Below are 57,671 nucleotides of genomic sequence, written 5' to 3'. Positions count from 1 at the left end.
CGGATCTTCTAAAATATCTCAATGACGGAGCAGATGCGTCAGACAGAGACATCCGGAAAGGCGAAATGAATCGAAATGCATCAGGACAGCGCGGATGTCCCAACCAGTTTTGGTGCGTTGGAAACGACCTTTAGGCTTCCATCTTTCCGGCTGAACAGGTAAACCTGATTGGAAAGCTGTTCCTCCGGAGAAACCTCCTGGCGGTTGATGGAGGTAACCATAGAACTAAGATCCTCAAAAGAAGAGTGTTCCAGATTTGGAGTGAGAAGGACTTCGTGGACACTGGATGGCAGAAGAATCAGATCTGCCTGAAGGTGTTCTGCGAAGTCCTTCAGTACGTTCTGGTAGACCATACAGCTGGCACCATAGAGTCCGTTGCTGTTGCTGAGCACATAAAGCGGTGCAGTATCGTCGGATTCCAGCAGTTCCTGGATCAGTTCCGGATCATAATGTTCTCCCATATTTTTCTTTGCGATCTCCTGGAGCAGATCGGTCATACTCTGAATCTGTGCCGGATATTCCAGCGGAGTATTGCGGCTTGCCGCTTCCCAGAGATCCTGTACGGTTACATCCCAGCGGTTCATATGTTCATTGTGGATGAGGGCGGTCATCTGGCCGGCCTCGTTGCGTTCCAGGGAGACAAAAAATACAATGGAAAGATCAAGATAAGGAAGATGGGGAAGATCGTTTAAGAGAATCTGGTTCGATGCCGTGTGGATGACACGGAACATGATCCGGGAGCGGAGACTGGAAAAGTGTTCCAGGGAATCGGACTGCAGAAAAGCCGGGGACGGGGTTGCACGGTAAAGCCTCAGGATATCGTGTACGATTTCGTGAATGTCGGTTCCGCGGCAGAATTGTTCGTAATAAGGATTGAGATAGATGGTTGGTGCAACGCAGCAGCCTGGACTCTGGATCGTCAGACCGTCGAGGGTGACACCGTTGTTTTTGGGGAGCGGGCGAAGGGTAAACTGATAGGAATCACCCAGGGCTTCCTGAAGTTTATTGGTTACAGTTTCCAGAAATGTTTCATATACCATAAAATACCTCCAAATGAATACAAATAAAATGAAGTAAAAATACGAAAAAAAATACGTAAAAATATAGGTTCACAATAAAAATGGGAATTCCATAAAACAGACACAAGAAGATATTTTTGAAATAAAGATTTTATTATGAATTGACGGAATGTATGGTTTCATTATACTGGATGTACGCGCAGATAGCAAGAGAAAATTAAGAAAACATTTTCTTGTGAGGAAGCACAAAACAGGGTAGAATAAAACTGTATGAAATAAAAATATACGAAATAAATTAAGGAAATTACGGATCTATGAATCACATCATAAAACGAATTGCAATTTTGTCTGGAGTATTTGCGGCGGCGCTCGGCGTCTTTTTTTTCGCAAATAACCGGTGGAACAGCGGTCAGGACCAGGCCGTATATATGGATATGGAATCTGCAACGCTCCCGGGCATTACCATGCAGATGGCGGGACGCAGCATGAACCGGCTTTACGGATACCGTCAGGAGATGAATACGGCAGCAGCAGGAGAGACACTGACCATTCTGCCGGAGGACCGGGCACTGAATATACAGATTAGCGGAGGCGGTGTTACCGGCATCCATTATGAAATCCGCAGCATGGACCGGGAACGTCTGGTAGAAAAGACGGATCTGACAGACTGGCAGCAGACGGAGAACGGAATTCTTGCAGCGCTGCCCATCCAGAATCTGCTTACAAAGGAACGGGAATATCAGCTGAAAATCCAGCTGGATACCGAAAATTTCGGACCGGTGTATTATTATACCCGGATTCTCTGGACCGATGCAGCAGAACATGCCAGCGACATGATCAATCTGGCAGCAGATTTTTCCACGAAAACGTTTGACTATGAGCAGGCAAGGAGTCTGACCACGTATCTGGAAACCAGCCCGTCGGAGGATAATACGACATTTGGCTATACCTCCATCCATTCCAGTTTTTCCCAGCTGACATGGGGAAAGCTTGGCATGCAGCCACAGGGAAATGTGGAAATCCGGCTAAAGGAATTAGATGGAGTGATGTGCAGCGTCCAGCTGTCCTATCAGGCCAAACGCCAGGGAGAAGGGGGCGAGGAAACGTACGAGGTGGAAGAAAATTTCACCATGAAGTGGAACGAACTGCGTATTTATCTGATGCAGTATGACCGCACCGTGAATCAGATTTTTGCCGGGGACCGGAGCGAGTATTCCGGAAAACGGATTCTGCTTGGCATCACCGGGGACGATCGGGTGGAAGCGGTAAAGAGCGCAGGCGGAAACGTTACGGCATATCGTGTGAACCGGGACCTGTGGAGCTACGCGTCTGCAGACCGGCGCGCGGTGAAGGTATTTTCTTTCCGGGATGATGACAGTACAGACGTACGGAGTAACTATGACCATCATGATATAAAAATATTGTCGGTAAATGACAATGGCGATGTGGATTTTCTGGTATATGGCTACATGAACCGTGGAAATCATGAAGGGGAAAATGGAATTGTGGGATATCATTACACCTCGGCAGGAAATGCCCTGGAGGAGCGCTATTTTATTCCATATTCCGGGTCCTATGAACAGCTGGAATCCGATCTTGATCAGCTGGCGAGCCAGACGGAAAGTGGAATGCTCTACCTCTACGTAGACCACGCGATCTACGGCATTGACATGAACAGCCGCGAAAATATGGTGTTGGCAGATTCTCTGGTGGAAGGAACCTTTGCAGTGAGCAGTGACAAAAAGAGGATCGCCTGGCAGGAAGACAGCCTTTACGAATCCCAGACGCTTTACCTGATGGATTTGGAGACTGGTGAGACTCGCGATATCCGGGCTGGTGACGGAGAATATGTCCGGACACTTGGATTTGTGGGAAGAGATCTGGTATATGGGACAGCCCGGGCAGAGGATACCTGGCAGGTGAATGGACGTACAGAGAATCTTCCTATGTATAATGTCCGCATCATCAACGACCAGATGCAGGAAGAAACCAGCTACGAGAAGAACGGATCCTATATTTCTGAGGTTACGGTAGACGAGAGCCGCATCCACCTGAAACGGGTTGTAAAAACCGGAGCGCACAGTTATGCGGAGAGTCCGGAAGATACCATCGTCTGCAATGCAGAACTCGAGAACAGCAAACTGGATGGCATTGGCTGGTTCGCATCGCCGGAAAAAGAACGGGTTTATTTTGTTCAGCTGGATGATGAAATAAAGAATGGACGAAGCATCCGGATGCAGGCCCCGAAGCGGGTAAGCTATGAACAGTCTGACCGGCTGGATTTAAAGTCCAACTATCAGCTGCCGGATATGGAATTTTATGCGTATGGAAACGGACATCTTCTAAAAGTGACCACGGATTTTTCCGAGGCACTGCAGCTTGCCTATGATCAGATGGGCTTTGTGACCGATGAAAACCGCAATATCTTGTGGAACCGCGTAAAACGTGGAAATATCCGGAATATCCGGGATGTACAGTCTGCGTTTGCACCGCTGGCCCGTCATCTGGATAGCTTTACGGAAAGTACGGTTTATGAAACAGAAAAGCTGGCAGTTCTGGATGCCCGCGGAAGCAGTCTTATGCAGATGCTGTATTTCATCGACCAGGGAATCCCGTTGGCGGCTTATACCGGAGAGGGACAGTATCTGATCCTTTGCGGGTTTGACCAGTACAACGTCACCGTGTACAATCCACAGACTGGAGAATTATATAAAGCAGGTCTCAATGACAGTACTGAATTTTTCCGGGTCCGCGGCAATGATTTTATCTGTGCAGTAAATCTGCCTTAGACTGCGTGGCACCGGCAAAATCCATTCCTGCCTGCGCCATGCAAAACAGCAGCACAGGCCTGTCCTGGTTTTACTTTACAAAATCGGAATCTGTGGTATAATCATAAAGATTTAATAGAATTGTAAAGGTTTACTTTTAATATAGAGGTGTGTAATGAATCAGTATATTATGAAAGGCGGCAGTCCACTGGTTGGAGATGTTGTGATCAGCGGAGCAAAGAATGCCGCGCTTGGCATTCTGGCAGCTTCCATTATGACAGATGAAGACGTGATCATTGAAAATCTTCCGGATGTGCGGGATATCAACGTGCTTCTGGAGGCGATCCAGGAGATTGGTGCCCGTGTAGACCGGATGGACCGCCATACGGTCAAGATCAACGGTTCTACGATCCGTGAAGTTTCGGTGGATGACGAGTATATCCGCCGCATTCGTGCGTCCTATTATTTCATTGGTGCGCTGCTCGGCAAGTATAAGAGTGCGCAGGTTCCGCTTCCGGGCGGCTGCGATATCGGAAGCAGACCGATCGACCAGCATTTAAAAGGCTTCCGTGCATTGGGCGCCAAGATCGAAATTGCATGCGGAGCCGTTCATGCACATGCGATCGATCTGGTAGGTGCACATATTTATCTGGACATGGTTTCTGTTGGTGCGACTATCAATATCATGATGGCGGCTGCCATGGCAGAAGGCATGACGATCATTGAAAATGCAGCAAAGGAACCGCATGTTGTAGATGTTGCAAACTTCTTAAACAGCATGGGTGCAAATATCAAGGGAGCCGGAACGGATGTCATCCGTATCCGCGGTGTCAGAACGCTGCATGGAACCGATTATTCCATCATTCCGGACCAGATCGAGGCCGGAACATTTATGTGTGCGGCAGCAGTAACCCGCGGTGACATCACGGTAAAGAACGTAATCCCGAAACACCTGGAAGCCATTTCTGCAAAGCTGCTTGAAATCGGCTGCGAAGTCATCGAGGGCGATGACGAGGTGCGTGTGGTAGGAAGACCGAAGCAGTGTTCTACCAATATCAAAACACTGCCGTATCCGGGCTTCCCGACCGATATGCAGCCGCAGATGGCAGTTACCCTGGCATTGGCGGAAGGCACCAGTATGATCACAGAGAGCATTTTTGAGAACCGCTTCAAATATGTGGACGAACTGGCTCGTATGGGTGGAAACATCAAAGTGGAGGGCAATGTGGCTGTCATCGATGGGGTAAAAGGATTCACCGGTGCCCGTGTGGAGTCACCGGACCTGCGTGCCGGCGCAGCCCTGGTGCTTGCAGGTCTGTCTGCGAGCGGCTTTACCGTAGTCGATGAGATCGGTTATATCCAGCGTGGTTACGAGAAATTCGAAGAAAAACTCCAGGCCCTTGGAGCCGATATTGAAATGGTAGATTCCGAGAAAGAAGCACAGAAGTTCCGTTTAAAGACAGGCTGATGAAAGAATTTACGCAATTTGGTAAGAATTGTAAACAAATCGTTAAATCCTGTATGGAATTTGTCATGTTCTGGACACAATCTGTACACGTTTTTCCTGTATCCTATAAGTAATCAAACAGATGACGTGACTGAAAAGAATAAAAACAGTTGCAGAAGAGCCGTAGCAATACAGAGAGAAGATTTAGAAAAATGTGTAAAAGGAGGAATCAACATGAAGTTATGGAAAAAAGAACTGGCTGCTTTCGCAGGTGTGGCATTACTTACTGCACTGGCAGCAGGAACCGCGTTTGCGGCAGAGAGCCGTACGAAAATTACAAGTGTCAGCCTTACGATCGATTCTGATATTGCAGTAGGTGACAGCGGCGGAAGCGTTACCGCTACCGCAAACGGAAGCAATTATGACGTTACCGATGTCGACATTGTAAATGATGACGGTGAGTGGGTAGACGGAGATGTACCGAGAGTCGAGATTACCATGGAGGCAGACAGCGATTACTATTTCGCTTCCATGAGCAAAGCAAAGGTTACATTAAAAGGCGACAAGGCAACCTATGTTTCATCCAGAAGAGAAGATTCCAGCTCCACATTGATCGTTACCGTAAAGCTTGCCGATCTGGAAGGTACCATGGAGATTGATGACGTGTCCTGGCAGAATGATAATTCCACCGTTGCAACCTGGGAAACCACTTCAGGCGCAGTAAGCTATCAGGTGCGCTTATACCGCGGCAGCAGCTCTGTGGGAAGTGCAGTAAGTACCAGCAGCGAGTATTATAACTTTGTTTCCAGCATCACCAGAGAAGGTGAGTATTACTTCAAGGTACGTGCAGTCAACAGCAACAACAAAAAAGGCGACTGGTACGAATCCGATTACATTTATGTAGACGAAGATATGCTTGCGCGCATCAAAGCTGGTGAGTTTAACAACGTAACCAATAATTCCGGAAGCACCGCGAATGCTCCTGGAAACACACAGCAGCAGGCTTCCTGGATCAAAGACAACGTAGGCTGGTGGTACCGTTACGCAAATGGTTCCTACCCGACCAATGGCTGGCTTCAGATCAACGGACAGTGGTATTGCTTTGACAGCGTAGGCTATATGCGCACTGGCTGGATTCGGGCAGGCGACGGCAAGTATTACTACTGTGACCTGACCAACGGTAATATGCTGACCAACACCTGGACTCCGGATAACTACTATGTAGATGCATCTGGTGCATGGGTACAGGGCAGAACCCGCTAAGCGAAAATTTTAAAATCATTTTGGGATCGCGTCATGGACGCGGTCCTTTTTTGGCTGCCGGGAATGCAGCGTCTGCAGAAAGCGCAGTTTCTCTATTTTTTCTCATTTATGCAAATATCCTGAGAAACCCCTTGACAAGCCTATAGGTATCTGTTAAGATATGACACACAGTTATGATGATAATTGCGCCTAACTGACAACTGAAAAGTGCGTAATCCCTTATTCAGAGTGATGGAGATACAAAGGATCTGTGAAGTCACGGCAACCCCTCACGAAATGCCACTGGCAGGAGCGTGCGGAAGGTGCCAACCTGAGCGAGAAATCGAGCAATAAGAGGATTTGATCGAATCAGAAATCAAGTCCGCAGCGTTGCTACGGACTTTTCTTTTGTTTTCATTTACTATTATTCTAAGGAGGATTTTCATGGAAAAGTTACTGTTTACTTCCGAGTCCGTTACTGAGGGACATCCGGACAAAATGTGCGATGCAATCTCTGACGCGATCCTGGATGCGCTGATGGAAAAAGACCCGATGAGCCGTGTAGCATGCGAGACCTGCACCACCACCGGTCTGGTTATGGTTATGGGTGAGATCACCACCAATGCTTATGTGGACATTCAGAAGATTGTGCGTGAGACCGTTCGCGAGATTGGTTATGACCGTGCAAAATATGGTTTCGACTGCGATACCTGTGGTGTGATCGTGGCACTGGACGAGCAGTCCAAGGATATCGCACTTGGCGTAGATACCGCACTGGAGAAAAAAGAAAACACCATGGATGATGATGCACTGGATGCCATTGGTGCAGGTGACCAGGGTATGATGTTTGGTTTCGCAACCAACGAGACTGAGGAGTACATGCCGTACCCGATCGCACTGGCTCACAAGCTGGCTCGTCAGCTGACCAAGGTTCGTAAGGACGGAACTCTTCGTTACCTTCGTCCGGATGGAAAGACCCAGGTTACCGTAGAGTACGATGAGAACGGTAAGCCGAAGCGTCTGGATGCAGTCGTTCTTTCTACCCAGCACGACGAGGAAGTAACCCAGGAGCAGATCCACGCAGATATCAAGAAGTATGTATTTGATGAGATCCTTCCGGCAGATATGGTAGATGCAGAAACCAAATTCTTCATCAACCCGACCGGACGTTTCGTAATCGGCGGACCGCACGGAGACAGCGGACTGACCGGACGTAAGATCATCGTAGACACCTACGGCGGATACGCACGTCACGGCGGCGGCGCATTCTCCGGTAAGGACTGCACCAAGGTAGACCGTTCCGCAGCATACGCAGCACGTTATGTTGCAAAGAACATCGTAGCAGCAGGACTGGCTGACAAGTGCGAGATCCAGCTTTCCTACGCGATCGGTGTAGCACATCCGACCTCCATTATGGTAGATACCTTCGGAACCGGCAAGCTCTCCAACGAGAAGCTGGTTGAGATGATCCGTGAGAACTTCGACTTAAGACCGGCTGGTATCATCAAGATGCTGGATCTGCGTCGTCCGATCTACAAGCAGACCGCAGCATACGGTCACTTTGGCCGCACCGATATCGATCTTCCGTGGGAGAAACTCGACAAGGTTGAGGTGCTGAAGGCATATCTGTAAAAAAACAATTTAGTACAGTAAGTCAAAGGGGCGAAAGTTCCCGCAGCCGCCATGCATGGCGGCTGTGGAAACTTTCGCCCCTCGTTTGTTACCGCGCGATATTGTTACTCCGGTGCCACAACCTTTGCGATCACGCGGTTCGGCAGGCATACGATCAATTCTCCATTCTGTGATACGCGCCCCTGGTGGACACAGACCTTATCCGGGCAGGAGGCTTCGCTGAAGTAAGCGGTTCCGTTTTCGATGATCAGATGATTTGTGCCGCCATTTACTCCGTCTATCATGGTGTCGGTATCTTTGGTCAGATCAAACGTTTGTGTGACGTTTCCGTCTACCGTAATCTGCAGCTGTGCGGCTGGTTTTTGATGAAGGGTATGGTTGATGAAAAATCCTGCAGCGGCAACCAGAAGAATGAAAAGAACCAGAATCAGTTCCCGTTTCTTTTTTGTCATGGAAACACCTCTTTCTGAAAAGTACAGATAATGATATAATGATATAATGGTGTCGCAACTATAGCACAGATATAAGGAGAAGTCAATTTGGAAAACAGTAAGAAGGAAGGGCGTGCCAAGGGGCACAATCCTGCAGAAAAAGTGGCTTTATACGGCATCCTGATCGCCCTGGCTTTTATATTCAGTTACGTGGAAGCCCTGATCCCGCTTCCGGTGCCGGTTCCGGGCATGAAGCTAGGACTGGCCAATCTGGTCAATGTCGTAGGGCTTTATACGGTGGGAGCAGCAGGAACAATTGCAGTAGGACTGATCCGTATTGTTATGGTCGGATTTACGTTCAGTAATCCAGGAAGTATGCTGTATGCGCTGTCTGGCGGAGTTTTAAGCCTTGCAGCCATGGCACTGGCAAAGAAGATGGACTGGTTCGATAAAACCGGAGTCAGCATCCTGGGCGGTGTGTGTCACAACATTGGCCAGCTTTCCATGGCGGCATGGATCACCGGGACAGCTGGTGTGTTTTCGTATCTGCCGGTTCTTTTAGTGGCTGGCGTGATCACTGGAGCGGTCATTGGTCTTTTGGGAGGTCTGGTGACGGAGCGGATTGCACCGGTGGTCTCTGGAATGAAGCGGTAAAAAATGGTAACTCCTGTTGTGTGCTGTAAGGCAGAGTGGACGAAAAAATCATACAGCAGAGAAATTCGTAGACATGCTAAAGATTATTCTATAGAATTCCGCAGAAAAAATGATTATACTGAGTCTATAAGCTGTCTGGAGCAACTGGAACAAAAGGACCGTTGCAAGGCAGGAAACAAGAGGTTTATAGTAAGTGTGTGGCAGTGCTGAGGGGCAACAAAGAACTGTCATGCGTGAAAATGGGGAGGCAATCGTATGGTTTACACTGCAATCAAAAAACTGGTGCAATATGGTCTGGATACTGGGCTGATCACAGAGACAGACCGCATTTACGCAACAAACCAGCTGTTAGAGGCATTGAAGCTTGAGGAATATGAGGAGCCGGAGGAAACTTTTGGTGAGATTAATCTGGAGGAAACATTAAAAGAACTTCTGGATTATGCCTGTGAACAGGGCATCATCGAAAACAGCATTGCTTACCGCGACCTGTTTGATGCAAAGCTGATGAATTGCCTGATGCCGCGCCCGTCGGAGGTGGAGCGTGTGTTCTGGACCCGTTACCAGGAGGGCGGTCCGGAAGCAGCTACGGATTATTTCTACAAGCTGAGCCAGGATTCGGATTATATCCGCCGTTACCGTGTATGCAAGGACCAGAAGTGGGTGACCAGTACACCATACGGCGATCTGGACATTACCATCAACCTGTCCAAGCCGGAGAAGGATCCGAAGGCCATTGCGGCTGCAAAACTGGCAAAACAGAGTGGTTACCCGAAGTGCCTGCTCTGCATGGAAAATGAGGGCTATGCCGGACGTTTAAACCATCCGGCAAGAAATAACCACCGCATTATCCGCATTACGGTGAATGAGAGCCGCTGGGGCTTCCAGTATTCCCCGTATGTGTATTACAATGAGCACTGCATTGTCTTCAATGGTCAGCATATCCCGATGAAGATCGACCGCTCTGCGTTCGTGAAGCTGTTCGATTTTGTAAAGCAGTTTCCGCACTATTTCCTGGGATCCAATGCGGATCTGCCAATCGTAGGCGGTTCGATCTTAAGCCACGATCATTTCCAGGGCGGTCATTATACATTTGCCATGGCGAAGGCCGGACTGGAGCAGGAATTTACGATGCCTGGTTTTGAAGATGTCCAGGCAGGCATTGTGCACTGGCCAATGTCGGTACTTCGTCTGCGTGGAGAAAAGCCGGAGCGCCTGATCGACCTGGGCGAGAAGGTGTTAACGGCATGGCGCAGCTACACCGATGAAGACGCATTTATTTATGCGGAAACGGATGGAGAGCCTCATAACACCATTACGCCGATCGCGCGCAAAAATGGGGCTTATTATGAATTGGATCTGGTGCTGCGCAACAACATCACAACCGAGGAGTTCCCGCTGGGCGTTTACCATCCGCACCAGGAGCTGCACCACATCAAGAAAGAGAATATCGGTTTAATCGAGGTGATGGGCCTTGCTGTCCTTCCGTCCCGCTTAAAGGACGAGCTGGCAAAGCTGGCTGATGCGATCGTAGAAGGCAAAGACATCCACTCCGATGAAGTGCTTGAAAAGCATGCAGACTGGGTAGAGGAATTCCGTCCGCATTATGCTTCCATCACCCGTGAAAATGTAGATGGAATCCTGCGGGAAGAGGTCGGAAAGGTATTCGCACGCGTTCTGGAGGATGCAGGTGTATACAAATGCACGCCGGAAGGCAGAGAGGCCTTTGGACGGTTCCTGGCATCGGTTGGATTTGAAAAAAAGTAAAAAATAAAATTGCAATGATTCTTGAAGATGAACCCAATTCATTGTGCTCAGAAAAAAGGAACACAGGAATTTAGATCATCCTGTGTGAGAAAAGAAACAGATAAATAAATGGACGAAAAAAGAATGCTGGCTTTCCAACATTCTTTTTTTGTGCTATGATGAATTGGTCTGTGCGCTGGTCTGGAAATGAATTTCTGTGCAAATGCGGGCAAAGCAATGCAGAAATTGCGATGCCATGAAATGCAGAAAAACGCGAAAATGCAGTCTGTGCAGGTCTGGATAGCAGACGGATACGAAACAAGAAAAGAATAAGAAAAAGAAATGTTGCAGTCGTATCATATTTTATGTGACTGTAGCAAAGAAGCGGGTGAAACATGAAGAGAACAAGTTGCGTTCTTCTGGCGGCAGCCTCCGCTCTGTTACTGGCGGGCTGCTCCGGAAACAGGCAGAAGCTGACGGCTTACGATGCGCAGTATCTGGATTATTTTGATACGATCACAAGCATCACGATCTGCGCGGCGAGTGAAGAACAATTTCAGGAATATAAGAGTCTGGCAGAGGAAACGCTGGAAAAATATCATGAACTGTTTGATATTTATGACAATTACGATGGCGTGAATAACATCAAGACCATCAATGATAATGCGGGAATCGACCCGGTAACGGTAGATCCAGAGATTCTGGATCTGCTGGAGTTTTCCCGGCAGGAATACGAGGAGACCGGCGGAAAGGTGAATGTGGCGATGGGAAGCGTGCTTTCTATCTGGCACGAATACCGGGAGGAAGGCATGGCAGATCCGGACAGTGCACGGGTGCCAGATCTTGTGGAGTTGGAAAAAGCAGCACAGCATACGGATTTCGAACAGATCCAGATTGACCGGGGAGCATCGACTGTGTATCTTCCAGACGAAGAAATGAGTCTGGACGTGGGAGCCATTGCCAAGGGCTATGCAACCAAACGTCTGGCAGAAACATTGAAAGAAGCCGGTGTCACTTCCGCACTTCTGAGCCTTGGCGGCAACGTGGAAACCATCGGTCTGAAGGCAGATGGCAAGCCGTGGCGGGTCGGCGTCCAGAACCCGGATACCAGCGCGGCAAAATCGTATCTGCATGTGTTAAAGCTTGCAGACACCTGCCTCGTTACTAGCGGAACCTACCAGCGTTACTATGAGGTAGATGGCGTTCGGTATCATCATATCATTGATCCGGATAGCCTGATGCCGGAAAATACCTATGACTCTGTTACCATCTTATGCAGCGATAGCGCAAAGGCAGATGCGCTTTCTACAGCGGTCTTCAATATGAAGCCGGAAGAGGGTATGAAATTTGTGGAATCTTTGGACGGAGTCGAAGCCTTGTGGGTATATCCCGATGGCAAAGAAACGCAGAGCAGCGGATTTGCGGCATATGTGGACCAGTAATTGTGACATAAGAAAATGCATACGATCCGTGTAGGAACTGTGTGGGAGATGGTTTTGGGAAAGCAAGCCGCTGGAAATGAGAAAAAGGGAAATCGGAGGATACAAAAAGATATGGAACCATCAACACATAAATCGGGAAAAACCGCGAGAAACAGCTTTATGTTGCTTCTTGCTGCTCTTGTCTGGGGTGTGGCATTTGTGGCGCAGAGTGAAGGACTCAATTATGTAAAAACCTTTACCTTCAATACCTGCAGATTTTTGCTTGGCGGGGCAGTCCTGATCCCGTGCATCTTCTTTTTGCACGGAAGAAAAGACAGCATGTGGCAGACACTGACAGCAGAAGAAAAAAAGAAGCAGACCCGCATGGGAATCATCGGCGGCATCTGCTGTGGCACGATCCTGTGCCTGGCAAGCTGCCTTCAGCAGTTTGGCATTGGCCAGACAACGGTGGGAAAAGCCGGGTTTATCACGACACTGTATATCATCATTGTGCCGTTTATGGGCCTTTTCTTAAAGCGAAAAATCGGGCTGAATATTTGGATCAGCGCAGTGATCGCGGCAGTCGGCATGTACTTTTTATGCATCACCGAATCCTTCTCCATTGGAGCAGGAGACCGGCTGGTGTTACTTTGTTCCGTTGTTTTTTCTGTCCATATCCTGGTGATTGATTATTTTTCCCCGAAGGCAGATGGCGTCGTGATCTCCTGCGTCCAGTTCTTTACGGCAGGAGTGATCGCGAGTGTGCCGATGCTCCTGTTTGACCATCCGACCTGGAGCGCGATCGTGGCAGCAGCAGCCCCAATCCTTTATGCGGGCGTTATGTCCTGTGGTGTCGGTTACACGCTTCAGGTCGTAGCCCAGAATGGCGTAGACCCGACGGTCGCATCCCTGCTCTTAAGTCTGGAGTCCGTATTCTCCGTGCTGGCCGGATGGATCATTCTGGGCCAGAAGCTTTCTGGAAGAGAGCTTTTCGGATGTGTGCTGGTGTTTGCAGCGGTATTGCTGGTGCAGATACCGACCGAGAAGCTGTTTAAAGTGAAGTAACAATATTGTTCGATATTTTCTTCAGGCAGTAAAAGCATGTCGGCGCAATATAACAGCACGCCGCAATCCATGCGGTCTGGTCGGTGAAGCAGATGGCGGTGAAGCCAAACGTTTTGACAAAGGTAAGGCACACGATGGTGCGGGCGATCATCTCGGTGACGCCGGAGAAGAAAGCTCTTCCGGAGTGTCCCAGTCCCTGCGTGACCATGCGCGTGACATTCAGGATACCGAGACTCCAGTAGAAGTAGCCCATGCAGCGCAGATATTTTGCGGATGCATCCAGAACACCGGTTGCATCCTGGCTTACAAAGAGCATGGAGAGCGGGCGACCGGCGAAGATCAGGATGATACCGGCAAAGATTCCGTATCCGACACCAACCGAAATGCCTTCCCAAAGTCCCTTGCGGATCCGGTCAATGTTTCCGGCACCGTAGTTCTGACTGCAGAAGACGGAGACCGAGGTGGCAATGGCGTCAAAGGGGCACATGGTGAATTGCTTCAGTTTTACGGCAGCAGTGAATGCGGCAACGTAATCGCCTCCAAGACTGTTGTTGGCAGACTGCATGACCATGCTGCCGATGGCAGTGATGGAGAATTGGAACCCGGTAGGCAGTCCCATGGAAAGCAGTTCCGTGATCGCATCTTTGCTTACCACACGCGTGTCTTTGGTAAGCCATAAGACTTCCATTTTCCGGATGATCACGATCAGGCAGAGAATTCCGCTGACGGCCTGCGATGCGATTGTGGCAAAGGCTGCACCTGCGCAACCCCAGCCTGCAACAAGAATAAAAAACAGGTCCAGGAAAATGTTCAGCACGGCGGAAAAAGCGAGGAACAAAAACGGTGTCCGGCTGTCTCCGACTGCACGCAGGATGCTGGAGAGATAGTTATAAAGCAGCGTAAAGGGCAGACCCAGGAAAATGATCATCAGGTAGGCGTAGGCATTGTCGTAGATGTCGCTCTGCACAGAGAGAATGTGAAGGATCCACGGACAAAGCAGGGCGCAGGCCGTTGTGATGAAAAGTGCAATGGCTGCAGTCACAATGGCACCATTGAAAATGATTTTTTTCATGTGCGCAAGATCCCCCGCACCAAAATATTTTGCTACGGGAATTCCAAAACCGGTACAGCTTCCCATACAGAAACCAAGGACCATAAACTGGATGCTGGTGCTGGCTCCGACGCTGGCCAGTGCCTGTGCACCAAGATTCTGGCCGACAATGGCGGCGTCAATGATATTGTAGGTCTGCTGCAGGAGGTTGCCGACCAGAAGCGGAAAGGCAAACTGCAGCATCACCCGTAAGGGGTTGCCTTTTGTCATAGAACTGGACATAGTAGAATCTTCCTTTTTATATTTATGGTTGCAGAACCCGAAAAAAGCCGCTTTAGCGGCTTTTTTCGGGTTCTATATCATAGTTACGTCTTATTTTGTCTCGTTCTTCTTCAGTTCAGCCATCTTCATTGCGCGAACCTTAAGCGGCAGTCCGAACAGGGTGATGAAGCCGTCTGCGTCGTGGTGGTCGTAAAGGTCACCGGTGGTGAAGGATGCCAGAGACTCGCTGTATAAGGAATACGGAGAAGTGGTACCAGCTTTGATGATGTTGCCCTTGTACAGTTTGAATTTTACTTCTCCGGTTACATATTCCTGGGTGGAGGTTACGAATGCCTGAATTGCCTCGCGCAGCGGGGTGAACCATTTGCCCTCGTAAACAACCTGAGCCAGCTTGTCGCCCATCTCTTTCTTAACTTCCATGGTAGCACGGTCAAGAACCAGCTCCTCTAACTGCTTGTGAGCTTCCATGAGGATGGTTCCGCCAGGAGTCTCATAAACACCACGGGATTTCATGCCGACTACACGGTTCTCTACGATATCGACGATACCGATGCCGTGCTTGCCGCCCAGCTCGTTTAATTTGCGGATGATGTCAGCAACTTTCATCTTCTCGCCATTTACGCTGGTCGGAACACCTTTTTCAAAGGTCATGGTAACGTATTCGCCCTGATCCGGTGCTTTCTCCGGGCTTACGCCGAGTACCAGAAGGTGATCGTAGTTCGGCTCATTTGCCGGATCCTCTAACTCCAGGCCCTCATGGCTGATGTGCCATAAGTTACGGTCACGGCTGTAGCTGCTGTCTGCTGCGAACGGAAGGTCGATGCCGTGCTGCTTGCAGTACTCGATCTCGTCTTCACGGGACTGCATGGTCCATACATCGGTCATACGCCATGGAGCGATGATCTTGATGTCCGGAGCCAGTGCCTTGATGCCGAGCTCGAAACGGATCTGGTCATTGCCTTTGCCGGTTGCACCGTGGCAGATAGCAACAGCGCCTTCTTTTCTTGCAATCTCAACGAGGCGTTTTGCGATAGCCGGACGGGCCATGGAAGTACCTAACAGATATTTGTTTTCATAGGTAGCGTTTGCCTGTACACACGGAACAATGTAGTTCTCAGCAAAATCATCTACCAGATCTTCGATGTATAATTTGGAAGCGCCGGAAAGCTTTGCTCTTTCCTGAAGACCCTCTAACTCACTGCCCTGACCACAGTCGATGCAGCAGCATACAACATCATAATCGAAATGCTCCTTTAACCACGGAATGATTGCGGTGGTATCCAGACCGCCAGAATATGCAAGAACAACTTTCTCTTTCATCTCAAAATCCTCCTTGAGTAGTCTATAAAAATGTATGTTTTGAATTTCCCTTGTCATGTAAGACTTCATAAATATACAACAGTTTTTCGGATTATGCAAGACTAAATTGCATATTTTTCAAAAAAAGATTGCATATTATGCAAAACAGATGTATAATTATGAAGTCTCGCAGGAACTGGTGCATCGTATTTGCAGTTACTTCAGTCCAGAAAATTCTTGTTCATGTACAGGAACACATTTTGTACATAATGAGAATATTTGGAAAAAGGTCTTTTCTTGTGATGAAAAAGTACTTATAATGAAAATCAAAAATCTTAGGAATATTTATGATTGTGAGGGTATTTGACAGTTATAAGCATCCAAAAGTGTATATTTATGAACAATAGGGAGGAACGGCTATGATTAAGGCTGGAATTATCGGAGCAACCGGCTACGCAGGAGCGGAGCTGGCCCGTTTATTACTTCAGAGAGATGATGTGGAACTGGTATGGTACGGTTCCAGAAGCTATGTCGGGGAAGATTTTGCTTCTATATATAGAAACGTTGCACACGCAGTAAGCGAGCCTTGCAAAGACGATGACATGGCAAAGCTTGCAGAGATGGCAGATGTGATCTTTACCGCAACCCCGCAGGGTTTCTGTGCATCCCAGGTGACCGAGGATATCTTATCCAAGACCAAGATCATCGATCTGAGCGCAGACTTCCGTATTAAAGATGTAGACGTTTACGAGAAATGGTACAAGATCAAACATGCAACCCCGCAGTTTATCGGGGAAGCCGTATACGGACTTCCGGAGATCAACCGTGAGAAGATCAAACACGCAAGACTGATCGCGAACCCGGGCTGCTATCCGACCTGTTCCTTCTTAAGCACGTATCCACTGGTAAAGGAAGGCATCATCGATCCGAACACCATCATCATCGATGCGAAGTCCGGTACTTCCGGTGCAGGCAGAAGCGCAAAGGTTTCCAGCCTGTTCTGTGAAGTCAACGAGAGCATGAAGGCCTATGGCGTTGCGGGACACCGTCACACCCCGGAAATCGAAGAGCAGTTATCTCATGCGGCAGGAAAGCCGGTTACCATCAGCTTTACCCCGCATCTGGTTCCGATGAACCGTGGTATTCTGGTAACTGCGTATGCATCCCTTACAAAGGAAGTAACGACAGAAGAGGTAAAGGCCATTTACGACAAGTATTATCAGCATGAATATTTCGTCCGCGTCCTGGAGCCGGGGATGGCACCGGAGACACGCTGGGTAGAGGGTAGTAACTTTGCAGACGTGTCCTTCAAACTGGATCCGAGAACTAACCGCGTGGTTATGATGGGCGCAATCGACAATATGGTAAAAGGAGCAGCCGGACAGGCCATGCAGAATATGAACCTGTTGTTCGGACTGCCGGAAAATACCGGACTGAAGCAGATCCCGGTATTCCCGTAGAATAGTAAGAGGAAAAATTGCTTCCGGCCGTTTTTCCCCGCCAAATGGAATGTGGAAATGGGAACAGCAGACGGAAACAGTCGAAAAAACAACCGGAAAAAGCAATCGGAAAGAAAGCAAACAAAAGGAAACTGGTAGTACCGGGAAAGGAAGCATCACATGGCAGGAACCATGAGTATTTTGATCCGGGAGATGACCCCGGAAGATTATGATAAAGTTTATGAACTCTGGATGAGCATTCAGGGCTTCGGAATCCGCTCCATCGACGATTCCAGGGAAGGCGTGACGCGGTTTTTGAAACGCAATCCCACCACCAGCGTGGTGGCTGAGCAGAATGGTCGCATTGTAGGCGCCATCCTTTGCGGACACGACGGACGGACCGGCTTTTTCTACCATGTGTGTGTGGCATCGGATTACCGCAAGCACGGAGTCGGACACCGCATGGTGCATTTCGCTATGAAGGCTCTTCAGGCAGAAGGCATCAACAAAGTAAGCCTGATCGCCTTTAAATCCAACGAGGTCGGCAATGAGTTCTGGCACAACGTGGGCTGGGTGGAGCGCAGCGATGTGAACTATTATGATTTCGTGCTGAATGAAGAGAATATTACCAAATTTATACAATAACAAGTGCCGGGAATCTGCAGAGTATGCAGATTCGGTATGCCAGAAGAAGACCGGAAAGAGAAAAGAAAATCGGTCAGAACATGGAGGAACATAAGATGTATACAGTAATCGAAGGCGGCGTAACCGCTGCAGCAGGATTCCAGACTGCATCAACTGCAGCAGGCATCAAATACAAGAACAGAAAAGATATGGCGCTGATCTACAGCGAGAAGCCGTGTAAGGCAGCAGGAACCTTTACCACGAATATCGTAAAGGCAGCCCCGGTCAAATGGGACCAGAAGATCGTAAAAGAGTCTGAGTACGCACAGGCGGTTGTCATCAACGCAGGCATCGCAAACGCATGTACCGGCGCAGAGGGCATGGGCTACTGCGCAGAGACTGCCGCAGCAGCTTCCGCAGCACTGAACGTTCCAGAGAGCGCTGTTTTAGTGGCATCCACCGGTGTGATCGGCATGCAGCTTCCGATGGATAAGTTAAAAGCAGGCATCACCGCCATGGCTCCGGAGCTTTCCGGCACCATCGAGAGCGGTACCGAGGCAGCCAAATCCATCATGACAACCGACACGAAGAAAAAGGAAGTTGCTGTTCAGGTTGAGATCGGCGGAAAGACCGTTACCATTGGCGGTATGTGCAAGGGCTCCGGCATGATCCACCCGAATATGTGCACCATGCTTTCCTTCGTTACCACCGACCTTGCCATTTCCAAAGAGCTGTTGCAGGAGGCACTCAGCGCCGATGTCAAGGACACCTACAACATGATCTCCGTAGACGGAGATACATCCACCAACGATACCTGCCTGCTTCTGGCAAACGGTATGGCTGGCAATGCAGAGGTCACCGAGAAGAACGCAGACTATGAGGAATTTTGCAAGGCACTCAATTACGTCAATGAGACCCTGGCAAAGAAGATGGCTGGCGACGGTGAGGGCTGTACCGCACTGTTTGAGGTAAAGGTTATCGGTGCGGAGAGCAAGGAACAGGCAGTGACCCTTTCCAAGTCCATCATCACGTCCAGCCTGACCAAGGCAGCAATCTTCGGACATGATGCAAACTGGGGACGTATCCTCTGCGCGATGGGTTATTCCGGAGCACAGTTCGACCCGGAGAGGGTGGACCTGTTCTTCGAAAGTGCAGCAGGCAGCATGCAGATCATCAAAGACGGCGTGGCACTGGACTACAGCGAGGAAGAAGCAACCAGGATCCTGTCCGAGCCGGAGGTAACCGCGATCGCTGATGTGAAGATGGGCGATGCAAGTGCAACTGCATGGGGATGCGATTTGACCTTTGACTATGTAAAGATCAACGCGGATTACCGTTCCTGATTTCTGATCAAATCGAGACAGGCAGAAGAAAAACATGCAGAGTAGAACCTGCAAAACAAAAGTGTGGAAAACAGAAGGAGCACGGACTGCGTCAGATCCTGCACAGCCCGCGGAGAGGAGACGATTATGAAAAGTTCTGAGATCACCGAGTTACAGAAAGCAGAGGTCCTCATTGAGGCCCTTCCATATATCCAGCGGTTCAACCGCAAGATCATTGTTGTCAAATACGGCGGCAGCGCCATGGTAGACGAGCAGTTAAAGCACCAGGTCATCCAGGATGTGGTACTGTTAAAGCTGGTAGGCTTTAAGCCGATCATCGTACACGGCGGAGGTAAGGAAATCAGCCGCTGGGTCAACAAGGTTGGCATGGAACCGCATTTTGTAAACGGCCTGCGCGTCACCGATGAGCCGACCATGGAAATTGCAGAGATGGTGTTAAACAAGGTAAACAAGAGCCTGGTCCAGCTGGTCAATGAGCTGGGCGTGAAGGCAGTCGGCATCAGCGGAAAAGACGGCATGCTGCTGCGCTGTGAGAAGAAGCTTTCCAAGGGCGAGGACATTGGCTTTGTAGGCGAGATCACCAAGGTAGATCCGCAGATCATCTACGATCTGTTAGAGAAGGATTTCCTCCCGATCATCTGCCCGATCGGTTCTGACGAGCACTATGCAAGCTACAACATCAACGCCGATGACGCAGCCTGCGCCATTGCCCGTGCAGTCAACGCCGAGAAGCTGGCATTCCTGACCGATGTCGAGGGCGTTTACCGCGACTTCGAGGACAAGAGCTCCCTCATTTCCGAGATGACCGTCAAAGAGGCACAGGACTTTGTAGACAGCGGAAGCCTGGGCGGCGGCATGCTTCCGAAGCTGCAGAACTGCATCGATGCGATCGAGAATGGTGTGTCCCGCGTCCATATCCTGGATGGCCGGATCGCACACTGCCTGCTTCTGGAAATCTTTACCAACCGTGGTATCGGTACCGCAATTTATAAGGATGGAGATGCGCGGTATTTCCACGAGGAGAGCAAGTAGAAAAATGAGTGTTTTTCAGCCGTGTGCAGAAAAATAGAAATAAGGCTGGCGGAGGAAAGAAAAAATTTCCAGAAAGTCAGCCTGAACTGATGAAAAAGTTGCTGGATGCATATGCTTGAACAACAGGAAAAGAAAGGATACAAAACATGGAAAAGCAGCAGTATATTGACCGTGCAGAGCACGTATTATATAAAACCTACAACCGCTTTCCGGTGGTATTTGACCACGGTGAGGGCGTGAAGCTGTACGACACAGACGGACAGGAATACCTGGATTTTGGCGCCGGAATTGCCGTTATGGGTCTGGGCTACAGCTGTGATGAAGTAAAAAACGCAGTGAAGGAGCAGATGGACAAGCTTCCGCACATCTCCAACCTGTTTTACAATGAACCGGCGATCAAAGCAGGCGAGAAGCTTCTGGCAGTTTCTGAGATGGACAAGGTATTCTTCACCAACAGCGGTACCGAGGCCATTGAGGGCGCATTGAAGATCGCAAAGCGTTACGCCTACAACAAGGGCATGGCACCGGATTATGAGATCATTGCCATGAAGCATTCCTTCCACGGAAGAAGCCTGGGTGCGCTTTCCTTAACCGGAAACGATCATTACCAGGAGCCGTTTGCCCCGCTGATCCCGAATATCAAATTCGCGCAGTTCAATGATCTGGACAGCGTCAAGGCACTGTTCTCTGATAAGACCTGCGCCGTGATCATGGAGACGATTCAGGGTGAGGGCGGTATCTACCCGGCAACAGAGGAGTTCATCAAAGGCGTACGAGCACTCTGCGATGAGCACGATGCCCTTCTTATGTTAGATGAGATCCAGTGCGGCATGGGCAGAAGCGGCGAGATGTTCGCATGGCAGGGCTACGGCGTGAAGCCGGATGTCATGACCAGTGCAAAAGCACTCGGAAACGGTGTTCCGATTGGTGCATTCCTTGCCTGCGGCAAGGCAGCAACCGCTATGGTGCCGGGCGACCATGGAACCACCTACGGCGGCAATCCGCTGGTATGTGCAGCAGCCAATGCCGTTCTTGACGTATTCAAAGAGAAGAACATTACCGGTCATGTCAAAGAAGTGGGGGCTTATCTGTGGGAGAAGCTGGAAGAGGTTGCAGCAGCGTATGACTGCGTCATCGCACACCGCGGCAAAGGCCTGATCCAGGGACTGGAGTTTAACGCTGCAGTAGGACCGGTTGTGACCAACGCGCTGTTGGAGCAGCATCTGGTACTCATCAGTGCCGGAGCCAATATCATCCGCTTTGTACCACCGCTTGTCATCGAGAAGGCAGATGTAGATGAGATGGTTGGAAAGCTGAAGACTGCGATCGAGGCAGTGGTGAAATAACAACGCTCACAGGACGCAGATTATAAAATTGTATTTTATAAGAAAAGCAACAGGGTATAAGCTTTTATGCATACCCCTGTTGCTTTTTGCATTGGTAAAAACATGCCTGGGTATGGTATAGTCAGATTACAGGAACGAGACCGGTCGCTTACTGAAGAAAAAGGAATCAGTTCTTTGGAAACAGCTACAGAAAAAGATACACTGAGCAAAGGACTTTCTGCAGAAAGCTATAAAAATCTGTTTGGAAATGCAGAAAGAAGAATGCTGTCTTCTGGTTCCGCTTTTCCCGGTGGGCGTGGGAGATCCGAAGGATTTCAATGAATATAAAATGATGAAATCACATGGAATCCGTTATGACGAGATCTTGCTTGGTATGCTGGATGAAATATCTGCACCCGGACCGTCTGGCAGCCGTATCGATCAGTGCACCCGGGCGTCCTACTTTCCTGGACTGGGAAAAAGACTACTACTGGGGCGTAAAAGACTGGAAGGAACTCTTTGGCACTGAGATTGATCTGGAGGCAATGCGAAAAGTGCCGGTTCAGATCCTGGTCGGTGGAGAAGACAGAAAACCGATCGGAGAAGAATTCTGCGGAGGCTGCAGAGTCGACCGCATGAAGTATCTCCAGAATAATTTTTTGCAGCATCAGATTGCAGCAGATCTGGAAATCATTCCGGGCATCGGCCACAGCGACGGCGGAACGGAGCGCACCAATGCGTTTTTAAGATGGCTGGATAAACAGTCATAATTCAATCCCTATTCATACCTCCTAAATGAAAAAATCCTTTCCTTGTCGGAAAAACGGCGGGGAGAGGATTTTTATGTTTCACAGAAAAATGCGTCCGGTGAAACAAAAAAACACTGCAGTTTTATTTTGCAAAAAAGATGGAATTCTGGCGAAAAGAGTTTATAATAATGCCATAAACAACGAAGAGGAGATGTGCTTATGAAAATTGCAGCGTTTGAAGTGCGGCCAGATGAAAAAGACTCGTTTGCCCGCTGGTCAAAAGAGTACCAGGTGGAGCTTTTAGAATATACGCAGGTGCCGACCCTGGAAAATGCCGGTCTTGTGGCGGGCTGTGAAGGCGTGACCATACTCGGTCAGGGAAAAATTGACCGTGCTTTGCTGGGCAAATACCGCGACCTGGGTGTGAAATACCTGTCGACCCGTACCATTGGCAGTGACCATATCGATCTGGAAGCAGCAAAAGAGCTTGGCATTCTGGTATGCAACGCCAGTTATGCTCCGGATGCCGTAGCCGATTTCACCATCATGATGATTCTGATGTGCTTAAGGCAGTATAAGCAGGCATTCTGGCGTGGCTACGTTAACGACTTTTCCCTGACAGGACTGCAGGGGAAAAATATGAGAGCCATGACGGTAGGCGTTATGGGAACCGGGCGAATCGGACAGCAGGTCATCCGTGATCTTCAGGGCTTTGGCTGCCGCATCCTGGCATACGACGTGCACCAGAACGAAGAAACCGCGAAGATGGCAGAGTATACAGATCTGGAAACATTGTACCGCGAATGCGACATCATCACGCTTCACATGCCGCTGCTTCCTTCTACCCGCCATATGATCAACCGGGAAAGCATCGCCAAAATGAAAAAAGGAGTGATCCTGGTAAACTGTGCCCGCGGCGGATTGACCGACACCGAGGCACTCATCGAAGGCATTGAATCCATGCAGATCGGTGCGCTCGGCATGGATACGACAGAAGGAGATGAAGGCATTATCCACTGTGACCGCAGAAGTGATATCATCGCAAACCGCAACTGGTTCTATCTGCACCAGTTCCGCAACGTCATCATGACCCAGCACATGGCATTCTATACCGAGCAGGCTGTAGACAGCATGGTGCAGTGCGGCGTGGAGGGACTTGTGAAGATGGCGGAAGAAGGAAGCTATAAGACCATGCTGAAATAAAGCATAGAAAACGACGAAGAGCCGGGGAACATTCCCGGCTCTTGCAGTGGAAACGGTTTATGCTTTTGGTATTGTGTTAATTTGGAAGGTCTTTTTTGCTCACTTTATTTTCCTGATAAATTCCTCCAGAGAAGAAACCGTGGCAGAAAGATGAAGCAATGAACTTAAACGTTGTGAGTCAGTTTCTTCGGAAATAGCTTGTTTGAGTTGTTCGGGAACAATATGAAAGCGAAGCTTTAAGATTTTAAATGACAGATTCGGCTTTACCCTCGGCTTTGCCCTCAGCCCTACATTCAGCTTTCCCCTCTTTTTTCTCCATAGCCCGGTATTTCTGTTCATCATATTCTGTCAAAATCACATCTACCACCTCCGCGCGATGAGAAGCCAGCAGATCTTTTAAAATGCCACGCTTAATGCAGATTTGGACAGCTGCGTCCACTGCATCTGGCATGTCAAGTCCCTGGCTTTGCTGTTTGCTAGTATACCTCCATTGTATCGTTTGTGGATTGCTCTGCAATCGTCTGTAAGGAACAGTTGGACGAGATGTCCGGTTTCTATTTTGCAAGCTAATTCATATTTACTTGACGTCTACATGAGAATAATACTACAATAAGCATAATGCCGTTAAAAAAAGGAACATCGGCATAAAGATTTTGGGAAGAAACGTTCTAAAAAGGAAGGTACGCAGGAAAAGGAGAAAAGAAAGTGAAAGCAAATACAGATTTATTTGAGAATGCCCCGGTGCCGAAGGCCGTGGCGACGATGGCGATTCCAACGATGATTTCCATGCTGGTTGTGGTTATTTACAACATGGCGGATACATTTTTCATTGGACAGACAAAAGATCCGCTACAGGTAGCAGCCGTGTCATTGGCTACGCCGGTATTTATGATTTTTATGGCACTGGGACATTTGTTTGGAATTGGCGGAAGTTCTGCAATTTCAAGAGCACTGGGAGAACGGAGAAAGGACCGTGCCTGGCACATTAGTTCCTTCTGCTGTTATGGTTCATTGGGACTGGGCGTCATTGTGGCAGCGATTTCCGTACTTTGTATGGAGAAGATATTACGCCTGATCGGTGCCAGCGCGAATACCATTGATTTTGCAAGACAGTATCTGACGATCATTGCCGTTGGTGCACCGACCATCATGTTTTCGACCGCGTTTGCAAATATTTTGCGCGGTGAAGGTGCATCCCGGGAATCCATGATCGGGAACCTGCTTGGCACGGTTGTAAATATTATTCTGGATCCGGTTATGATCCTGGTGTTTGGCTGGGGTGTCTCCGGAGCAGCACTTGCAACGGTGATCGGAAATATTGCGGCATGTCTGTTTTATATTGGCTACTATGTGCGCGGCAAATCGATGCTGTCCATTCATCTGAAAGATTTTAAAATGGGAGATGGAATCGCCATAGCGGTGGCGGCAATCGGCATCCCAGCTTCTTTGAACAACATTCTGATGAGTTTTGCGAACATCATTCTGAATCAGGCACTGGTCGGTTATGGCGATACGCCGGTTGCGGCAATGGGTGTGGCGATGAAGTCGAATATGCTGGTGGTGCTTTTGCAGATCGGACTTTGCGTGGGAATCCAGCCGTTAATCGGTTACAATTATGGTTCCGGAAATAAAAAGCGCCTGATGCAGGTGTTTAAGTTTACCGGTATTGTTTCGGTTGCTATGGGAATGCTGCTGACCCTGTTCATGCTCATTGCAAGAAAGTCCCTGATCCAGATCTTCATCAACGACGCGGAAGTCGTGGAATATGGTATCCGGATGGTCATTGCACTGCAGCTTTCCGCCCCGTTCATCGGAATTTTGTTCCTGTGCATCAATACGATCCAGGGTATGGGAAAGGCGCTGCCTTCCCTCATTCTTACGGTCTGCCGTCAGGGACTGATCTTTATTCCGCTGATTTTTATTTTAAACAATCTGTTTGGGTTGGATGGTGTGATTTATGCGCAGCCGACGGCGGATTATCTGTCGATCATGGTGGGCGTTATCATTTGCACGCATTTGTTTCGGACGATGAAGCATCAGAAAGAAGTTCTTGCCTAAGAAAATCCGCTGTACTATGCTTAGCTTAAGTATAAGAGGAGGGTGGCATGGGAAATTATCTGAATTCTGGCAATGAGCAGTTTCGCAAGATGGCCGCCTCAGAAATATATGTAGATAAAACAGGTTTGATCGAATATACGAACCGGGTGATCAATACGATGCAGAGCTATCTTTGTGTCAGCAGACCCAGACGTTTTGGAAAATCGATGGCAGCAGCCATGCTGGTGGCTTATTATAGCTGTGGCTGCAGTTCGGAAGCACTGTTTCAGCCATATGAGATTTCTGCTTCACCGGATTTCCACAAGCATTTAAACCAGTACGATACCATTTTTCTGAATGTTCAGGAGTTTTTAAGCCGGAGCAGCAATGGGATGGAAATGATTGCACGCATAAAACGGATGATTTTGCGGGAGCTGATTGAGAAGTATCCGGATGCAGATTATTTTGACCGTACGGATCTGACGGAGTCTCTGAAGGACATTTATACGGCATATCATCGCCCATTTGTGTTTATCATCGATGAATGGGATTGCATTTTCCGTGAATATAAGCAGGATAAAGAGGCTCAGGAACGGTATCTGGACTTTCTACGGGATTTACTGAAGGATAAGGTGTATGTTGCACTGGCTTATATGACAGGAATTCTGCCAATTAAGAAATCTGGGACGCATTCTGCGCTAAATATGTTTGACGAATTCTCCATGCTGGATCCGGGACCACTGGCACAGTATACCGGTTTTACAGAAGCAGAGGTCCGGAAGCTGTGCGAAAAATATCGCATGGACCTGGATGAAGTAAAGGGATGGTACGATGGGTATTCGTTTGAGCGGGAGCCATCCGTATATAGTCCGCGTTCGGTTGTGAGCTGTATGCGGTTTGGGAAACTTGAAAATTACTGGAACCAGACAGAAACCTTTGAAGCGTTGCAGGTTTATATCGATATGAATTTTGATGGTCTTCGCGATGATATTCTTAATATGATCGCGGGGAATCATGTTCCGGTTAATACAGGAAGTTTTACCAACGATATGACTACCTTCCACAGTGAAGATGATGTTTTGACCTTGCTGATTCATTTGGGGTATCTGGGCTATGACAGTGTGTCCAGGTGTGTGTTTATACCGAATTATGAAGTGCAGTCAGAGTATGTAAATGCGGTAGCAGTTTCAGATTGGGGTGAGGTATCCTTTGCGCTGAAAAATTCCGCTGAAACGCTGAAGGCTATTTGGGAAGGAAGACCTGCGCAGGTTGCGGAGGGAGTGCGGCAGGCTCATTTTGAAACGTCACATATTCAGTATAACGATGAAACTGCATTGAGTTATACGATTTCGCTGGCATTGTATGCTGCACGTAATTTTTATACGATACACAGGGAACTTGCGGGCGGAAAGGGCTTTGCAGACCTGGTCTTCATTCCCAAAAAACGATTCCTGGATAAACCGGCATTGGTTGTGGAATTAAAATGGGATAAAAACGCGGCTGGTGCAGCGAAGCAGATAAAGGACAAAGAATATTGCCGGAGTCTGGAAGACTATTCCGGGAACATCCTTCTGGTTGGAATCAATTACGATAAGAAGACGAAAAAGCATAGCTGTGTGATTGAAGCAGCTCAAAAATGAAGAAGGTATACATCATAAAAGCTCTGGCTATGTGGTCAGAGCTTTTTGCGTGCATTTAAATTAAATTTCTTTGACTGCAGCAGCCGCCTCTTTCTGAATCTCGTCGGAAAGAATGGAAGTGCAGTGCGGGCAGCGGGTTGCTGCGATCGCGATCTTGGTCTTGCAGTATGGGCATTCTTTCTCGGTTGGTGCTGCAGGCGGAGCCGGTTTTTTGTACAGCTTGTTCAGCTGACGGATGACCAGGAACACAACAAAGGCCATGATCAGGAAATTGATCAGCTGGGTTACAAACAGACCATAGGCGATGACGGAGGTCTGTTCTTTTGCTGCTTCCAGGGTTGTGTAGTGCTCGCCGTTTAAGGCGATGAACATGTTGCTGAAGTCGATTTTTCCGGTGATCAGGCTTAATGCCGGCATGACTACGTTTTCAACCAGAGAGGTGATCAGTCCGTTGAATGCGCCGCCGATGATTACAGCGACTGCCATGTCGATCATGTTGCCTTTCAGCGCGAATGCCTTGAATTCTTCCAGGATCTTTTTCATAGGTAGCCCCCCTTATGTAATTGATTAAAATAAGTATAAAATCAGAGGACAAAAATGTCAAGAAAGTGCCAGAAAATGCCAAAGGACACTTTCTTGTGGAAGGGTAAACGTAAACGATATAGACAACTATCTATAAGTGATATAGATACTATAGATAATCGGTAAAGCATTTGCTGGCAAAAATTGTGGGAAATTGTGCGAAAATTTCCCACAAAGATCAGATCATATCCAGAAACGTGCTGACTACCTTTGGCATATACCGGCTGCGCTTGTAGTAAAAGTTCACTTCCCGGGAAGCATCCTGGTGGTTGAGCTTATAGTACACCAGGTTTTCGGCGTCCGGAACATGGCGGATCAGGGTGTCGGAGCTGAAGGAGATCCCCATGCCGTGCCGGGAGAGATTGTAGGCGGTGATCTGCTGGTCCAGCTCTAAACGGATTTTGGGAAGAACGTGCGCGTTGTGGAACATCCGGTCAGCTCGTGTTCTTGTATCATTTCCACCTTTTAAAAGGAGAAAGTTTTCATTCTGGAAATGTTCCAGGGAAACCGGTGGAATACGGGAGTTAAAATGCCGGTCTTCCAGGATATCAGAAGCGGTGAGGGAATAATTTTTCATCGTCTCATTGACGGGCAGGCGGGATGGAACGGTCAGCAGCAGGTGTTCTTCACAAAAGAAACGTTTGCTGTAGACGGCAGGATCCATGTTCTGGTTGTCGATCAAAAGGTCCAGGGAGCCGGAAAACAGTTTTTCGGTCAGTTCTGCGGTGGTTGCCTCGACCAGATTTAAGTGAACCTGTGGATAGCGCTCCGTAAATCTGGAAATGAACGGCGGCAGCACATAGGAAATGAAGAGGTTGGTGCCACCGATGGAGATGGAGCCGCTTTTGATCTCCCGCATGTCATTGATATAGTTCTGAAAGCCGTTTTCCACATCCAGGATGATCTCGATGGAGCGGATATATTCTTTTCCGAGATCTGTGAGCTGAATGGGATTGGAACTGCGGTCGAAGATGGGGAAACCGATCTGGGCTTCCTCTTTTTTGACGGCAGCGCTTAACGATGGCTGGCTGATGAACAGATTGCGGGCGGCCTTCGAAAAGCTCATTTCTTTGTAAACTTCGTAAACGTAACGCATCCCCTGAAACATAACTTCCTCCTGATATAGATAAACATCTATAAAAAGTATGATTTTATAAGTATTTGAAAATAGTGTAGTGCCAAATTATACTGGTGTCAAGAACAAACAATGTCAGAACCACATAAGAGAGATTCTGCTGCGGGACACAAATGCGGGAACAAGATGGCAGAAAACGGCAGCAGCCTGCAGGGAAGCATGGAATATTTGTATGGCAGGACATTTGGACGAAAAGATACATGGGAGGATCAGGAACATGAAGGAAGAGGAAAAGAAATATCGTCTGGAGCACGATTCGATTGGAGAAAAGGAAGTGCCGGAGGATGCCTATTATGGGGTTCAGACGCTTCGTGCTTATGAGAATTTTAATATAACGGGGCTGAAAATGCATCCGGAACTGATCAACAGTGTGGCGCAGATCAAAAAGGCGGCGGCCATCACCAACTTTGAGGTGGGCGAGCTGGATAAGAAGCGGGCATCGGCCATTACCCAGGCCTGCGACGAGATCATTGCCGGAAAGCTGCACGATCAGTTTATCGTAGACCCGATCCAGGGCGGTGCCGGAACTTCTTTGAACATGAATGCAAACGAGGTCATTGCCAACCGCGCGATCGAGATCCTGGGCGGAAAGAAGGGCGATTACAAGCTGGTCAATCCGAATGACCATGTTAACTTTGGACAGTCCACCAATGACGTATTCCCGTCCTGCGGAAAGATGGCAGCGTTAAAGCTGCTTGGCAATGCGCAGGAGCAGCTGAAACGCCTGGAAGAGGCACTCATGGACAAGGCGAAAGAGTTTGATTCCGTGATCAAGATGGGCAGAACCCAGCTGCAGGATGCCGTGCCGATCCGCCTGGGACAGGAATTCCACGCGTATGCATCGGCCATCCGCCGCGATATCAGACGGTTCGACAATGCGAAGGAAGAAATCCGCTGCTTAAACCTGGGCGGTACCGCGATCGGAACCGGACTGAATGCGGATGTCCAGTATTTTCACCGCGTGGTAAAAAATATGTCCACGTTAACCGGTGAGGAGCTGGTGCAGTCCTACGACATGATCGATGCGACTCAGAACCTGGACAGCTATGCCTCCGTATCTGGCATTGTGAAAAATTGTGCCGTGAACCTGTCCAAGATGTCCAATGACCTGCGCCTGATGTCATCGGGACCGAGAACCGGTTTTGGCGAGATCAACCTTCCGGCGAGACAGAATGGTTCTTCCATCATGCCGGGCAAGATCAACCCGGTTATCCCGGAGGTGGTCAATCAGGTTGCTTTCAATATCATCGGAAACGATGTGACGATCACGATGGCAGCAGAGGCCGGACAGCTGGAACTGAATGCCTTTGAGCCGATCATTTTCTATAATTTGTTTGAATCGATCGAGACGCTGACCTACGCAGTCAAGACGTTGGTGGACAACTGTATTACCGGAATCACCGCGAACAAGGAGCACTGCCGCAAAGAGGTAGAGAACAGCATCGGTGTCATCACCGCGATCTGTCCGTATGTCGGCTATGAGACAGCAGCAAACATTGCGAAAGAAGCACTGCGCACCGGCCGTCAGGTACGAGATCTGATTCTGGAAAAGGGTCTGATGGATGCGGAACAGTTAAATACCGTGCTGAACCCATACACCATGACAGAGCCGGGAATTCTCGGAAAAGACCCGATGGAACAGCTGCGGTAGCAAGTACACGTTTCCTGATTTACTGGAATTGCAGGCACGAAGCAGAAAAAATGTGTGCAGACTTTCGAATGCAAATTTTGGAACGCCAATCCACTCACGGACTGGCGTTCTTTCTTTTCCTATGGTATAATGTGGCGAACGGCGAGGAAATCGAGTGACTTGCGTCACGAGGACGAGCGCAAGAGAGCCAAAGAGAGTAAAGGCAAAAGAACGAAAGCGAGGATTCCTTATTATGATAGAGAAAGAACGGATGGGACTGTGGCTTGAAACGCTGGCATCGAAAGCGCCGGTTCCGGGCGGCGGCGGTGCGTCTGCCCTGGGCGGTTCGGTGGCAGCAGCACTGGGACAGATGGTATCGAATCTGACAATTGGAAAAAAGAAATATGCAGACGTGGAAGAAGAGGTGCAGGAGCTGATTGGAAAGCTGCAGGCACTTCAGAATGATTTTCTGGATCTGGCAGACCAGGATGCCAGAGTCTTTGCACCGCTGGCTGCGGCTTACAGTCTTCCAGCTTCTACGGAGGAGGAAAAACAGGTAAAAGCACGCATTATGGAAGAAAACCTGCTTGCGGCAAGCCTGGTACCGCTTCAGATGATGGAAAAGGCTTTGGAAACCATAGAGATCCTGGAATTCCTCGGTGAGAAAGGCAGTCGCATGGCTGTGTCGGATGTCGGTGTGGCTGTGCAGTTTGCTAGAACGGCACTGACCGGCGCAGTTATGAACGTATACATCAATACAAAGTCTATGAAAAACCGGGAAAAGGCGGAAGAACTGAATGCAAAGGCGAAAAAACTGATCGAAGAGGGAACCAGACAGGCGGATGAGATCTATGCAAAGGTGTTTAAGCAGCTGGTTGGATAACGCAGTGTGGTTTGAAGGCTTCTGTGTATTTTAAAATAGAAAATACACAAAGGAGAAGAAGCGAGTTCCAGAATACGGAGAGAATATAAGGGAGGACATTCCATGCGAGTATTGAAAGGTGCAGAGGTTTCTGCCAAGATCAAAGAAGAAGTGCAGGCAGCGCTTGCAAACAGAGCCGGGGAGGCACCAAAACTGGCTATTGTACGGGTGGGAGAGAACCCGGATGATATGTCTTATGAGCGCGGTGCAACCAAGAAGATGGAGAACTTCGGACTGCGCGTGCAGTCTTATGTGTATCCGGCTGACATTTCGGATGCAGAATTTAAGGCAGAATTCACCAAAATCAATGAGGATTCGGATGTGACCGGTATTTTGCTGCTTCGTCCGCTGCCAAAGCAGATCTGCGAGAAGGACATTGAGCAGATGATCGATCCGAAAAAGGATCTGGATGGAATTTCACCGGTAAACATCGCGAAGGTATTTGCGGGCGACAACAGTGGCTTTGCGCCGTGCACCGCAGAGGCAGTCATTGAGGTATTGAAGGCAGCCGAGATTCCGATGACCGGAAAACGCGTGACGATCGTGGGACGCAGCATGGTAGTCGGAAAGCCACTTTCCATGTTGATGTTAAAGGAAAATGCGACTGTCACCATCTGTCACACCAGAACGAAAGACCTGGCAGGAACCTGCCGCAATGCGGAGATCCTGGTGGCAGCGGCCGGACGCGCGAAAATGTTGAACGGCGATTATGTGGGCGATGACGCAGTTGTGATCGATGTTGGCATCAACGTGGATGAAAATGGAAAACTCTGCGGAGATGTGGATTACGATACCATTTTAGAGAAAGCCCAGGCGGCAACTCCGGTACCGGGCGGTGTTGGTGCGGTGACAACGGCAGTGCTGGCGAAGCATCTCATGCGGGCAGCAGGACTCTTGTAATAAGTAGAAAGAGTTACGATCCGCGGCTGGAAAACCAGGATATGCCGGCAGATTGCGGCTGTCTGCATCGAACAACTGGTTGTCCGGTTGAAAGAGATAAAAAGACGAATCGAAAAACAATGGATAGAACGAAAGGAGAAGATTCACATGGCAAAAGTATTACTGATCAACGGAAGTGGAAACGAACATGGCTGTACTTTTACAGCACTGAGTGAGGCTGCAAAGGCATTGAACGAAGAGGGCGTGGAGACCGAGATCATCCAGCTTGGAAAAGATGCGATCCGGGACTGCATTGGCTGCGGTGCATGCGGCAAGCTGAAACGCTGCGTGTTTGAGGATGATCTGGTAAATCTGGTAGCTGCAAAGGCAAAAGATGCGGACGGATTTATCTTCGGAAGCCCGGTTTATTATGCGCATCCAAGCGGAAGAGTGCTTTCCTTCCTGGACCGCCTGTTTTATTCCGCTGGCAGTGCCTTTGCGTACAAGCCGGGTGCGGCAGTGCTTTCTGCAAGACGCGGCGGAACGACAGCATCCTTTGATGTGTTAAATAAATATTTCGGCATCACAAACATGGTAACGGTTGGTTCTCAGTACTGGAACATGGTACATGGCAACAAACCGGAAGAAGTGATGCAGGATCTCGAAGGACTGCAGACCATGCGGACCCTCGGACGCAACATGGCGTGGGTAATCAAGTGCCTGGAGGCTGGAAAGAAAGCCGGAATTACCGCACCAATCGGAAGAGAAGAGCGGGCAAGAACCAATTTCATCCGTTAGTCGTAATCTCAAATAATAAGAATGGAGTAGAAGTTACTGATCACGGGGTGCGGTTTTTTGAATTGGAAAGCTCGTTTCCGCGCATGCGTGCGTGAACAGTAGCGAGCGAAAAAATGAAAATAAGAAAAGCGAAAGCGCAGGACTTGCAGGAAATCCTGAAGTTATATGCACAGGCGCGGACCTTCATGCAGGAAACCGGAAATGGAAGCCAGTGGGGAACCACATATCCGCCTGTGGAGCAGGTAGAAGCAGATATCCGCGAAGGAAAAAGTTATGTCTGTGAGGCAGAGGGAATCCTTGCCGGAGTATTCTATTTTTCCGAAGGACCAGATCCGGATTACGCAAAGATCTATGAGGGAAGCTGGATCGGGAATGAAAACTATCATGTCATGCACCGCGTGGCAGCACCGGGGCGGGTAAAAGGAGCCGGATCTTTTTGCATCCGCTGGTGCGCGAAGCACAGCGGCGGGGATTTGCGGATCGACACGCACAGAAATAATCTTCCGATGCAGCATGTGCTGGAAAAAAACGGATTCCAGAGATGCGGGATCATTCACCTCGCAAACGGGGATGAGCGGATCGCGTATGAATTTCTGGAAAATTCCAGGCGCACCGGGGCAGAATAAATCCATGGACCGATGAAGAAGGGTGAAATTGCAGCAGGCGACAAAATTAAGGAAAATTGGTGCATAATTTTGTCGGAAGCGGTAGCTTTCTGTGGACAAACATGCTAAGATGGAGACACGGTATCCGTGCGGTTTACGGTGTCAGTACATGCCTTTTTGAAAGGGTGTGGTGACCGAAAACAATGCAGCAGGGTGCTGCACATGGAATCGTGTGAAGCATTCTCGGAAAATGGGAAAGATACCGGAGAGGAGGAAACAATTATGAGCAGAGTCATTACCATAAGCCGTGAGTTTGGCAGCGGTGGACGTGAGGTGGGGTTCCGTCTGGCAGAAAAACTTGGCATCCCGTTTTACGATAAAGAAATCATTTCTATGGCAGCAGAGGACAGCAATATTTCCGAAGAAGTCTTCCACAGCCACGACGAAGTCATTGGAAACAAGGAGCGGATCGATCACGATTATGTATCCGTGAATCCGTTTTCTCCTTTATATGAAGTTCCGGTATCGGACCAGGTATTTATGGCCCAGTCCCAGATCATCAAAAAACTGGCGCAGGAAGGCCCTTGCGTGATCATTGGCCGTTGCTCCGATATTCTGGTGGAGGACGGCTTCCATGTGTTCATCTGTGCTGGCATGAAAAAACGTGTGGAGCGTATGTTAGCATTAGAGCCGCAGGAAAGCGCCAAGAAGATGGAAAACCGTATGCGCCAGATTGACCAGAAGCGCCGCGATTACTACCAGTATTACAGCGGAAATGAGTGGGGCAACCCGAGAAACTATCATCTGAGCTTAAACAGCGGAAAGCTTGGAATCGAGCGTTGTGTCGATATCATTATGGAGAGTCTGAAGCTGTATGAACAGTAATCAGGGCTCGAACGAATTAAATCATACGGATTCAAAGAAGAATCAGGCATTTGCGGTCAGCATGACAGAAGGGTCTCTCTGGAAGAATATCTTTCTGTTCAGCTGCCCGCTGATTTTTTCCCAGCTTTTAGAGGTCATGTTCAACCTAAGCGATGTGGCTGTGGTGGGCCGCTTCGCGGATTACCGGGCGCTGGGATCGGTTGGGTCGACCAGCCTTCTGGTCACGCTGTTTACCGGATTTCTGATCGGCATGGGAAGCGGAGTCAATGTCCGCGTGGCCCACAGCCTGGGAGCCGGAAACCAGAGGGAAACGCAGGAAACGATCCATACCTCCTGCCTGATCTGTCTTCTGACCGGACTTTTGATCTGCATCATCGGGCTGACCTGTTCGAAAACATTTCTTATCATGTTAAATACAAAGGAAGAACTGCTGGATGGTGCCGTGAACTATTTGCGGATCTATTCCCTTGGTATGCCTGCGCTGGGACTTTACAATTTCGGCAACGGCGTGATGAGTGCCAGAGGGGACACAAAACGTCCGCTGGTATACCTGTTTATTGCAGGAATCCTGAATGTGATTATGAACCTGGTCTTTGTCATCGGGTTTCATATGGCGGCAGAAGGCGTGGCGATTGCCAGTATTATGGCGCAGTATCTGTCAGCGGGACTGATCCTGCATCACCTGTGGTGCCGGAGAGATGTCTGCAGGCTGCAAATCAGCAAACTCCGCTACCACAAGGTGGCTGGACAGGCTGTTTTAATGCTTGGAATCCCGGGCGGTCTGCAGCAGGCCATTTTTGCGATCGCGAATCTGTTTGTGCAGGCAGGCGTGAATTCGTTTGATGCAGTTACCGTATCCGGAAACGCGGCGGCCGCAAACACAGACCCTTTGGTCTACAATTCCATGTTTGCTTTTTATACTGCCTGTGCCAGCTTTATGAGCCGGAACCTCGGCGCAGGAAAGAAAGACCGGGTATTAAAAAGCTATTTTATCTGCCTGACCTATGCTTTTGCGATCGGAGCAGCATTTGGCATTCTGTTCCTTGTGTTCGGGCATGAATTCTTATCACTGTTTGCAACGGAAGAAGCCGTCATCCACGCAGGTCGGGAACGTCTCTATGTCATGAGCTTTTCCTATGCGATTTCCGCATTCATGGACTGTTCCATTGCGGCATCCCGCGGAATCGGAAAGAGTATCCCGCCGACGATCATTGTGATTCTGGGATCCTGTGTGTTCCGTGTGATCTGGGTATTTACGATCTTCGCCCATTTCCATACGCTTACTTCACTGTATCTTTTGTATTTCTTTTCCTGGGCAATCACGGGAGTGGCAGAGGTGCTGTACTTCTGGAGAAGTTACAGGAAGCTAGTATAATTCAACCAGAATACAAAAAATGGAATCGAAAAAATGGAATCGAAGCTGGATGCTGTATCTGGCTTCGATTCCATTTTGTTGTTATGCTGAGGTTTTACGGATACGGTTCAGAACCAGGATTTTTCTGAATCAGCGGATGCCTGCAGTTTACCTTGCATGCTCCCGCATCAGCGCGATTTCCGCCGCATACCCATCCAGCTCATTCGGTGTTTCCAGATAAAACGGCAGATCTTTCAGAGCCGGATGCTGCACCACGCGGATCAGCGCATCTTTTCCGATGCAGCCTTCCCCGATCTTTGCGTGGCGGTCTTTGTGGGCACCAAGGGGATTTAAGCTGTCGTTTAAGTGGATGGCGCGAAGCCGGTTCAGACCGATGATCCGGTCGAATTCGGCGAGAACTTCATCCAGATGGTTTGCAATATCGTAGCCGCCGTCCCAGATATGGCAGGTGTCCAGGCAGATGCCCAGATGGCTGTTTAATTCCACACGGTCGATGATCTCGCGCAGTTCTTCAAAACGCCCGCCGACTTCGCTTCCTTTTCCAGCCATGGTTTCCAGTAAAACCGTGGTGGTCTGTTCCGGCTTTAAAATAGCATTTAGCATTTCAGCAATGTAGGCGATGCCGACTTCCATCCCCTGTTTGACATGGCTTCCGGGATGAAAGTTGTAGCAGCTGCCCGGGGTGTATTCCATGCGCACGAGGTCATCGGCCATGGTGCGGCGGGCAAAGTCGCGGAGCCCTTCGTCGGCAGAAGCAGCATTTAAGGTATAAGGGGCATGTGCCAGAATCTGGTGGATTCTGTGTTCCTTTGCGAAGGCAAGAAACTGTGCGACATCTTCCGGGTCAATGTCCTTCGCTTTCCCGCCGCGGGGATTGCGGGTGAAAAACTGGAAGGTGTTGGCGTTGATTTTAACGGCATCCTTTCCCATGGCAAGGTAGCCGCGGGAGGAGGAAAGATGACATCCGATGGTAAGCATGATGGTGAACTCCTTTAATTTGAACTTTATTTGTGACTTTTTTAATCATAGAGGATGTGCGGGGAATTGTAAAGTTAGTCGAGACTTTTTAAATAAACTGTGGTAGAATAAGCCTAATCTTTTATGAAAAATATGAGATGGCACAAAATGTAATGGAAAATGTTTCAGGCGGTTGTGAAGCCTGGATATGTGCCGGAGTTACGGAGGAGAATGATTATGAAATTTGCAAATAGAATGAACCGGTTTGGAGAGGGCGTCTTCTCCAGACTTGCCGAGATGAAACGCCAGAGACTGGAAGCCGGGGAGAGTGTGCTGGATTTAAGCATCGGTGCGCCGAACATTCCGCCGGCGAAGCATATTCTCGACGTGCTCTGCAAAGAGGCAGCCGATAAAAACAATTATATTTACGCGATCAATGACCAGAAAGATCTGCTGCAGGCGGTTTCCGGCTGGTATGAGCGCCGTTATGGTGTAGCGCTGGACCCGGACACGGAGATCTGTTCCCTGCTTGGTTCCCAGGAGGGACTGGCTCACATCGCCATGTCTATCGTGGATGAGGGTGACCTGGTTTTGGTTCCGGATCCGTGCTATCCGGTATTTGCAGATGGTCCGCGTCTGGCCGGGGCAGAGCTTTACTATATGCCGCAGAAAAAGGAAAATGGCTATGTGATCCGCCTTTCCGATATCCCGGAGGATGTGGCACAGCGTGCAAAATTTATGATCGTTTCTTATCCGAATAACCCGACTGCTGTGATGGCACCGGATTCCTTCTATGAAGAACTGGTCGCATTTGCAAAGAAATACGATATCACTGTCCTTCACGACAATGCCTACAGTGAACTGGTATTTGATGGAAAACATTGCGGAAGCTTCCTTCGTTTTCCGGGGGCAAAAGAGGTTGGTGTCGAGTTTAATTCCCTCTCAAAAACTTACGGTCTTGCTGGCGCGCGAATCGGCTTCTGCGTGGGCAATCCGGAGGTCGTGAAGCATTTAAAACTTCTCAAATCCAATATGGATTACGGCATGTTTCTGCCGATCCAGAAGGCAGCGATTGCAGCGATCACCGGCGACCAGGCCTGCGTTAAGACGACCCGTGCAGCTTACGAGAAACGCCGTGATGTGCTCTGCGATGGCTTAAATGCCATCGGCTGGAAGATTCCAAAGCCGGAGGCAACGATGTTTGTGTGGGCACCGATCCCGGAAACCTTTACAAATTCAGAAGAATTTGCGGTGGAACTGGTAAAGCGAAGCGGAGTGCTTGTCACACCGGGCAGCGCATTCGGACCATCCGGAGAAGGCTATGTGCGCATGGCACTCGTCCAGAATGAGCCGGAGTTAAAGAAGGGCATCACAGCGATTGAGGCGTGCGGGATTCTGAAATAAGTTTGATTAAAAAGCAGCAGGCCACGAAATGCCGCCATTCGGCGGCATTTCTGGGTCTGCTGATGTGATTTTATCTGATTAAGGAGCGCTTATGAGTCAAAATTACAAAATGATCATACAATATGAAGGCACCCGGTACGATGGCTGGCAGAAGCAGGGCAACACCGAAAATACGATCCAGGGGAAGCTGGAAAAGATGCTGGAGCGCATGACGGGATTTTCTGTGGAAGTGCATGGCTCCGGACGTACGGATGCCGGTGTGCATGCGATGGGACAGGTGGCAAACTTTCACCTGCCGGATAGCTGGAAACCGGAGGGAAGCCAGAATCAGAATGGCGGACCGAATCAGGAAAAAAACCAGAAAAATGACTGGCACAAAAACGGGGCTCACGATCGGAAACAGTTCGCTGTGGCAGACTGGATCCGTGATTACTGTAACCAGTATCTTCCAGACGATATCGCCGTAACCGAGTTGACACCGGCACCGGAGCGTTTCCACGCCCGCTTGAGTGCGGTGAAGAAAATCTACACCTATCAGATCGAAACCGGGGCAAAGCGCGATGTATTTTCCCGCCGGACCTGTTATGGACTTGGCCAGCCACTGGATGTAAATGCGATGCAGAAAGCGGCGGGGCTTCTTTGCGGAACCCACGATTACAGGAGCTTTTGTGGAAATAAGAAGATGAAAAAATCTACCGTGCGGACCATTTACCGGATTGACGTAAAGCAGGATGCGGGCAGCAGTCTGGTGAAGCTGGAATTTGAAGGAACTGGATTTTTGCAGAATATGGTACGCATTCTGACTGGAACCCTGATCGAGGCAGGGCTTGGAAAACGGGATGCAGGCTCGATGCCGGAGATCCTTGCGGCACTGAACCGGCAGGCTGCTGGTTATACGGCGCCGGCGGAAGGTCTCTGTCTGCAGAAGGTATTTTATGAGTAAAGGCTTGTGAGGAAGGTATGGCGTTGAAAAGATTATGATCAATTTTTTAGTAAAACGATTTGTAAAAGACTATGAAAATGTAGAAAATGCAAAGGTAAGGACTGCATATGGAATGCTGGCGAGTATTCTTGGAATCTGCTGCAACCTCTTTTTGTTCAGCTCCAAGTTATTTGCGGGATTTCTGGTAAACAGTATTTCGGTTATGGCAGATGCCTTTAATAACTTATCGGATGCGGCGTCCTCGATCATCGGATTTGTCGGGGTGCGTATGGCGGAAAAACCGGCGGATGAGGAGCATCCATTTGGACATGGACGCATGGAATATATTGCAGCCTTTGTGGTTGCCTTTCTGGTTGTTCAGGTAGGCTTTTCGCTTTTAAAGACTGCGGTTGAAAAAATCCTGCATCCAGAAACCCTGAGTTTTAGTCTGTTTTCGGTTGGAATTCTGGTGTTTTCTGTGTTGGTGAAACTGTGGATGGCCTCCTATAACCGGAAGCTGGGAAAGAAGATCCATTCCACGGTGATGATGGCAACTGCTGCGGATTCCCTGGGAGATGTGGGCGCGACCTCAGCGACGATCGTGTCTCTGCTGGTATTCCGTTTCTTCCATATTAACATCGATGGCATCATTGGTCTGGTGGTTTCGGTTCTGGTCCTGATCGCGGGCATCAACATTGCGAAGGATACACTTGCTCCGCTTCTGGGCGAGGCCATCGATTCGGAGGTTTACAAAAAAATTTCTGATTTTGTGGAAAGCTATGACGGAATCATTGGCAGCCATGATCTGATCGTGCACAACTATGGGCCAAGCCGCAGCATGGCATCAATCCATGCGGAGGTGCCGAGCAAGGTCGATATTGAAGTGTCGCATGCGGTGGTGGATCGGATTGAACGCGATGCGATGGAAAAGCTTGGTATTTTTCTGGTCATCCACATGGATCCGGTTGAGACCGACAATGAACTTGCGGCGATTTTAAAAGAGATGACCATCGATGTGATCCTGCATCTGGATTCCCGTCTGACTCTGCATGATTTTCGTATTGTCCAGAGTCCGACCCGCATCAACCTGATCTTTGATCTGGTGGTGCCGCGGGATTATACCAGACAGATGCGGGAAGAACTGACCAGGCAGGTCTGCGAAAAGGTGCGGGAGCGGGATAGCCGCTGCGCCTGCATTGTTACGGTGGAAAACAGCTACCGGCAGGAAGAACATCAGGAATAAATTACTATTTTCTGCAATAAGAATTGCCGGGAACGCATTAAATGATTGTGAGGAAGGAAAAGGAACAGTCGATTGAATCAGGAGGAACTTTTAAAACAGGTAGCAGAGGGTGACCGGGAAGCGTTTCACCAGCTTTATCTGGAGACAGACAGGAGTGTATATAGTTTTATTTTATCGATCCTGAAAAATCCGCAGGATGCGGAGGAAGTTCTGCAGGAAACCTATCTGAAAATATGGACTTCTGCGGCCAGCTATAAGCCGCAGGGAAAGCCCCTTGCGTGGATGTTTACCATTGCCCGGAATCTGTGTTATATGAAGTTTCGGGATCAGAAACGCATGGCAGATGTGGGACTGGATGAGCTTTCCGGCGAAGAGACCGGAGAACTCTGCCTTCCGCTTGAGCAGATGACGGATGCCATGGTATTAGAGGCGGCACTGGAAATTTTGAAGGAAGATGAACGCCAGATCGTTTTATTGCATGCATCTTCCGGTCTGAAACATCGGGAAATCGCTTCCGGGCTTGGCATGCCGCTCGCTACGGTACTGTCGAAGTATAACCGGGCTATGAAAAAACTGCAGAATTATCTGAGAGAGGAGGTGTGAGCGCATATGGACAGGAAGACGCAGAAACTGGAACATGGTGACCGGGAAAGGAAACAACAGGAAACCAGTGGACAGACAACGGACGGCCAGGAAACGGAAAGCCAGACAATGGGCAGCCGGAACATGAGCAGCCAGGAAATTGAACAGCACCTGAAATCGGCTCTGGATGCGCTCACGCCGGATGTCTTTGAAAAACTGGATCTCTCTGTGCCGCAGCTAAGGCTGCAGGCGGACCGCGGTCAGGAAAAAATCATAACGCTGCAGCGCCATATCCGTGGCATGGCAGCGGTCGCAGCAGCGTGTCTGTGTCTTGTGACAGCAGGTGGAGGTGCCTGGCATTATCAGTACCAGAACCGCCAGATCGATTCTGTAATCGGAATCGATGTCAATCCGAGTGTAGAGCTTTCCATCAGCCGCAAAAAGCGGATCTTAAAGGCGGAGCCTCTGAATGCAGATGCCAGGACGATCATGGAAGATATGGACCTCAAAGGTGTTGAACTCAACGTGGCGGTCAATGCAGTGATCGGATCCATGGTGACGCATGGTTATCTGGATGATCTGGACAATGCGATTCTGGTCACCGTCAGCAACGACAGCGTGAAAAAGGCATCCGCCCTGCGCACCAGCGTGGTGGAAGACATTGAACAGACATTAAAGGAAAACCAGGTGGATGCAGTCGTCTATGACCAGCAGGTGATCGAAGCGGATGAAGTACGCAGTCTTGCGGATACGTATGGGATTTCTTACGGAAAGGCTTATTTTTTAAAGGAACTGATCGACCAGAACCGGAACTTAACGCAAGATGATATGAAGCGGCTTTCTACCATGAACATGGAAGAAATCGCCAGGGAGATCACGAAGGATTCCCTAAGTCTGGGAGAATTTGCGGATGAGGCGAAATCTTCACGGGATGCGGATACGAAACCGCAGGAAACGGAGACACCGGAAGCGACCGAAAGCAGCGTGGAAACCGAACCGGAAACTTTGGAAACATCGAAAAAAGCGGAAGAAACCACTGCAGAGAAAACGTCTGCAGTTGAAACCGTGGCAGAGTCACAGTCTGAATTGGAAACAGAGGAGGAAATCCGTCAGGGCAGGGTAAAGATCGATTATGTGGATTATGAGGAAGGCCGCATCTACATTTATTTTGAAGATTATGTCCGCTGGAAAAATCCGACAGTATCCGTGCGGGACGAGGACGGGAATTCCTATGCAGCACGGATCGAAGAAACGGAAAGTGACAGCTGCATCGTAGAGACGGATGCCCTGGAAGGCGGAAAAACGTACAGTTTTGTCCTGGGCGGTATTACCCGCAAGGGGGATACGACTGCTACGACCGTAAAGGGCTATTTTGATGCCCCGGAGATTGCAGAGGAGCTTAAGTCTTCTGAAGCATACAAAAAAGATGCTGAGAACACAGACGAGAATACGGATGAGGATGAGAATAGCAGGGCAGATGCCAAAACAGATACGAAATCAGATGCGAAAGCAGATTCCGGGGCAGATGTCAAAGCAGAACTGAAATCAGATGCGAAAGCGGATTCTAAGGCAGATGTCAAATCAGATTCTGAAATACAGCATTCATCAGAACAGTCACAAAAAGAGAAAACAGAAACCGGTCACGATGCAGATCAGGGAAGCAGTACTGCGAAACCAGATTCCAAAAGCGATGAAGAGAACACTGCAAAAGGCAGCGCGGAAACCGGAGAAGAAAACAGCAGTATGTAAATGATATTGGAAAAAAGCGCGAGGAACAGAGCGTCAAAACTGCGTAAATCAGGCACTTTTTCAGGAAATTTGAAAAAAATAAAATTTTTTGAAAAAAGTGCTTGACCAAACGGGTGGTATCGTATATAATAACACTCGTTGCAGCGATGGGCTATCGCCAAATGGTAAGGCAACGGACTCTGACTCCGTCATTTCAAGGTTCGAATCCTTGTAGCCCAGTTCAAAAACTTCATATCCGATTATTATTGGGCTATCGCCAAATGGTAAGGCAACGGACTCTGACTCCGTCATTTCAAGGTTCGAATCCTTGTAGCCCAGCTGAAAAAGCTTCCGGTTTTCGGAAGCTTTTTTGTATTGTACAAAAAGTTCTAACAATTCTTTTAGAAAAACAGTTGTGAATCCACGAGGAATGTGAGATAATAAGGGACGATTTCCATTTTGCGGATTTCTCGGAAGAAATCCAGGGACCGTGAGACAACCGTGGGATATCGTGACCAGAAGGAGGACAATCATGTATTCATTTGACAGCAGGGTGCGCTACAGCGAGGTAGATGAGGAGCGGAAGCTTTCTTTGACCGGGGTAATCAACTATCTCCAGGACTGTTCGACGTTTCAGTCGGAGGACTTGAATCAGGGAATCGATTACCTGACAAAGAAGCACCGGGCATGGCTGTTGTCTTCCTGGCAGATCATTGTGGATCGTTATCCGAAGTTAGGAGAGCGGATCGTGGTGAGCACCTGGCCGTATGCCTTTAAGGGCATTTACGGGTACCGTAATTTTACGATTCAGGACCCGGAGGGCAATTATCTGGTACGGGCCAATTCCAACTGGTTTTTCTTTGACACGGAGTCCGGCTGTCCGGTTCGTGTCGGGGAGGAAGATGTGGCGGCTTATGGCATCGGGCAGGAGGAAAAACTTCCGATGGACTATGCACCGAGAAGAATCCCGCTTCCGGCGGAATATGAGGAATATCCGGTCATTGCAGTGGCGGCGCATCACATCGATACCAACCACCATGTGAACAATGCCCAGTATGTGGAAATCGCGCGGGAGGTATTGCCGGCAGGGCTTTGCATCCGGGAGCTTAGGGTGGAGTACAAAAAAGCGGCAGTCCTCGGCGACAACATGATACCGCGCGTCAGCGTGGAAGCAGGGTGCTATACCGTAGCCCTGTGCGATACAGAAGGAAAGCCTTATGCCATTGTGTGGCTGCGAAGTTACTGTTCAGAGTAGGAATTTTCTGCACTGAAAATTCCGTACAATACAGTTGTGGCAGCAGATTTTGCCGATTTGGAATGCGAAGCATCGGCAAAATCACGATGCTGGGCACGCTTGCGTGAACAGCATGGCTGCGGGCAGGTAAGCGGTCGTGAAGGAACGACCAGAAAGAGAGAACCAAATGATTGAATTAGGAAAGATACAGCCCCTTGTAGTTCAGAGAGAAAAAGAATTCGGAGTGTATCTTGGCGAGAGCCAGACCGATAAAAACTCGGTGCTCCTGCCGAAAAAACAGGTGCCGGAAGGCACAAAAGTGGGCGACAGCCTGGAAGTGTTTGTTTACAAGGATTCCCAGGACCGTCTTATTGCAACCACCAACCGTCCGAAATTACAGGTTGGAGAGACTGCAGTCCTGACCGTAAAGGATGTGGCAAAGATCGGCGCATTCCTCGACATGGGGCTGGAGAAGGACCTGCTGCTTCCGTTTAAGGAGCAGAACCACAAGGTGCGTCAGGGCGAAAACTGCCTGGTTGCGCTTTATGTGGACAAGAGCCAGAGACTCGCAGCGACCATGAATGTATATTCTTACATGAGTGCAGAGTCCCCGTACAAGAAAGATGATAAAGTACAGGGAACCATCTACGAGATCAATGAGAACCTTGGTGCGTTTGTGGCAGTGGATAACCGCTATTACGGCCTCATCCCGAAAAAGGAGCTCTACGGAGATTTCCATCTGGGCGATGTGATCGAAGCACGTGTTGTGAAGGTACGTGACGACGGCAAGCTGGACTTAAGCCCGCGTCAGAAAGCCTACATGCAGATGGATGAGGATGCCGAGCTTGTATTAAAGGTCATCGATGAATTTGACGGAGTTCTGCCGTTCAATGACAAGGCAAGACCAGAAACCATCATGCGGGAATTTAAACTGAGCAAAAACGCATTTAAGCGCGCAGTCGGCAAATTACTGAAAGAAAATAAGATCCGTATTACGGAGAAAACCATAGAGAGAATATAGGAGGATAGTTTTGGACACGATAGAATACTATAATAAGTATGCGTCGCGAATTTTTGAGGATACGGTAGATCGTGACATGGAGTCGCAGCGGGAGGAGTTCTTAGAGGAACTCCGCGAAATCGATGGCGACACCATTTTGGATCTCGGGTGCGGCTCCGGCCGCGACAGCCTGGCATTTTACGAGCAGGGCTTTGATGTAACTCCACTGGATGCTTCCGAGGAAATGTGTAAGCTTGCAGAGATCCACACAGGCCTGGAGGTGCTGTGCATGGATTATGAAGACATGGAGTTTGACGATGCATTTGACGGCATCTGGGGGAACGAAGCGCTGATCCATGTACCGGAGGAGGAACTGCCGGGTATCCTGGAAAAACTGACCGAGGCACTGTGCCAGAACGGAATCTTATTCCTTTCCTTCCAGGAAGGAGACTTTGAGGGACAGAGAAGCGGACGGTACTTCTGCGAATATACAAAAGAAGAACTGGAGCGCATCTTAACAGAAACGGGTCGTCTGGAAATCTTAAAGATCTGGACTACAGAAGATGAAGACCGGGGAGAAGGAGCAAAACTCCTAAACGTACTTGCAAAGAAAATATCCTGATGTACAGAAAAAATTTTGAAAAGATTTTATTGAATTTAGACAATAAAACATCAAAAAAGGCAGGCAAGTATTGGATACTTGCTTGCTTTTTTCTGCAAAGTGCATTAAAATATACGATATGGGTCCTTTTATGTTTGTGCGATTTTACAAAACGGGGCGGTATTACGAAATAAGGATTAAGGAGTGAATATTATGATTTCAAACCAGATTCTTCAGACAACCATCGACGGCCTGAAGGGAATCACCAGAATTGATCTGTGTATCTGCGACACAGAGGGCAAGGTGCTGGCTTCCACATTTCCAGAGGCAGAAGAGTACGAAAATTCCATTCTTTCCTTTGTGGATTCACCGGCAGACAGCCAGGTGATCCAGGGTTACCAGTTCTTTAAGGTGTTTGATGAGCATCAGCTGGAATACATTCTGCTTGCCAAGGGAAGCAGTGACGATGTCTACATGGTAGGAAAGCTGGCAGCGTTCCAGATCCAGAACCTGCTGGTCGCTTACAAAGAGCGTTTCGACAAGGACAACTTCATCAAGAACCTGCTTCTTGATAATCTGCTGTTAGTTGACATTTACAATCGTGCGAAAAAGCTGCACATTGAGACCAATGTCCGCAGAGTGGTATTCCTGATCGAAACCAGGCAGGAAAAGGATGTGAATGCGCTTGAGACTGTCCGCAGCCTGTTTGCAACCAAGACCAAGGACTTTATCACCGCAGTCGATGAAAAGAACATCATTCTCGTGAAAGAAGTAAAACCGAACGAGGACTATGCAGACCTGGACAAGACTGCCAGCGTGATCCTCGATATGTTAAGCTCCGAGGCCATGACCAAAGTGCGCGTGGCTTACGGTACCGTAGTTAACGACATCAAGGAAGTTTCCCGCTCCTACAAGGAAGCAAAGATGGCCCTGGATGTAGGCAAGATCTTCTACAACGGAAAGAATGTGGTTGCATACGGAACCCTGGGAATCGGCCGCCTGATCTATCAGCTGCCGCTGCCGCTGTGCCGGATGTTTATCCGCGAAATTTTCGATGGCAAATCCCCGGATGAGTTCGATGAGGAAACGCTGACCACCATCAATAAGTTCTTTGAGAACAGCTTAAACGTATCCGAGACCTCCCGTCAGCTCTACATCCACAGAAACACGCTGGTTTACCGTCTGGATAAACTTCAGAAGAGCACCGGATTGGACCTTCGGGTATTTGAGGATGCTATCACCTTTAAAATCGCGTTAATGGTTGTGAAGTATATGAAATACATGGAGAACCTGGATTATTAATCATGATAGAAATTTGTAATATAAGTAAAACCTATGAGAATGGAAGCAAGGCATTGAAAGACATTGACATCCGCATCCAGGACGGAGAGTTTGTCTTTATCATGGGACGGAGCGGATCAGGAAAATCAACCCTGATCCGCCTTCTGATGAAAGAGGCAGAACCTTCCTCCGGCCGGATCGTTGTAAACGATATGGATCTCCAGAAGATGCCGCGTCGTTACATACCGAAATACCGCCGCAGACTTGGCGTTGTATTTCAGGACTTCCGGCTTTTGAAAGACCGGACAGTATTTGAAAATGTAGCATTTGCCCAGAGAGTGGTAGGTGCTTCTACCAGAAAGATCCGGGAAGACGTTCCGCAGATGTTAAAGCTGGTGGGACTTTCCGCAAAGTACAAAAGTTATCCGCAGCAGCTTTCCGGAGGCGAGCAGCAGCGTGTAGCCATTGCCCGCGCCCTGATCAACCGGCCGGAGGTACTTCTTGCGGACGAGCCGACCGGAAACCTGGATCATGAGAATGCAGCAGAGATCATGAAGCTTCTGGAGCGGATCAATGCGCTTGGAACTACGGTTGTGGTCGTAACACACAGTCAGGAAATTGTAGACCAGATGGGCAAACGGGTCATCACCCTGAACAAAGGACGTCTGGTGAGTGACGAAAGAAAGGGTGGATCAAACCGTGAAGATTAGTACATTCTGGTATTGCATGAAAGAGGGCATGAAAAATATATGCAGAAATATCTGGTTTTCGCTTGCTTCTGTAGCGACGATTTCTGCATGTATTTTTTTGTTTTGTCTGTTTTTTTCCATCATTGCCAACATCCAGTATATGGTAAAGCATGTGGAGAGCACCGTAGGTATCACGGTATTGTTCAATGAGAACATGACCGAGGAAGACATTCAGAGTCTTGGCGAAGTCATCCACCAGCGTCCGGAAATCCGGGAGATGTACTATATCTCTGCGGAGGATGCCTGGAATTCCTTTAAAGAGGAATATTTTGCAGGGCATGAGGAACTGGCAGAAGGTTTCGTGGACGACAACCCGCTTGCCGGTTCTGCTTCTTATGAGATCTTTTTAAACGATATTTCTCAGCAGAATGATCTGGTGGCTTATTTACAGAGCTTAGACGGAGTGCGTCAGGTGAATTACTCCAATACGGCTGTGGCAGGCTTTGCCGGCTTTAACCGGGTGATCGGCGTGTTATCCTCCCTGATCATCGGTGTGCTGCTGGCGGTTTCGCTGTTCCTGATCAACAACACCATTTCCGTGGCAGCGGCATTTCGCAAACAGGAATGTCAGATCATGCGTCTGATCGGTGCCACCAATTTTATGATCCGTGCACCGTTCATCGTAGAAGGTGTGATGATCGGTCTGGTCGGTGCCCTGATTCCGTTAGTTGGCAACTATTTCCTTTATACGAAGGGAATCGTCTATTTATCGGAGCGGTTTCAGGTTCTGTCGGATCTGTTCTATTTTATTCCGGTAGCACAGATCTACCCGCTTATGATCGGGGCATCCATGCTCCTTGGCGTGGGAATCGGCTTTTTGGGAAGCTTTTTCACCATCCGTAAGTATATGAAGGTGTAAGCATGCATAAAAACAATAGAGATATGACCGTTGCGGGAAACTGCAATTGGAAAAGAATACGAAAACGCATTGCGGCGGCGCTGATTGGTGCTGCCATGGCGATGTCTTCGTTCCAGACTGCATACGCAACGAAACAGGATGTGGAAGCGGCGAAAAAGAAAGTCAGCTCCATTGAAGAAGAAAAGAAAAAAGTACAGGCGACGATCAAAAACCTGGAAGGATTAAAGAATGATGCGGCTGCTTATGTGAAAGAACTGGATGGCAGCCTGACCAAACTGGAAGGAGAACTCGATGAGCTTTCTTCCCAGATCAGCACGAAAGAGCAGGAGATCGCCGACACGGGAGTTGCCCTGGAACAGTCGAAAGAGACAGAAAACAAACAGTATGCCGATATGAAGCTGCGCATCAAATATATGTATGAACAGGGAAATACCAACTATATTGACATGCTGTTTCAGTCGACAGATATGGTACAGCTGATGAACCGGGCGGAGTACATCAACAAGATGTCGAATTATGACCGGAAAAAGCTGGATGAATACGCAGCTACCAGGCAGGCTATTGCGGATGAGGAGCAGAAATTAAAGGACGATAAGGCGGCTCTTGTGGATATGCAGGAGAAGACCAGGGCCAAGCAGGAGTCGGTTAAGACGCTGCGTGCCCAGAAAAATAAGGAAATGCAGAATTATGCCGGTCAGATCGATACGGCGCAGAGCCAGGTAGACCAGTACAATGCTGATCTGGCTGCCCAGGAAAACAAGATCAAGCAGATCGAGGCAGAGATCAAGCGGAAAGAAGAGGAAGAACGCAAGAAGGCTGAGGCAGCCCGTAAGGCAGAAGAAGAGGCGCGCAAGAAAGCAGAAGCCGAAGGAAAAAAGGTTTCCGCTACGGATAAAGCCGCATCGTATAATGTTGCCAGTCTTGGGAATATTAGCTTTAAGTGGCCATGTCCATCCAGCAGCAGAATTTCTTCCGGTTTTGGAAGCAGAACCTCACCGACCAAGGGAGCGTCCAGCAACCATCAGGGCATCGATATCCCGGCATCGACCGGGGCAGCGATTGTGGCGGCAGCATCCGGCACGGTCGTCGTATCGACCTACAGCTATTCTGCGGGAAATTACATCATGATCAGCCATGGAGGCGGTGTATACACGGTATACATGCATTGCTCCCAGCTGCTGGCATCGGAAGGCCAGACCGTAAAACAGGGACAGACCATTGCAAAGGTTGGCTCCACGGGGTATTCCACGGGATCTCACCTGCACTTTGGAATCCGGTCCGGCGGACGGTATGTAAATCCGCAGTCTTATGTAAGTCCGTAAAGGGAAACAGAATAAACGAGGTGACATCATTGGAAAAAGAGAATAAGGGCAAGACAAAATTTTGGAAAGGCGTTTTAGCAGGTTCCCTTGTGACTGCACTCGCGGGCTTTGGCATTGTAGGCGTAGCTACTGGTATTTCCGTGATCGGGCGGACGGTGATCGAAAGCCAGGTTCAGGATACCAAAGCTTCTGGAACCGGAAGCGATGCGGTGCGCACCCGGGTCGATTTAAAACAGGTCGATGCAAAAATTTCCGTGTTGCAGCAGATCATAGACCGCTACTTTTTATTTGATGAGGACGCACAGCAGATGGAAACCGGCATCTACAAAGGCATGCTGGCTGGGCTGGACGATCCGTACACGGTATATTATACGCCGGACGAGTACAGTTCTTTAACCGAAGAGACTTCCGGTGTTTATTGCGGCATTGGTGTTCTGGTGAGCAAGAATGTCCAGACCGGAATTGTGACGGCACTCCGCGTATTCCCGGGTTCCCCTGCGGAAGAGGCAGGGATGCAGAAAGGCGATATTCTTTATAAAGTAAAAGACGTCTCTGCGGCCGAGGAAGAACTCGATATTCTGGTTCAGGAATACATCCGCGGCGAGGAAGGCACCTATGTTGATGTAACGGTGCTGCGCGGAACGGAAGAAATCCCGCTTCACATTCAGAGACGCATGGTAGAAGTGGCAACTGTAGAACACCAGATGCTGCCGGACAAGACCGGCTATGTCCTGGTAACCCAGTTTGATACCGTAACGGCAGAGCAGTTTATCGATGCCGTTTCAGATCTGGAACAGCAGGGAATGGAACGTCTGGTTATTGACCTGCGCGACAACCCGGGCGGTGTGGTGACCTCCTGTGTAGAGATGGCTGCATATGTTCTGCCGGAAAACCAGCATGACGGCACCATTCTTTCCACTGCAACCAAGACCGGGCAGGAAGAACGCTATTACTGTCAGGACGGTCAGACCCGCCATGATGTCAGGGGGACGAGCACGGAAGATGGCGTGTTCTCAAAAGCAGATGATCATGAGCTGAATGTTCCGATTGCTGTTCTCATCAACGGACAGTCCGCCAGTGCGGCAGAAGTATTTGCCGGTGCTCTCCAGGACTATGGTGCAGCCACTCTGGTTGGAACTACCTCTTTTGGAAAAGGAATCGTGCAGAGCCTGATCCCGTTAACCGACGGCTCTGCAGTCAAGATCACGACTGCCCACTATTACACACCAGCCGGTCATGACCTGCATAAAAAAGGCCTGACCCCGGATGTGGAAGTCGAGCAGCAGATTGACGAAGACCTCATCGGACAGTATGATATCCCGTTAGAACGGGATAACCAGGTGCAGGCTGCGATCGAGGCGCTGAAGGAACAATATCATTGAAAAACGATGGACCGTGGAAGTTGCCGAAGGCGATTTCTACGGTCCTATTATGTTAACGATATTGTTGTTTTTGGAAAATATTGCGTAGAAAATGGAAAATCTCAAAATGTTATGCTATACTAAAGAACAAATCGCGTGAGGGGGTGCCATTTTATGATGCAGCGAATTTGTCCGGTGTGCGACCAGGTGATGAAACATGCCCATTACTGCAGTGCATGCAGATCCTGGGTGAAGGACCCGGTGTATATGAATGTAACCTACTATCTGAATGAGCGGCATCCAGAGCATGAAATGCACTGCAGCTATCACAACGAAGATCCGGATCCTGTGAAAAACGGGACCGGAAAGCAAAAGGCGGCATATAAACCAGCAAAGCCTGCAGTGAACACTCCGCGAACAACGGAAACTGCTGACAGGAAAATGACCGCGAAAAAAACGGATGCAAAAACCCAAAATCCGGTGAAAAAACTGGTTTTTCTGTATGTGTTCATTGTGGTTCTGTTCTGGATCATCAGTCTGGTGGGCGGTCTGGTGAACGCATTGATAGGGATTTTTTAATTCAGACCGATTGTGGATTGAACCAAAACAAGTATGAAGAGAGGATTTTATACCGATGAAGATCAGAGATATTCTTGCAAAAAACGAACCGACACTTTCCTTTGAGGTGTTTCCGCCGAAGACGGAGGACAAATATGAGTCTGTAGAGGCAGCCGCTTTCGAGATTGCAAAGCTGAATCCGGCATTCATGAGCGTTACCTACGGTGCCGGCGGCGGAACCAGCCAGTACACGGTGAACATTGCCGCTTCTTTAAAGGCGAAGGGCGTAACCCCGCTGGCGCATCTGACCTGTGTTTCCTCTACCCGGGAGAAGGTGCATTCCGTTCTGAATCAGTTAAAGGCAGAGGGCATTGAAAATGTACTGGCTCTGCGCGGCGATATCCCGAAGGACGGCAAGGTAGAGAAGGATTACCGCTATGCTTCCGAGCTGATTGCGGAGATCAAGGCATCCGGCGATTTCTGCATCGGTGCTGCCTGCTATCCGGAGGGGCATGTGGAATCTGCAAACAAGACCGAAGACATTCAGCATCTGAAGGAAAAGGTTGAGGCTGGCTGCGACTTTGTGACTACCCAGATGTTCTTTGACAATAATATCTTATACAATTATCTGTACCGGGTTCGCGAGAAAGGCATTACGGTTCCGGTGATCGCAGGCATCATGCCGGTAACCAATGTAGCCCAGATCAAACGCATCTGTTCCATGTCCGGAACTTACCTTCCGGCACGCTTTAAGGCGATCGTAGACCGTTTCGGAGATAACCCGGCAGCCATGAAGCAGGCTGGTATTGCTTATGCGACGGAGCAGATCATCGACCTGATCGCAAACCATGTGAACGGCATTCACGTTTATTCCATGAATAAGCCGGATGTGGCTGCGCAGATCAAAAACAGCCTTTCTGAGATCATACGGTAGGAAAAATATGGATTTTTGTTCACTGGCAAGGGCTGAATGGCTTACATGCGTGAACAGAGACCAGAAACTACGGAGAAATTTTATTCATGGGAAATACATTTCAGTGGAATGACCGGGAACTTTTGCGCTATCTTGGCTGCAAAAATGGAATTGTGCCAGATGAAAATACGAAAGTCCTGATCGCCCAGTGCAAGCAGGAACTGGAGCAGGTAGCTTCCCCGCGGGTAACCTGGAGGGAGTATCCGCTGTCTATTCAGGACCACGTGATCGATATGACCTGTTTTCAGACAAGGAGTAAAAGCCTGGAGCGGAATCTAAAGGACTGTGAGCAGATCCTGTTGTTTGCGGCAACGCTTGGCAGTCAGGTGGATGTATTGTTGCACCGCTATAATATGATCCAGATGAGCAAGGCGGTGGTCATGCAGGCGGCATCGGTTGCCATGCTGGAGACCTTCTGCGACGAAGAAAACCAGAAGCTGAAAGAAGCCTATCAGGAAAAGGGCTGGTATCTGCGCCCGAGATTCAGTCCGGGCTATGGGGATTTTCCGCTGGAATGCCAGCGGCAGATCGCACCGGCACTGGAACTTTCAAAACGGATCGGTGTGACGCTGACGGACAGCCTTCTTATGGCACCATCCAAATCGGTGACCGCGGTCATCGGACTGAGCCGCCTGCCGAGAAACTGCACGGTGCAGGGGTGCGAAGTCTGCGCAAAGCGGGACTGCGCGTATCGCAGGTAAAATTCGGACAATACAGGCGTACGAAGCGGCAAGAGTTGGTGTTTGGCGTCATTCGTTTGCCTTTTCGTGCAGTTTGAGACAAGGCAGATATACAAAGTAGCAACGGTCATTGTTTGCCTGACAATGAAAAAAATGAAAACACGAAGGAGTTTGGTTATGGATATAGTACAGGAACTACAGAAACGCATCCTGTTTTGTGACGGAGGAATGGGAAGCCTTTTACAGGAAGCGGGCTTAAAACCGGGAGAGCTTCCGGGCACCTGGAACATCACCCACCCGGAGGAGCTTGTGAAGATCCACAAGGCTTATCTGGAGGCTGGCGCGGATATCGTGACAACCAATACCTTCGGTGTTGACCGCTTAAAATATAATGAAACAACCGAGTTTCAGCTGGAGCCGGTGATCCGCGCGGCAGTAGCAAACGCGAAAGAAGCGATCCGCCAGAGTGGAAAGCAGGCCTGGATCGGTCTGGATATGGGACCGACCGGAAAGCTGCTAAGACCGATGGGCGACCTGGCTTTTGAAGATTGCTATGCGATTTACCGGGAAGTGGTGGAGATCGGTGCGGATGCAGGTGCGGATTTTGTCCTCATCGAGACCATGAGCGACAGCTATGAAACCAAGGCAGCGGTGCTGGCGGCAAAGGAAAGCTGCAATCTCCCGATTTTTGTCACGGTAACTTTTGATGAGCGCGGAAAGCTGTTAACCGGTGGAAGTCCGGCTTCGATCGTAGCCATGTTAGAGGGCCTTGGTGTGGATGTTCTGGGCATGAACTGCGGACTTGGTCCGGTTCAGATGAAAGAAATCCTGAAGGACATTCTGGAGGTTTCCTCCACTCCGGTGATGATCAACCCGAATGCAGGTCTTCCAAGAAGCGAGAATGGAAAGACCGTTTACGATATCGATGCGGCACATTTCGCAAAGACCGTAGAAGAAATCGTGGATATGGGTGCCCGCATTGTGGGCGGCTGCTGCGGTACCACGCCGGAGCATATCCGCATGGTGGCAGAGCGCTGCCGGGATAAACAGCCGGTTCCGGTTACGAAAAAGAACCGTACCGTGGTTTCTTCGTTTGCACAGGCAGTGGAGATCGGCAAAAATCCGGTCATCATCGGAGAGCGCATCAATCCGACCGGAAAATCCAAGTTCAAACAGGCCCTGCGTGACCACAACCTGGAATACATTCTCCGCGAAGGTGTGACCCAGCAGGATCACGGTGCCCATGTGCTGGATGTAAACGTAGGTCTTCCGGAAATCGACGAGCCGTCTATGCTAGAGGAAGTAGTGCGGGAACTGCAGAGCATCATCGACCTGCCGCTTCAGCTCGACACGACCGATGCAGAAGCTATGGAGCGGGCTATGCGTGTATACAACGGAAAGCCGCTCATCAACTCTGTCAACGGCAAAGAAGAATCCATGCGCACCGTATTCCCGCTGGTGCAGAAATACGGCGGTGTTGTAGTTGCACTGGCGTTGGATGAGGGCGGTATCCCGGAAACCGCGGAAGGCCGTATCGAGGTGGCAAAGAAGATTTACCGGACCGCAGCCGAGTATGGCATCGGACCGGAAGATATCGTGATCGATGCGCTTTGCCTGACGGTAAGTTCAGACAGCCAGGGCGCCATCACGACACTGGAAACATTACGACGGGTGCGTGATGAACTCCATGGAAAGACCATTTTAGGTGTGTCCAATATTTCCTTCGGACTTCCGCAGCGAGAGATTATCAACGCGGCGTTCTTCACCATGGCGATGCAGAATGGCTTAAGCGCTGCAATCATCAATCCGAATTCCGAGGCGATGATGCGTGCGTACTACAGCTTCCGCGCGCTGATGAATTTAGACCCGCAGTGCAGTGAGTACATTTCCGTCTACAGCGGTCAGGTAGCAAGCCTGGGACAGAGCGCGGTGACTGGAAATGGCGGTTCGGCAGCAGGAAGCGCAGCCGGAGCAGCAGGCGGTCAGGGAACTTCTGATCTGCATGCCAGCATTGTAAAAGGCCTGAAGGATCAGGCGGTACATGCGGCGCGAGAACTTCTGGAAACCCAGGATGCGTTGGATGTCATCAATAGCCAGATCATTCCGGCACTCGATGTTGTGGGAAAAGGCTTTGAGAAAGGCACCATGTTCCTGCCGCAGCTTCTGATGAGCGCGGAGGCTGCGAAAGGCGCGTTTGAGATCATCAAAGAAAAGATGGATGCCAGCGGTCAGAAGCAGGAGAAGAAGGGAACCATCATCTTGGCTACGGTAAAGGGGGATATTCACGATATCGGAAAAAATATCGTAAAGGTCCTTCTGGAAAACTACAGCTACGACGTACTGGACCTCGGAAAAGATGTTCCGCCGGAGACGATTGTGGAGACCGCAGTGGAGAAACACATTCAGTTGGTCGGTCTCTCTGCGCTGATGACGACAACCGTTCCAAGCATGGAAGAAACCATTGTACAGCTTCGCGAAAAAGCACCATGGGTCAAGGTTATGGTGGGCGGCGCCGTGCTGACCCAGGAGTATGCCGATACCATGGGGGCAGACCAGTACTGCCGCGACGCGATGGCATCGGTCAATTACGCAGAGCAGGTGTTTGCGTAGATTGGTATGAAATGTCGTTTGGGCATTGCTGCTTGCGTATTGCGTGAACAACAACGCGTTTGGCAAACATACAAAATAGTAAGAAATTTTTAAAAGAATAGACATTGCATCTCCTTTCCGTCTGGATTACACTAAAACACATGACAAAAGTATAATCAGACAGAAGGGAGATTTTTATGTTATTTCATAAGAAACATACAGGCAGATGCCTGGCGGCGCTGGCACTCTGCGGGTTATTTGCCATGCAGAATCCAACCGCACCTGCTATGGCAGCACAGGAAACTTTAAGGATAGAAAACCAGAACTTCTACCGGAGTGACGGAACCCAGATCACGGGGGCGGTCGCAAAGGGCGTTACCATTTCCAAATATCAGAACCAGGCTGGTCCGATCGACTGGGCAGCCATGAAAGCAGACGGTGTAACCTTCGCCATGATCCGTGTGGCTTATATGGACAGCGAAGAGCCTTACCTGAAAGAGGATCCGTATTTCAAAGAAAATATAGCAGGCGCACTCCAGAACGGAATCCGTGTCGGCGTGTTCTATTACACAAGAGCATTGGATGAGAACACCGTGCGCCAGGAAGCGCAGTTTGTGCTGGATAAGATCAAGGACTATCCGATCTCTTACCCGGTTGCATATGATGTGGAATCCAAATACCTGATGGACAACGGAAAAACACCGCAGGAACTGGCAAATCATGTAAACATTTTCTGCAAAGCCATTGCAGACGCAGGATACCGTCCGATGCTGTACGGAAACAATGAATGGCTGACGAAACATATCGATCTCTCCCAGATTCCGTATGACATCTGGTATGCCCGCTATGGAACAAACGGAGACTTCGCAAACCGCAAGATCTGGCAGTTTACGGAAACCGGAACCGTAGCCGGGATTACCGGCAATGTCTGCCTGGAGGTTTCCTATTATGATTATCCGGAACTGGCAAATGCAGCTGCAAGCAAAACCTATACCGTTGGCTCTTCAAACAGCGGCGGTCCAGGCGTAAATATGCAGACATCCGGACAGACCCAGGCAACCCCGACCGCAGGACAGTCTTCTGACGGACAGACCGGCCCTGGCACCCAGGCAGGAGGAGTGGTCCAGACCAGCACCTCCCCAACCCCGGCAGCCGGACAGGATGAGAGCCAGCTGACCAAATCACCGTCCGAATCGTAAAATTAAACAATATTGCACGATAACGAATGAGGGGCGAAAGTTCCCGCAGCCGCCATGCATGGCGGCTGCGGGAACTTTCGCCCCTTTGATACTTACTGTGCTAAATTGTTTTAAAAGGTGGTGACGGTTTGCGCTGACTTGAAAAAGTAAATTCCAGTGCAAAAGTAAATTC

At 49.2% G+C, this 57,671-nt stretch carries 52 protein-coding genes, 2 tRNA genes and 1 riboswitch (1 of these 55 running past the window's edge); of the genes, 45 read left to right on the top strand and 9 right to left on the bottom strand.

Features of this window, described 5'->3' with window-relative positions; translation table 11 throughout:
- Positions 1–12: the 3' portion of a ferrous iron transport protein B gene (gene feoB / locus DWZ40_RS17265; protein ID WP_118544100.1), read on the top strand. It extends 2,064 nt beyond the left edge of the window; 12 of the gene's 2,076 nt are visible here — the last part of the coding sequence; the start codon falls outside the window, past its left edge; its stop codon occupies positions 10–12.
- Between the two features lie 68 nt (positions 13–80).
- On the opposite strand, the gene DWZ40_RS17260 is transcribed toward feoB, so the two are convergent.
- Positions 81–1,040 (bottom strand): DUF5688 family protein, encoded by a 960-nt coding sequence (locus tag DWZ40_RS17260; RefSeq protein WP_118544099.1) that lies wholly within the window; start codon positions 1,038–1,040, stop codon positions 81–83.
- 293 nt (positions 1,041–1,333) lie between these two features.
- Between DWZ40_RS17260 and DWZ40_RS17255 the strand changes: the two genes are divergently transcribed.
- The 4 genes from DWZ40_RS17255 to metK all read left to right on the top strand — a co-directional run bounded on the left by DWZ40_RS17255 (position 1,334) and on the right by metK (position 8,108).
- Positions 1,334–3,808: a hypothetical protein gene (locus tag DWZ40_RS17255; RefSeq protein WP_118544098.1), complete on the top strand. Its 2,475-nt coding sequence runs from the start codon at positions 1,334–1,336 to the stop codon at positions 3,806–3,808.
- Positions 3,809–3,962: 154 nt separating this feature from the next.
- The gene (locus tag DWZ40_RS17250) at positions 3,963–5,255 is read left to right on the top strand and encodes a UDP-N-acetylglucosamine 1-carboxyvinyltransferase (RefSeq protein ID WP_118544097.1); all 1,293 of its coding nucleotides are present in this window, start codon (positions 3,963–3,965) and stop codon (positions 5,253–5,255) included.
- Between the two features lie 213 nt (positions 5,256–5,468).
- Positions 5,469–6,497, top strand: coding sequence for a hypothetical protein (locus tag DWZ40_RS17245; protein ID WP_118544096.1), 1,029 nt, complete (start codon positions 5,469–5,471; stop codon positions 6,495–6,497).
- A 216-nt stretch (positions 6,498–6,713) separates the two neighbouring features.
- Positions 6,714–6,833, top strand: a riboswitch (SAM riboswitch).
- 87 nt (positions 6,834–6,920) lie between these two features.
- Positions 6,921–8,108: a methionine adenosyltransferase gene (gene metK / locus DWZ40_RS17240; protein WP_118544095.1), complete on the top strand. Its 1,188-nt coding sequence runs from the start codon at positions 6,921–6,923 to the stop codon at positions 8,106–8,108.
- 104 nt (positions 8,109–8,212) lie between these two features.
- Here metK and DWZ40_RS17235 read toward each other — a convergent pair whose 3' ends face one another.
- Entirely contained in the window at positions 8,213–8,560 is a 348-nt protein-coding gene (locus tag DWZ40_RS17235; protein WP_118544094.1) for a NusG domain II-containing protein, read from the bottom strand.
- An 87-nt stretch (positions 8,561–8,647) separates the two neighbouring features.
- Between DWZ40_RS17235 and DWZ40_RS17230 the strand changes: the two genes are divergently transcribed.
- From DWZ40_RS17230 to DWZ40_RS17210, 4 genes are all read left to right on the top strand, one after another.
- Positions 8,648–9,193 (top strand): Gx transporter family protein, encoded by a 546-nt coding sequence (locus DWZ40_RS17230; protein WP_118544093.1) that lies wholly within the window; start codon positions 8,648–8,650, stop codon positions 9,191–9,193.
- A gap of 255 nt (positions 9,194–9,448) precedes the next feature.
- Entirely contained in the window at positions 9,449–10,957 is a 1,509-nt protein-coding gene (gene galT / locus DWZ40_RS17225) for a UDP-glucose--hexose-1-phosphate uridylyltransferase (RefSeq protein WP_118544092.1), read from the top strand.
- 374 nt (positions 10,958–11,331) lie between these two features.
- Entirely contained in the window at positions 11,332–12,378 is a 1,047-nt protein-coding gene (locus tag DWZ40_RS17215) for an FAD:protein FMN transferase (protein WP_118544090.1), read from the top strand.
- A 111-nt stretch (positions 12,379–12,489) separates the two neighbouring features.
- Positions 12,490–13,422 (top strand): DMT family transporter, encoded by a 933-nt coding sequence (locus DWZ40_RS17210; RefSeq protein WP_118544107.1) that lies wholly within the window; start codon positions 12,490–12,492, stop codon positions 13,420–13,422.
- Here DWZ40_RS17210 and DWZ40_RS17205 read toward each other — a convergent pair.
- Together DWZ40_RS17205 and DWZ40_RS17200 are read right to left on the bottom strand one after the other, a co-directional pair.
- A complete protein-coding gene (locus DWZ40_RS17205; RefSeq protein ID WP_118544089.1) occupies positions 13,409–14,755 on the bottom strand; it encodes an MATE family efflux transporter in 1,347 nt (448 codons plus the stop codon). The genes DWZ40_RS17210 and DWZ40_RS17205 overlap by 14 nt on opposite strands.
- Before the next feature lie 90 nt (positions 14,756–14,845).
- Complete coding sequence (locus DWZ40_RS17200) at positions 14,846–16,075, bottom strand: argininosuccinate synthase (RefSeq protein ID WP_118544088.1); 1,230 nt, start codon at positions 16,073–16,075, stop codon at positions 14,846–14,848.
- 398 nt (positions 16,076–16,473) lie between these two features.
- On the opposite strand from DWZ40_RS17200, the gene argC reads away from it, so the two are divergent.
- The 7 genes from argC to DWZ40_RS17165 all read left to right on the top strand — a co-directional run bounded on the left by argC (position 16,474) and on the right by DWZ40_RS17165 (position 23,769).
- Positions 16,474–17,514 (top strand): N-acetyl-gamma-glutamyl-phosphate reductase, encoded by a 1,041-nt coding sequence (gene argC, locus DWZ40_RS17195; RefSeq protein ID WP_118544087.1) that lies wholly within the window; start codon positions 16,474–16,476, stop codon positions 17,512–17,514.
- Positions 17,515–17,673: 159 nt separating this feature from the next.
- Positions 17,674–18,138 (top strand): GNAT family N-acetyltransferase, encoded by a 465-nt coding sequence (locus tag DWZ40_RS17190; protein WP_118544086.1) that lies wholly within the window; start codon positions 17,674–17,676, stop codon positions 18,136–18,138.
- 95 nt (positions 18,139–18,233) lie between these two features.
- Positions 18,234–19,460, top strand: coding sequence for a bifunctional glutamate N-acetyltransferase/amino-acid acetyltransferase ArgJ (gene argJ / locus DWZ40_RS17185; RefSeq protein WP_118544106.1), 1,227 nt, complete (start codon positions 18,234–18,236; stop codon positions 19,458–19,460).
- A 126-nt stretch (positions 19,461–19,586) separates the two neighbouring features.
- Complete coding sequence (gene argB, locus DWZ40_RS17180) at positions 19,587–20,492, top strand: acetylglutamate kinase (protein WP_118544085.1); 906 nt, start codon at positions 19,587–19,589, stop codon at positions 20,490–20,492.
- 146 nt (positions 20,493–20,638) lie between these two features.
- Positions 20,639–21,838 carry an aspartate aminotransferase family protein gene (locus DWZ40_RS17175; RefSeq protein WP_118544084.1) on the top strand — a complete coding sequence of 400 codons (1,200 nt, stop codon included), beginning with the start codon at positions 20,639–20,641 and terminating at the stop codon, positions 21,836–21,838.
- Between the two features lie 380 nt (positions 21,839–22,218).
- Positions 22,219–22,587, top strand: a complete 369-nt coding sequence (locus tag DWZ40_RS17170; RefSeq protein ID WP_147354206.1) for a hypothetical protein — start codon at positions 22,219–22,221, stop codon at positions 22,585–22,587.
- Between the two features lie 198 nt (positions 22,588–22,785).
- Positions 22,786–23,769 (top strand): D-isomer specific 2-hydroxyacid dehydrogenase family protein, encoded by a 984-nt coding sequence (locus DWZ40_RS17165; RefSeq protein WP_118544082.1) that lies wholly within the window; start codon positions 22,786–22,788, stop codon positions 23,767–23,769.
- A gap of 244 nt (positions 23,770–24,013) precedes the next feature.
- On the opposite strand, the gene DWZ40_RS17160 is transcribed toward DWZ40_RS17165, so the two are convergent.
- Entirely contained in the window at positions 24,014–24,220 is a 207-nt protein-coding gene (locus DWZ40_RS17160; RefSeq protein WP_118544081.1) for a hypothetical protein, read from the bottom strand.
- Between the two features lie 254 nt (positions 24,221–24,474).
- On the opposite strand from DWZ40_RS17160, the gene DWZ40_RS17155 reads away from it, so the two are divergent.
- The gene (locus DWZ40_RS17155; RefSeq protein ID WP_118544080.1) at positions 24,475–25,827 is read left to right on the top strand and encodes an MATE family efflux transporter; all 1,353 of its coding nucleotides are present in this window, start codon (positions 24,475–24,477) and stop codon (positions 25,825–25,827) included.
- Between the two features lie 47 nt (positions 25,828–25,874).
- A complete protein-coding gene (locus DWZ40_RS17150; RefSeq protein WP_118544079.1) occupies positions 25,875–27,446 on the top strand; it encodes an AAA family ATPase in 1,572 nt (523 codons plus the stop codon).
- Positions 27,447–27,506: 60 nt separating this feature from the next.
- Here the strand turns inward: DWZ40_RS17150 and mscL are convergent, their stop codons facing one another.
- Together mscL and DWZ40_RS17140 are read right to left on the bottom strand one after the other, a co-directional pair.
- Positions 27,507–27,980, bottom strand: coding sequence for a large conductance mechanosensitive channel protein MscL (mscL, locus tag DWZ40_RS17145; protein ID WP_347560121.1), 474 nt, complete (start codon positions 27,978–27,980; stop codon positions 27,507–27,509).
- Positions 27,981–28,206: 226 nt separating this feature from the next.
- Positions 28,207–29,136, bottom strand: coding sequence for a LysR family transcriptional regulator (locus DWZ40_RS17140; RefSeq protein WP_118544077.1), 930 nt, complete (start codon positions 29,134–29,136; stop codon positions 28,207–28,209).
- A 244-nt stretch (positions 29,137–29,380) separates the two neighbouring features.
- Here DWZ40_RS17140 and DWZ40_RS17135 point away from each other — a divergent pair, with 244 nt between their 5' ends.
- From DWZ40_RS17135 to DWZ40_RS17105, 7 genes are all read left to right on the top strand, one after another.
- A complete protein-coding gene (locus tag DWZ40_RS17135) occupies positions 29,381–30,814 on the top strand; it encodes an aspartate ammonia-lyase (RefSeq protein WP_118544076.1) in 1,434 nt (477 codons plus the stop codon).
- 232 nt (positions 30,815–31,046) lie between these two features.
- Entirely contained in the window at positions 31,047–31,676 is a 630-nt protein-coding gene (locus tag DWZ40_RS17130) for a cyclodeaminase/cyclohydrolase family protein (RefSeq protein WP_118544075.1), read from the top strand.
- 102 nt (positions 31,677–31,778) lie between these two features.
- On the top strand, positions 31,779–32,615 hold the full coding sequence (locus DWZ40_RS17125; protein WP_118544074.1) for a bifunctional 5,10-methylenetetrahydrofolate dehydrogenase/5,10-methenyltetrahydrofolate cyclohydrolase: 837 nt from the start codon (positions 31,779–31,781) through the stop codon (positions 32,613–32,615).
- Positions 32,616–32,762: 147 nt separating this feature from the next.
- Positions 32,763–33,392 (top strand): flavodoxin family protein, encoded by a 630-nt coding sequence (locus DWZ40_RS17120; protein WP_118544073.1) that lies wholly within the window; start codon positions 32,763–32,765, stop codon positions 33,390–33,392.
- A 113-nt stretch (positions 33,393–33,505) separates the two neighbouring features.
- Complete coding sequence (locus DWZ40_RS17115; protein WP_118544072.1) at positions 33,506–34,018, top strand: GNAT family N-acetyltransferase; 513 nt, start codon at positions 33,506–33,508, stop codon at positions 34,016–34,018.
- 261 nt (positions 34,019–34,279) lie between these two features.
- Positions 34,280–34,882, top strand: coding sequence for a cytidylate kinase-like family protein (locus tag DWZ40_RS17110; protein ID WP_118544105.1), 603 nt, complete (start codon positions 34,280–34,282; stop codon positions 34,880–34,882).
- Positions 34,872–36,257, top strand: coding sequence for an MATE family efflux transporter (locus DWZ40_RS17105; protein ID WP_118544071.1), 1,386 nt, complete (start codon positions 34,872–34,874; stop codon positions 36,255–36,257). Before DWZ40_RS17110 ends, DWZ40_RS17105 begins: the two co-directional genes overlap by 11 nt.
- 147 nt (positions 36,258–36,404) lie before the next feature.
- On the opposite strand, the gene DWZ40_RS17100 is transcribed toward DWZ40_RS17105, so the two are convergent.
- Entirely contained in the window at positions 36,405–37,235 is an 831-nt protein-coding gene (locus tag DWZ40_RS17100; RefSeq protein ID WP_118544070.1) for a deoxyribonuclease IV, read from the bottom strand.
- A gap of 216 nt (positions 37,236–37,451) precedes the next feature.
- On the opposite strand from DWZ40_RS17100, the gene DWZ40_RS17095 reads away from it, so the two are divergent.
- The 20 genes from DWZ40_RS17095 (at position 37,452) to DWZ40_RS17000 (ending at position 57,499) form a co-directional block, all read left to right on the top strand.
- Positions 37,452–38,618: an aminotransferase class I/II-fold pyridoxal phosphate-dependent enzyme gene (locus DWZ40_RS17095; RefSeq protein ID WP_118544069.1), complete on the top strand. Its 1,167-nt coding sequence runs from the start codon at positions 37,452–37,454 to the stop codon at positions 38,616–38,618.
- A gap of 91 nt (positions 38,619–38,709) precedes the next feature.
- Positions 38,710–39,561, top strand: coding sequence for a tRNA pseudouridine(38-40) synthase TruA (truA, locus tag DWZ40_RS17090; RefSeq protein WP_118544068.1), 852 nt, complete (start codon positions 38,710–38,712; stop codon positions 39,559–39,561).
- Between the two features lie 34 nt (positions 39,562–39,595).
- On the top strand, positions 39,596–40,783 hold the full coding sequence (locus DWZ40_RS17085) for a cation diffusion facilitator family transporter (RefSeq protein ID WP_118544067.1): 1,188 nt from the start codon (positions 39,596–39,598) through the stop codon (positions 40,781–40,783).
- A 72-nt stretch (positions 40,784–40,855) separates the two neighbouring features.
- Complete coding sequence (locus DWZ40_RS17080) at positions 40,856–41,386, top strand: RNA polymerase sigma factor (protein WP_118544066.1); 531 nt, start codon at positions 40,856–40,858, stop codon at positions 41,384–41,386.
- A gap of 6 nt (positions 41,387–41,392) precedes the next feature.
- Entirely contained in the window at positions 41,393–43,114 is a 1,722-nt protein-coding gene (locus DWZ40_RS17075; protein ID WP_118544065.1) for a hypothetical protein, read from the top strand.
- Positions 43,115–43,261: 147 nt separating this feature from the next.
- A tRNA-Gln gene (locus DWZ40_RS17070) sits at positions 43,262–43,333 on the top strand.
- Between the two features lie 27 nt (positions 43,334–43,360).
- A tRNA-Gln gene (locus DWZ40_RS17065) sits at positions 43,361–43,432 on the top strand.
- A 193-nt stretch (positions 43,433–43,625) separates the two neighbouring features.
- Positions 43,626–44,348 (top strand): acyl-ACP thioesterase domain-containing protein, encoded by a 723-nt coding sequence (locus DWZ40_RS17060; protein WP_118544064.1) that lies wholly within the window; start codon positions 43,626–43,628, stop codon positions 44,346–44,348.
- 166 nt (positions 44,349–44,514) lie between these two features.
- A complete protein-coding gene (locus DWZ40_RS17055; RefSeq protein WP_118544063.1) occupies positions 44,515–45,348 on the top strand; it encodes a S1-like domain-containing RNA-binding protein in 834 nt (277 codons plus the stop codon).
- Positions 45,349–45,358: 10 nt separating this feature from the next.
- Entirely contained in the window at positions 45,359–45,949 is a 591-nt protein-coding gene (locus DWZ40_RS17050) for a class I SAM-dependent methyltransferase (RefSeq protein ID WP_118544062.1), read from the top strand.
- Between the two features lie 192 nt (positions 45,950–46,141).
- Positions 46,142–47,230, top strand: coding sequence for a helix-turn-helix domain-containing protein (locus DWZ40_RS17045; protein ID WP_118544061.1), 1,089 nt, complete (start codon positions 46,142–46,144; stop codon positions 47,228–47,230).
- A 2-nt stretch (positions 47,231–47,232) separates the two neighbouring features.
- On the top strand, positions 47,233–47,919 hold the full coding sequence (gene ftsE / locus DWZ40_RS17040; protein WP_118544060.1) for a cell division ATP-binding protein FtsE: 687 nt from the start codon (positions 47,233–47,235) through the stop codon (positions 47,917–47,919).
- Positions 47,909–48,817, top strand: a complete 909-nt coding sequence (gene ftsX / locus DWZ40_RS17035; protein WP_118544059.1) for a permease-like cell division protein FtsX — start codon at positions 47,909–47,911, stop codon at positions 48,815–48,817. The genes ftsE and ftsX overlap by 11 nt, the downstream gene beginning before the upstream one ends.
- Positions 48,818–48,819: 2 nt before the next feature.
- Positions 48,820–50,139, top strand: a complete 1,320-nt coding sequence (locus DWZ40_RS17030; protein WP_347560120.1) for a peptidoglycan DD-metalloendopeptidase family protein — start codon at positions 48,820–48,822, stop codon at positions 50,137–50,139.
- A gap of 29 nt (positions 50,140–50,168) precedes the next feature.
- Positions 50,169–51,521: a S41 family peptidase gene (locus tag DWZ40_RS17025; RefSeq protein ID WP_118544058.1), complete on the top strand. Its 1,353-nt coding sequence runs from the start codon at positions 50,169–50,171 to the stop codon at positions 51,519–51,521.
- Positions 51,522–51,674: 153 nt separating this feature from the next.
- Positions 51,675–52,079 (top strand): hypothetical protein, encoded by a 405-nt coding sequence (locus tag DWZ40_RS17020; protein ID WP_118544057.1) that lies wholly within the window; start codon positions 51,675–51,677, stop codon positions 52,077–52,079.
- 55 nt (positions 52,080–52,134) lie between these two features.
- On the top strand, positions 52,135–52,992 hold the full coding sequence (gene metF, locus DWZ40_RS17015; protein ID WP_118544056.1) for a methylenetetrahydrofolate reductase [NAD(P)H]: 858 nt from the start codon (positions 52,135–52,137) through the stop codon (positions 52,990–52,992).
- 86 nt (positions 52,993–53,078) lie between these two features.
- Positions 53,079–53,732 (top strand): vitamin B12 dependent-methionine synthase activation domain-containing protein, encoded by a 654-nt coding sequence (locus DWZ40_RS17010; RefSeq protein ID WP_118544055.1) that lies wholly within the window; start codon positions 53,079–53,081, stop codon positions 53,730–53,732.
- A gap of 156 nt (positions 53,733–53,888) precedes the next feature.
- A complete protein-coding gene (locus DWZ40_RS17005; RefSeq protein WP_118544054.1) occupies positions 53,889–56,321 on the top strand; it encodes a homocysteine S-methyltransferase family protein in 2,433 nt (810 codons plus the stop codon).
- A 176-nt stretch (positions 56,322–56,497) separates the two neighbouring features.
- Positions 56,498–57,499 (top strand): glycoside hydrolase family 25 protein, encoded by a 1,002-nt coding sequence (locus tag DWZ40_RS17000; protein ID WP_118544053.1) that lies wholly within the window; start codon positions 56,498–56,500, stop codon positions 57,497–57,499.
- Here DWZ40_RS17000 and DWZ40_RS19865 read toward each other — a convergent pair.
- On the bottom strand, positions 57,482–57,671 hold a 190-nt coding region (locus DWZ40_RS19865), incomplete at its 5' end, for a hypothetical protein (RefSeq protein WP_207664527.1). The two genes, DWZ40_RS17000 and DWZ40_RS19865, sit on opposite strands and share 18 nt — an antisense overlap.

The organism is Clostridium sp. AF32-12BH, assembly GCF_003477935.1.
In the GTDB taxonomy this organism is placed as follows: Bacteria; Bacillota; Clostridia; order Lachnospirales; family Lachnospiraceae; genus Brotaphodocola.
This window is presented reverse-complemented; position numbering and strand designations above follow the sequence as displayed.

Bases quoted from the DNA above. Each gene is read 5' to 3' on its own strand.
- DWZ40_RS17260 (WP_118544099.1), bottom strand. From the start codon at position 1,040: ATGGTATATGAAACATTTCTGGAAACTGTAACCAATAAACTTCAGGAA.
- DWZ40_RS17255 (WP_118544098.1), top strand. From the start codon at position 1,334: ATGAATCACATCATAAAACGAATTGCAATTTTGTCTGGAGTATTTGCG.
- DWZ40_RS17250 (WP_118544097.1), top strand. From the start codon at position 3,963: ATGAATCAGTATATTATGAAAGGCGGCAGTCCACTGGTTGGAGATGTT.
- DWZ40_RS17245 (WP_118544096.1), top strand. From the start codon at position 5,469: ATGAAGTTATGGAAAAAAGAACTGGCTGCTTTCGCAGGTGTGGCATTA.
- metK (WP_118544095.1), top strand. From the start codon at position 6,921: ATGGAAAAGTTACTGTTTACTTCCGAGTCCGTTACTGAGGGACATCCG.
- DWZ40_RS17235 (WP_118544094.1), bottom strand. From the start codon at position 8,560: ATGACAAAAAAGAAACGGGAACTGATTCTGGTTCTTTTCATTCTTCTG.
- galT (WP_118544092.1), top strand. From the start codon at position 9,449: ATGGTTTACACTGCAATCAAAAAACTGGTGCAATATGGTCTGGATACT.
- DWZ40_RS17215 (WP_118544090.1), top strand. From the start codon at position 11,332: ATGAAGAGAACAAGTTGCGTTCTTCTGGCGGCAGCCTCCGCTCTGTTA.
- DWZ40_RS17210 (WP_118544107.1), top strand. From the start codon at position 12,490: ATGGAACCATCAACACATAAATCGGGAAAAACCGCGAGAAACAGCTTT.
- DWZ40_RS17205 (WP_118544089.1), bottom strand. From the start codon at position 14,755: ATGTCCAGTTCTATGACAAAAGGCAACCCCTTACGGGTGATGCTGCAG.
- DWZ40_RS17200 (WP_118544088.1), bottom strand. From the start codon at position 16,075: ATGAAAGAGAAAGTTGTTCTTGCATATTCTGGCGGTCTGGATACCACC.
- argC (WP_118544087.1), top strand. From the start codon at position 16,474: ATGATTAAGGCTGGAATTATCGGAGCAACCGGCTACGCAGGAGCGGAG.
- DWZ40_RS17190 (WP_118544086.1), top strand. From the start codon at position 17,674: ATGGCAGGAACCATGAGTATTTTGATCCGGGAGATGACCCCGGAAGAT.
- argJ (WP_118544106.1), top strand. From the start codon at position 18,234: ATGTATACAGTAATCGAAGGCGGCGTAACCGCTGCAGCAGGATTCCAG.
- argB (WP_118544085.1), top strand. From the start codon at position 19,587: ATGAAAAGTTCTGAGATCACCGAGTTACAGAAAGCAGAGGTCCTCATT.
- DWZ40_RS17175 (WP_118544084.1), top strand. From the start codon at position 20,639: ATGGAAAAGCAGCAGTATATTGACCGTGCAGAGCACGTATTATATAAA.
- DWZ40_RS17170 (WP_147354206.1), top strand. From the start codon at position 22,219: ATGAAATATCTGCACCCGGACCGTCTGGCAGCCGTATCGATCAGTGCA.
- DWZ40_RS17165 (WP_118544082.1), top strand. From the start codon at position 22,786: ATGAAAATTGCAGCGTTTGAAGTGCGGCCAGATGAAAAAGACTCGTTT.
- DWZ40_RS17160 (WP_118544081.1), bottom strand. From the start codon at position 24,220: ATGCCAGATGCAGTGGACGCAGCTGTCCAAATCTGCATTAAGCGTGGC.
- DWZ40_RS17150 (WP_118544079.1), top strand. From the start codon at position 25,875: ATGGGAAATTATCTGAATTCTGGCAATGAGCAGTTTCGCAAGATGGCC.
- DWZ40_RS17140 (WP_118544077.1), bottom strand. From the start codon at position 29,136: ATGTTTCAGGGGATGCGTTACGTTTACGAAGTTTACAAAGAAATGAGC.
- DWZ40_RS17135 (WP_118544076.1), top strand. From the start codon at position 29,381: ATGAAGGAAGAGGAAAAGAAATATCGTCTGGAGCACGATTCGATTGGA.
- DWZ40_RS17130 (WP_118544075.1), top strand. From the start codon at position 31,047: ATGATAGAGAAAGAACGGATGGGACTGTGGCTTGAAACGCTGGCATCG.
- DWZ40_RS17125 (WP_118544074.1), top strand. From the start codon at position 31,779: ATGCGAGTATTGAAAGGTGCAGAGGTTTCTGCCAAGATCAAAGAAGAA.
- DWZ40_RS17120 (WP_118544073.1), top strand. From the start codon at position 32,763: ATGGCAAAAGTATTACTGATCAACGGAAGTGGAAACGAACATGGCTGT.
- DWZ40_RS17115 (WP_118544072.1), top strand. From the start codon at position 33,506: ATGAAAATAAGAAAAGCGAAAGCGCAGGACTTGCAGGAAATCCTGAAG.
- DWZ40_RS17110 (WP_118544105.1), top strand. From the start codon at position 34,280: ATGAGCAGAGTCATTACCATAAGCCGTGAGTTTGGCAGCGGTGGACGT.
- DWZ40_RS17105 (WP_118544071.1), top strand. From the start codon at position 34,872: ATGAACAGTAATCAGGGCTCGAACGAATTAAATCATACGGATTCAAAG.
- DWZ40_RS17100 (WP_118544070.1), bottom strand. From the start codon at position 37,235: ATGCTTACCATCGGATGTCATCTTTCCTCCTCCCGCGGCTACCTTGCC.
- DWZ40_RS17095 (WP_118544069.1), top strand. From the start codon at position 37,452: ATGAAATTTGCAAATAGAATGAACCGGTTTGGAGAGGGCGTCTTCTCC.
- truA (WP_118544068.1), top strand. From the start codon at position 38,710: ATGAGTCAAAATTACAAAATGATCATACAATATGAAGGCACCCGGTAC.
- DWZ40_RS17085 (WP_118544067.1), top strand. From the start codon at position 39,596: ATGATCAATTTTTTAGTAAAACGATTTGTAAAAGACTATGAAAATGTA.
- DWZ40_RS17075 (WP_118544065.1), top strand. From the start codon at position 41,393: ATGGACAGGAAGACGCAGAAACTGGAACATGGTGACCGGGAAAGGAAA.
- DWZ40_RS17060 (WP_118544064.1), top strand. From the start codon at position 43,626: ATGTATTCATTTGACAGCAGGGTGCGCTACAGCGAGGTAGATGAGGAG.
- DWZ40_RS17055 (WP_118544063.1), top strand. From the start codon at position 44,515: ATGATTGAATTAGGAAAGATACAGCCCCTTGTAGTTCAGAGAGAAAAA.
- DWZ40_RS17045 (WP_118544061.1), top strand. From the start codon at position 46,142: ATGATTTCAAACCAGATTCTTCAGACAACCATCGACGGCCTGAAGGGA.
- ftsE (WP_118544060.1), top strand. From the start codon at position 47,233: ATGATAGAAATTTGTAATATAAGTAAAACCTATGAGAATGGAAGCAAG.
- DWZ40_RS17030 (WP_347560120.1), top strand. From the start codon at position 48,820: ATGCATAAAAACAATAGAGATATGACCGTTGCGGGAAACTGCAATTGG.
- DWZ40_RS17020 (WP_118544057.1), top strand. From the start codon at position 51,675: ATGATGCAGCGAATTTGTCCGGTGTGCGACCAGGTGATGAAACATGCC.
- metF (WP_118544056.1), top strand. From the start codon at position 52,135: ATGAAGATCAGAGATATTCTTGCAAAAAACGAACCGACACTTTCCTTT.
- DWZ40_RS17010 (WP_118544055.1), top strand. From the start codon at position 53,079: ATGGGAAATACATTTCAGTGGAATGACCGGGAACTTTTGCGCTATCTT.
- DWZ40_RS17005 (WP_118544054.1), top strand. From the start codon at position 53,889: ATGGATATAGTACAGGAACTACAGAAACGCATCCTGTTTTGTGACGGA.
- DWZ40_RS17000 (WP_118544053.1), top strand. From the start codon at position 56,498: ATGTTATTTCATAAGAAACATACAGGCAGATGCCTGGCGGCGCTGGCA.